Source organism: Microcoleus sp. Z1_B2 (assembly GCF_036700325.1).
Classification (GTDB): Bacteria; Cyanobacteriota; Cyanobacteriia; order Cyanobacteriales; family Microcoleaceae; genus Microcoleus.
This window is the reverse complement of the sequence record NZ_JAUBOQ010000016.1, coordinates 56,569-114,239: the sequence shown is the minus strand read 5'-3', so window position 1 is coordinate 114,239 and position 57,671 is coordinate 56,569. Positions and strand designations below refer to the sequence as shown.

Here is a 57,671-nt window from a genome sequence, read left to right as displayed (position 1 = left end):
CCGACAACCATGTAAGCGTCACCAATAGTCTTAATTTTCTCTAAACCGTGGCGATCGGCCAAGTGGTCAAAAGCCGAAAAAATATCGTTGAGCACTTCCACCACCGCCGTCGCTGAAATTCTCGACGAAAGCTCTGTAAACCCCACAATGTCGGCAAACATCACAGTTACTTCCGCAAAACTTTCGGCGATATTGTGTTCATTATCCTTCAAACGCAGGGCGATCGCAGCAGGCAAAACGTTGAGCAGCAGTTGCTCGGATTTAGCTTGTTCGAGTTCCAACTGTAGGTAAGCAGCCTGCAACTGTTCGGCTTGGCGAATTCTTTCTCCGGCTAGCTTTTCGATTTGGGCGGTGCGACTCAAAGATGTCAGCATATATGTCACCGGAATCAGAGTCCACAGCATCCCCATCGTCAGAGTTCCCCAAGAGCGCCAGTGCTTGCGAATCCGGCGAATTTCCGGCGTTGCAGACACGTACATAGACCACTGGCGGCCGCTAATTTTCAGCCGCCTTCTGCAAGCTGTATAGTTCGGGCCTGGATTGTCAAGAATTGGGCAGTTTTGCATGAGGGATCGGTCAGCAGTGGCTGATACTGGAAGCACTTGTTGGCTCGCGGATTGGAACTGCACCGCAAATTGCTGAATTTGGCCCTCAGCAGGGAGATTTTTGAGAACCGGGTTGGCCGTTTGGGGTAACAGTGACGCTGCTTGTTGCTTGTCTGGAGCCTCGCTAACGAGATAAATATTGAGGTATTCGGTATTGCGTCCTTTTAAAGAGGTTTGGAAAATATCTTTGCCTCGAAATACGCCCAGAACAAATCCTTGTAGCAGTTGGCGACGGGATTCCAGGGTAGTCGGGTTACTGCTGTTTTCGTAAATCGGAACTATGGCCAAAAGACCTAGTTCCGGGGAATTGCCTTGAGTTAAGCCGATGTAGTTGGTGACAATCATTTCTCCTGTATCGCGTCCTCGATCGAGCGCGGCGCGGATTTCTGGGTGGGAGGCGAGGTCAAAGCCGAATGCTGTCTCGTTTCCGGCTGGTGGTTCGACGTAGAAAGCCGGGAAGTATTCGGAACGCTGGAGGGCCTTGCGGAGTTCTCCTCGCGGGCCACGCTCTGTAATCTCGAAGCTGGGGTCGGTTTCGGTTCTAGCTTTGGTTTCGTAGTTGCGTCGCTCGTCCTGGGGGACGCGGGGGGCCCAAGCCAGGAGTTGCAGGCTGGGGTGGACGGATAGGGGACGGGCGACAAACCGGGCAAAAGAGGAACGCTCGACGGTGTTGAAGGCTTTCATGTAGTCGCTGAGGGCGAGAACAGTATCTAAGTCGGAGTTGAGCTGGCGTTCGATGCTGATCGAAATATCGTCAATGCGGCGGTGCATTTCGTAGTCGCGGCGCTTGTCTTCCCAGTCCCAAACCAAGGCGAATGTGAGAAGCGACAGTCCCACACCCAAACCCAGCGTCAACCCGGCTGGAATGTAGCGAGACCAGGATAAAGGTAGTTTTTTCAGCATATTTGCCTAGCGAATAAGGGCAGCAGATTAGCACACCGCTGAGTGCGATTTGTTCCGGCCTCTGAGTGCGGTTAATTCAAAACCCTGATAACTCAAGCACCGACGGCAATTGGGAGTTAAAAGTTAGATATTTAAACTTTTAGATTAATCGACGATCGCTCAGCAGGGGATTTCAATCCAGAATTCCGCTCCCTGTCCGGGCGCTGAGATGCACCGCAGGCTTCCCTTATGTTTTTCTACCACAATCTGATGGCTGATGGATAATCCTAAGCCGGTTCCAGCCCCTACGGGCTTGGTGGTGAAGAACGGGTCAAATAGCCGCTTGCGAACCTCTTCGCTCATTCCCGGCCCACTGTCGGCGATGCAAATTACAATGCGATCGCAATCACTGAGCTGGCTTTTACTGTGGCTTTTCAACCCAGCTTTTTTCATGAGGGTGCGAATCACGATCGTCCGAGGTTCCGGTTGGTTTTCTAGAGCGTCGATCGCATTGCTTATAATATTGAGAAAAACCTGGTTTAACTGTCCCGCACAACAGTATATCTTGGATATCTTTCCGTATTCTTTAATGATTTCAATCCCGCTTTTTATACTTGCTTGATGCAATCTATGCTGCAAAATTAACAGTGTACTGTCAATTCCTTCATGAAGGTCTACCAACTTCATTTCTGATTCATCCAGTCTCGAAAAATTTCGCAGCGACAACACAATATTACTGATTCTTTCTACTCCTACTCTCATGGAATTCAGCATTTTCGGCAAATCTTCCTTCAGAAAATCCAACTCTAACTCCTTAACTTTTTCAGCAATCTGAGGTACTGGGGACGGATAGCATTCCTGGTAGAGACTTAACAGTTCAATTAAATCGTGAAAATAGTTATAAGTGTGAGAAATATTGCCGTTAATAAAAGTTGCGGGATTGTTAATTTCGTGGGCAATCCCAGCCACCATCTGACCGAGACTCGACATTTTTTCGGATTGAACTAATTGGATTTGAGCGTTTTGTAGTTGTTCGTAGGCTTCTTGCAATTGGGCGGCTTGTTTTCTTAATTGAGATTCGGAAGCTTGGAGTGCGGCGGCGGAAATTTTGCGATTGGTTATATTTTCAATCATCCCTAAGTTGTAAATAGGTTGTCCTTCGCCGTCTCGAATTAAAGTAGCTGTCACATTTACCCAAACAATTTTACCTGTAGCGGTAATCTGGCGGAGTTCGATTTGATAGTGAGTAATTTCTCCCCGCTCAAGAGAATCAGCAACTTGGAGATTTTTGGGAGAATCTTCGGGATGCCCAAGTTCAATAAATGTTTGGGCGAGCAATTCGGCTGCGGTATATCCCAGCATTTCACAGTAAGTTTTATTGACTCTCACTAACTTGTTATCATCTAAATTAGCTAAGTAGATAGCGATGGGTGCATCTTCAAAAATTGTGCGAAATAGTTCCTCGCTAGCCCGGACTTTAGCTGTTAGCGAAAGCCGATCGGTGATGTCTTCAAAGGTAGACAAAATGCCGACAACATTGCCGGAATTGTCGTGTAAAGGTATTTTATTTGTATCCAGACAGCACTGGGTGCCGTCGGCTTGCATTTTAGATTCTATGATGTGATATTCTGGGGTGTTGGTTGCCATAATCCGGCGGTCGCAGGCTCGAAAAAATTCTGTTTCTTCCGGCTTCCAGGGCATATCGAAGTCGGTGAGACCGGCGATTTCACTGGGGTGATTGAAACCTGCGACTTTGGCAAAATTTTTGTTGCCTCCCAAGTAAACTAAATCTCGATCTTTCCAGGCGATTAACTGAGGGATGTTATTGATTACTAACCATAGCATTTTTTGGGATGTTTCCAAGGCTTCCGTGCGTTCTCGGACGCGCTTTTCAAGTTCTTGATTGGCTTGTTGCAGGGCGATTTTTGACTGGCCCAGGGCGATTTCTGCTAGCTTGCGATCGCTGATGTCGATTGTCACTCCCTCCCACAGTATATCGCCCCCAGGCTGCCGTTCGGGGCGGGCTATGCCGCGAATCCATTTCAGTTTTCCCGATCCGGTTACGATCCGCCCTTCATATATCCAAGGTTTGAGAGTTTTGCCGGAAAGGGCGATTGATTCTAACAGATTTTTTAGGTCTTCTGGATGCACCCTTGCCCAAATTAAATCGGAGTTTTGTTGAACTTTTTCAGGATCTAATTCGTAGAGTTCCCAGCAGCCTGAACTGAGATAAATGAATTCATCGGAACCGTCGGGATGCCGCAAGTATTGATAAATCATTCCCGGCACATTGGCGGCCATTTTTTGGAATCTGGCTTCGCTTTGCCGCAGTGCTGATTCTGCAAGTTTGCGATCGCTAATATCAATCAACAAGCCGTCCCAAATAATGTTATCTTTTTCGCCCGGTTCTGGTCGGGAAGCCCCGCTAATCCACTTAATCCGATCGCCCGGAAAAACAAATCTGCCTTCCCACCGCAAAGGCTCTAAAGTTTTAGCTGAGATAGCAACAGATTCATGGAAGCTTGGCGCATCGTCTTGATGAATCATTTCGAGCGCGGGAATAGCTGAGTTTTGCAGTACCTCTGGTTCTAATTCCCAGAGTTCGCGACAGCCGGAACTGACGTAGGGGAATGACATAGTGCCGTCTGCTGCTAACTGAAATTGATAAATCATTCCCGGAACGTTGGCTGCTAGTTTTTGAAACCTCGCTTCGCTTTGCCGTAGTGCTGTTTCTGCTTCTACGCGAGCGGTAATATCGTAAAATGCCGATAAAATTGCGGCTTCCCCATTAAAATTAATCGCTCGCATCGACATTTTTACCCAAAAAAAACTGCCATTTGCTTTCTTGAGGCAGATTTCTTCGCGGTCGCTAAAGCCATTCTTTTTGACCAATTCTAGTAGTTGAATGTTGTCATTTATATTGGCATAGATGTCAATTTTTTCTCCACCCACAAGTTGTTCATAACTCAAACCTAAACTTTCACCAACAGCAGGATTTGCATACAAAATGACGCTGTCTTCTAGGCGCGTAATTAACAGGGGCACGGGAGTTGTACTGGCAATCGCGCGCAATCTTTCTTCGCTTTCTTCCCTGGCAGTTTCGGCTGCTACTCTTTTGCTAATATCGTTCTGAACTCCGATAAAATGAGTTAATTTTCCCTCATTGTCTAAGATGGGGGAAACCATTAATTCGTTCCAAAAAGGAGTTTTGTCTTTGCGATAATTTTTGAGCACTACCTGAATTTCCGTTCCCGCTTCCAAGCTGCGGCGGAGTTTATTTAATTCGACCTGATCGGTATCTGGGCCCTGCAAAAATCGGCAGTTGCGTCCAATAACTTCTTCGGCACTGTAACCGGTCAGTTTCTCAAAAGCAGGATTGCAGTAGATAATCGGTATGTCAGGCTTGCGAGCATCCGCGATGAGAATGCTGTTGCTCGACGCTGCGATCGCCCGTTCTAGGAGAGACAGGTTGAAAGAGTCTGTTGTCATCTGTAGCAATATCCAAACTCCTTGGGAGCGGACAGAACAATAGAAAATTATAAATAGCTTGAGCCATTCTTATTCTATAATTTTATTTTTAATTTAGCTTTTTTAACAAAATCAGCAGCCCAAAAAAGCCGACGGGGAAAGGAGTAATACCATTGTAGATTTTAGATTTTAGATTTTAGATTGGCAATGACTGATTCCATTATGGTTTGGGGCACGGGCCTACAATTGCCTTTTTGTTTGAAAGTAAGTAGTATCACCGAAGGCATGAGGCACTTATCCAGAAAACAGAAGGTGAAAATACCGAAGGCGGCAAGAAAACAGAAGGTGAAAATACTGAGATTTTTAACTTTTTTTCTTCTCCTCCTTCCATCCGGCTCATCAACCCTTTTAAATTGACAAGCTAAGGCAAGAACCCTGAGCAGTTTTGCTTACTTCAATCCTGGCTTGAAAAGCTTCTTTCAGGTGAGGCATATGGGTAACGGTGAGGATGCAGGCGAAGTCGGAGGCGATCGCATTAATTGCAGCAATCAGCCGATCGCACCCTTCAGCATCCTGAGTCCCAAATCCCTCATCAATAATCAACATTTGCAAAGCCGTACCCGCCCGCTGAGACAGCAGTCTCGCCAGCGCCAGCCGAATCGCAAAATTAATCCGAAAAGCTTCACCGCCAGAGTAAGTTTCGTAGGCGCGAGTCCCGCGAGCATCAGCAATTAAAATGTCTAAAGTGTCAATCAATTTAGTTGCTTTTTTAGAAGCAGCCGCCCGCTGAGTAATAAATTGAACGTGCAATTGATTGGCGCTCAATCTCGACAATATCTGATTTGTTTCAGCTTCAAGTTGAGGCAAAACATTTTCAATCATTAAAGCTTGAATGCCGTTTTTACCAAATGCTTGACCCAACTCTTGATAAACTCGCTGCTGGCGTTTTGCAACTTGCATTTGCTCTTTTTGAGCTACTAGCTGAACTTGCAGAGTTTCCAGATTTTGCTGCTGCTGCTGGAGGCGTCCGAGACTGCCCAAATGTTGGTCTAGCTGCTGGCGGCGGCGACTGATTTGCTGTTCGATCGCACTTATGCGCGCTGTGGGATCGGGATGTTCTTGCAACTGCTGGTTCATCGCGGAAGTTTGAGCGCTGACAGCTTGCAAATCTCGATCGCGCACAGCGATGGAATTTGCTATTTCATTAACCCGCTGCTGCACTTGCGGATACTGCACAGTTGCCGATCGCAATTTTTCGGCGCGGGCGATCCAAAACTGCGATCGGCGCATTTCGCTCCGCACGTGTTCGTGCTGTTCCAAATTATAGCCAATTTCCGCAATGTATCTATCTAAAGATAGAATTTGCTGCTGTATTTCCGAGCTGTTTTTTTGCTGTTCTAACTGTTGCTGTACGGTGGCTAATTGAGTTTGCAAATCCGGGCGACGGGCATTAATTTTATTCAGTTTCTGCTGAGCGTCTTTGATTTGAGCTTGCTTAATTTCCGCCCACCGCAAGCGCTTTTCATCGCTGCGGGCGAGGGAATGGCTGCGATCGCTGTAATTGAGCTGTTGCAGTTGCTGTTCGATTTGCTGGAGTTCGCCCAAATCCTCCGCTGCATACTCGCCTGTGCGTAGCAACCGCTCTATTTCTGCCGCGTCTTGACGCATACTCTGCAGTCGAGTTTCATCTTGACTCAGGCTATCTAATTGTGCTTGCAAATGACTGCGACGTTCCCGCAATTCTTGGTAGGGCGCTAATTCCTCTTCTAGTTCGCGGTATTCATGTCTGAGGACTTGAATTTCGCGCTCGGAGACGGCTAACTGTTCGCGCACAACCCACAGTTGGTTCCAGATTTCCTGCTGTTGGGTGTGGTGTTTTGTGACTACCAAATTCCAGTAGTGTTCGTCTAAAGGTCGATCGCACAAAGGACAATTGCCAAAATTTGCATCCCGCACCATTAAATGCGAATTTGATGGCTCGTTTTCCGCAAAATTCGAGGCTTTACCTTCACCTGCGGTTTTTTCTCCTTCATGTTTCCGCAGCAGTTGCAGTTTTTGGTCGATCTCGGCGAGTCTGGTTTGATAGTCGCGGCTTTTGGCTTGCAGGTTTCCGAGAAAGTCGTGCCTTTCTTGACCTTTTTCGCGGACTCGCTGCTGATAAACTCGCTTGTTTTCCAACTGCAAAATTTGATTGGCGATGGCCGAGATTTCCTGCTGTAATTGTGGCTGTCGCTTCTGCTGCTGAACTTGCACCTGTCGGTTGATTTCCTCTAAGCGGGCGGTTAAACCGGCGCGGGCGCGATCGAGCTTTTGTTGCTTTTGCTGCTGCTGTTGTAGAAGCGGCGAAACTTGCAGTTGCAGTTGCTCTAGTTCGTTGAGGCGCGATCGAACTGCTTGCAACTGTGCGAGTCCTTTGTCAACCTCCGGCTGCTGTTTGAGAATTTCCAGAACATCTTTTTCATCCTGTTCTAAAACATCTAATTGAGCTTGCAATTGCTGAATTTTGCTTTGCAAAAAGCTCAGTTCTTGCCGCTGCTGTTCTTGCAATTGCTGGCGCTGATTTTGGGCTTGTTGGTTTGCCTTAAATTTTCCAGCCAGAGTCTCTTCTGTGGCTTGCAAGCTGTGGAAATACGCAATTCCTTCTGTTATTTCATTTTCTTGAACTAAGAGGGCTTGTAGCTCATTTTGCTGCTGTTTGGCGGCGCTGAGTTCTTGCTGCAAGCGGCGGCATTCTTGAGTGATATTGTAGTGCTGTTGCTGGTGGCCGGCGAGGAGTTTTTGCCAAGTTTGACGGTTGTGGTGCTGGAGTTGCAGTTGCTGTAACTCGGTTGTGTCGGCTTGCTGCTGCTGCTGAAGCAAATCGGTTGCTTGCTGCAATTGAGTTTGTTCGGCGGCGATGGTCTCTTTTTGTTGCAGTTGCTCTTGTACGGTTAGCAAACTCTGTTTGAGTACATCGACTTGAGCTTTAAATTGTTTGGACGTATCTTTGGCTTGGTCGGATAAAGTGTCGTAGGAGTCGAGCTTGAGCAGGTTGGCTAAAACTTGTTTGCGTTCGATCGGCTTTTTGAGCATAAATTCATCAGCTCGCCCCTGTCGCAAATACGCCGAGTTGATGAAAGTATCGTAATCAAGTTTGATGTGTTCGAGGATTTTTTGCTGAGTTGTTCTCAGCCCCTTGTCTGTGAGCGTGCGAAAATTCACCCCCCCCGACCCCCCCTTACTAAGGGGGGGAGAAGAATTTACTTCTTCGGGTTCCTCTTTACCAAGGGAAGAATTCACTTCTTGTGGCCCCCCCTTACCAAGGGAAGAATTCACTTCTTGTGGCCCCCCCTTACCAAGGGGGGGGAAGGGGGGGTTTGTTGCTACTTGAAATTCCAAACTTCCCGATTGTCCGCGTCGGCGGTTGCGAATCACCCGGTAGATTTGGCCGCCGGTGGAGAAAGTGAAATCAACGCGCACATCAGTTTCGCCGATATGGATGATATCGTCTTCCGTATCGCTGCGACAACAGCCCCAAAGTGCCCAGGATATGGCTTCTAAGAGGGAGGATTTGCCAGCACCGTTAGGCCCGCAAATGCAAGCGGTGTGCAGGCCGCGAAAGTCTAAAGCAGCTTCGCGATAGCTGAGAAAATTTTTGAGTGTAAGTTGTATAGGAATCATTTAGGCCATCGCGCCATACAATCTATCTATAAATAACACTATTTGTACGCTGTTGCCTAGTTATTCAATCTAGATCCAGAACAATTGTCAGTGCTTCTGCAATTTCTTCCATAATTGTCTCGGACAGGGTTCCGAGTTGTCGGACAAATCTTTGTTGGGAGACGGAACGGACTTGAAAAGTATCGGCTGCTGAGAGTTTGGCTAAGCCATTTTCTGAGGTCGGTTCGAGCTGCACCATCCAATCAAGCGGGGAAAAAAGATCGTTCCATGCTGTAATTGGAACAATTACTTTGAGCCGCAACTTTCCCAATTCATCATCGCTGACAACCACAACAGGTCTAGTTTTGCCAATTTCATCTCCCACCGTTGGATCTAGTTTGACAAGCCAAATTTCGCCCTTACGCATTAGTTTCTACCCCTGCGCTCAGGTATTCTTCCTCTGAATCGAAATACGGTTCGCTGTCGGGCGACCACAAATCGTGCAGCGGCCCTCCTGGTTCATACAAAGGAACCGCTGCTTCTGCTGCGGCTCTGAGTCTGCGTTTTCTCTCAGCTTTGCGCTGGGCTTTTTCTTCTATTTCTTCGCGCATCATCCGCGAAGCTGTTTCGATGATTTCTAGGCGTTCTTCTGCTGTCAGATTTTTGAGTGCTGCTAAGATTTCTGTTTTGGTCACGGTTTTTTCGGGTGGTTGGTGAGAAAGTGCGATCGATCTCATATGTTGCACCATTTTCAAGAACAGGCTTTCCGGCCTGTTCCACAAAGAGTGAATTTGATTGTGGGATGGGCAGGAGAGCCCGTCCATAAAAAGCTTATTGAAAATGGTGCAAGATATAAGATCGATCGCACCATCATTATATCTTTCACAAAAATCCCTATCGGCGCTCTGTGCTTATGACGCAACCTACATTACCGCTCTGTGCTTATGGCGCACCCTACATTGATCGCATAGGCAGATTTTCCATCATCAAAAAGGGTTGACTGTATTCCTACAGCCAACCCCGCGCTTATTTATTTGTCATGCGTTTGCTCAAACAGCAACACTACCGGGCAATATTCGGGAACGTATAGCCGACACCGACCAACAATCCCACTTCAGCTCCGTCTACAAAACCAATATTCAGTCCGGCTGTGGCTGTAAAATTTCTCGACAGTGGCACATCTACACCTCCCGAAATCAGGAAGCCAAAAGTACCGTCATCACCGGTAGAAATTAGCACGCCAGCACCTGCATAAGGAGCAGCAGTAATCACAAAATCATCGCTGACTTCCACGGTCTCTTGAGATACAAAATCGTAGGTAACAGGAACTAGAAAAGCTAAGTTGTCGCGGAACAAAACAGTCGGTCTCACCGAGAAATTGTTCGTCAAACCGATTTTGCTAATAATCGCAAATGAACCGTCGCCTAAAGCTGAATCTCCGCCAAAACCTAGATTGCCGCCAATGCCGATGTAGCTGGGCCCAGAACGGGTTGCTCGGCCTGGTCGGATTTGAGTTCCTTGAGCTACTTTTTCAGTTGCTTCGGAGACAGTTGCAGGTTTTTGGGCAACTTTCGGTTGGTTTGTCAGAGCTGAGGCGGAAGTGCTGACAGGATTGCTCAACAATTCTTGTGCTGTTTGGACTTCTTTTTCTTCCTTTGTTGCTGTTACTTCAAGATTATTGCTCTGGGCAACAATTGAGGTAGGTCGATCGCTCTTTTTGACAGTCTCGACTGTTGACTGCACTTTGACACCATTATCAGCAATTTTAGCGGTTTCTTCCGACTTTTGAGTCTCAGCAGCAATGGATGTATTTTGCGCTGTTTCTGTCTCAGCAATTTCAGATGTTGCTGCTTCCGATTTTTCGGGTGCAGCAATAGATACTTGCAAGTTGGCGGCAGGTTCAGAGGCTGCTGGCTCTGCCGCTTCTGTTAGTTCGCTCCAACTGATTGAATCAATTTTTTTATTACTAGCCGTTGTTTCTGCGTCGGGTTTAACTGCTGAAGTTGCCGTCGGCTCAGAAGTTTGGTCAATATTTTGAGCTGCGATTGTTGCAGTTGTAGCGACATCGGGCAAGTTGCCAGTTTCAGCTTTCGCTGACATGGTACTGCAACAAACAGCTAAAGCTGCAAGATTTATTAACGCAAAAGTAGACTTGGAAAATAGACTATTCATAGCAACTCCTCAATGAAGGGTGTGTTAAAAGTGTAAGTGTTTGAGGGAGAACGTCGAGAGCTTTGGGAAAAAAAGACACAAATATGAGTTGTGTTGTTCCTAGATTGCCATTTTACCGTTGAATAGTCAACTCTCAAGCTGATTAGATTCAAGAACGGACGGTGGGTTTAGAGGCTAATTTTAATTTACAGATCGATCGGCAAAAAATCAATCCTAGGGATGATTTCATCCTTAATCCTGTTTAATTGAGGGGTCGATCGTTCGCCTCGCTTGCATCCTACAATACTTTACTTGGGGGCGCTGCACTCGCAGCCACGCCGGAAAAATCCGGTTTTTGAGGGCGCACCAGCTCTAAACCAAGAGACAACAAGCTTTTAAAACAGTTTGGGCAACCCCGCCGTCCCAAGCAAGTGCAGTTAATACAACGCGATCGGCTGCTGCAGGGTTCCTGACAAGTAATGTAGAATAATACCACCGATTCGAGAAAGATTTGTGGCTCGATCGTGTCAAAATTACTGAATATTATGAAAATTGTGTAAAATTTAGTGTTCTATTTGTAAAGTTTAGCCTTCGCTTTCGCTCAGGGTCTGACCATCTCACAACAGCACGCAACTAAACAAGTAAAAAAATACAAATTATCTCATCTCAACCTGACTTTATGAGCAAAGTTCTAGTGATATTAGGCGAATTGAGCGATCGCGACATCGATTGGATGCTCGCCAACGGCACCCGCACCCAAGTCCTCCCCGGCACAACCCTGATCGCCGAAGGAAAGCCCTTAGACGCCCTGTACATAGTTCTGGAGGGAACTTTGAGCGTTGCTGTATCATCTTTGGGCGACAAAGAAATTGGAAAAATTATTTCCGGGGAAGTGTTAGGCGAAATGTCTTTTGTAGACGGGAGGCTTCCTTCTGCTAGCGTCACGGCAATTGAAGAGTGCCTCATCCTGTCAATTCCCCGGCGACTGCTAACTGAAAAACTCGAGCAAGACGTGCTTTTTTCCCTGCGGTTTTATCGGGCGATTACCAAATTTCTGTCGTCGAGACTGCGGGGTACAGTCAAACGCTTCGGCGATGATAGTGATGGTTTAATATATGAAGATCCCGACGGCGAGGACGCCCTCCGGGGAAATGTCGAAAATCCCGATTTGGCGGCATCGAGATTTCAATGGCTGTTGGAGCGTTTGAAGGGGAGTTGAAGAAAGAAGGAAGTTCGGCAACGGATTCTGTAACGGATGTAACGGATTTCAGGAAGAAGGAAGAGGGAAGAAGGAAGAAGAGAAAAGAACACCTATTTCCAATTACAAATTCCCAATTCCTAATTAGAAAACATATTTTTCAGCGACGCGCCAATAGCGAGAAAAACGCTTCAAATCAATGTAACCATCGTAGCGGACAAAGGGTTCCGGTGGCAAAACTTCTACTGGGTGCGATCGCTTAATTTTCCCGCAAATATCCTGAAAGCGAGGACTGGGACTTTCGGTAGTTACCACTTGATTAGCGCCGGATTCGATCGCAAAAGCGATAACTTCCGCAGCCACATCGCCCCGCCGAATAACTACTGGCAACTCCAGCAAACATTCGTAAATAAACACCATTCGTTTGAGACTCAACTGCCATTCATCAATCAGCGCATCATCCCAAACCCAGATAGCCGGTGCCTGTGGGTGCGCTTGAAAAGCGGGGCCTTCAGGACTCAAACAGTCACCGTGCAGCCAAATAATCGGATTGTTCATAAATTAGTAATTGTTAACTTTTGACTGTTGACTGTTAACTGTTGATAACTACTGACTACTGACTAATGACTAGACCTCTTGCAAAAATAATTAGGACGGGCTCTGGGGCCCATCCCACAAGAAAAAATAACTCTTGTGGGATGGGCCCCAGAGCCCGTCCCATCAATTGAGGAAAAGGATTTTTGCAAGAGGTCTACTAATGACATTTTAATTTCTGCGAGTTTTTTTAGGGCGGTTCCAACTTTTAGAACCGCCGCTACGATCGACCTTTTCTCCATTAGGAAACAACTTCCCTTCCAAATATTCGTAAGTTCCCTCAAAATCGCATTGCCCATACAGAGGACAATCGCGACAATAAACCGCCTTAGTGTAACGCTCCAAATTTTCCCGATTAAAAAAATAAGGTTTGTGACTAAAAGTGCTGGCTACCCACTGCCAAGAAAGATTATTGCTCGCCGGATCTCCATCTAGCAAGTGTTGCAAAAACCAGCGAGCTCCGGCTTGCCAGCGCACGCGGCGCCAGTGTACGAGATAAGCGGCAGTCCACATCCGCTGGTGATTGTGCAAATAACCAGTTTCTCGCAACTCGCGACTGAAACTGTCGATGCAAACCAAACCAGTCGTGCCCTCGACGACATCCTGGGGCAGAGTTTCGCTGTAAGATGAGGCAGTGTAACCAGTTTTGTAGGGTTCCCGGTCTTCCCAAATCCCGTTGCCCAATTCGGCGTAGAGTCGCTGCCAATAATCCCGCCAACCCAACTCGTTGACAAGTTTCACAGCTTCTTCTGGATGCCGCACCTTCTCCAGCACGGCATCCCGGACTTCGGCAAGACTCAAAACTCCGTAGCGCAAATAGGGCGACAAGTGCGTTACCGCACCGTTGAGGAAATTGCGGGTTGAGGCGTATTTGCCGGGGTCAATTTGTTGCAGGGCTGTCTCGGCTGCTTTGCGCCCGCCTGGGGTTGGGGGTACGCTGCTGTCCCGCCGGGCGGCTTCGGGGAACTGTTGGCGCACGTAGGCAATTAATTCGTCGCGGCTGGCAAATTCCCGCTTCATGTCCTGACTCATTCTTTTCTCAAGCACCTGCTATTTTTTCTTAATGTTAAAGCTATTCGATCGGGCCCGCGGCTAGATGCCCTAAATTGCCCTTCACTCCTGGTAACTCACATCTTGCACCCTTGTCAGCAACAGGCTTTTCGGCCTGTTCCACAAAAGATAAATTTTCTTGTGGAACAGGCCGGAAAGCCTGTTCATAAAGGCTAATTGAGAATGGTGCAATATCTCAGTGGTAACGTACATTTTGCCCCCGCCGCAATTGATTGTGGGTTCGCTGCCAAAATTAGCATCAAACTCAGTACACTCAGGGATAGATATCATAGCAAAATCTCATGGAAACTTTTCCGGCGCACGCTCAAGCGATCGCCAGCTTAGCTAACGGACAGCAGCAAGGTACAAAACAACTGGAAAACAGCGAAGTTCAAGAGTTCGATCGAGCCATGATGCGCCGCTGCATAGAATTGGCTCGCCGTGCTCTGGGCAAAACCGCACCCAACCCCCTTGTCGGTTCTGTAATTGTCCGAGACGGCAAGATTGTCGGCGAAGGGTTTCATCCCGGTGCCGGTCAACCTCACGCCGAAGTTTTTGCGCTCCAGGAAGCGGGGGAACTTGCCGAAGGAGCGACTGTCTACGTGAACCTGGAACCCTGCAACCACTACGGCCGGACTCCTCCCTGTTCCGAAGCTTTAGTTAAGGCGAAGGTGGCAAAAGTAGTGGCTGGCATGGTCGATCCGAATCCTTTGGTAGCTGGCACTGGGCTAGCCCGGTTGCGAGAGGCTGGCATTGAAGTGGTGGCGGGAGTGGAAGGGGAAGCTTGCCAAAAACTCAACGAGGCTTTTGTGCACCGGATTTTGCACCGCCGGCCTTTGGGAATTTTGAAATATGCGATGACTTTGGACGGTAAAATTGCTACCAGTAGCGGCCACAGCGCTTGGGTGACAGGCGAGGAGGCTCGCAGCGAGGTTCACCGGGTGCGCGTCGGCTGCGATGCTGTGATTGTTGGGGGAAATACGGTGCGTCTGGACAATCCCCTACTGACGAGTCACCAGCCTGATAGGAATAATCCCCTGCGGGTGGTGATGAGCCGCACTCTGGATTTGCCGAAGTCGGCTTGGTTGTGGGAAACCTCTGTGGCGGCTACTTTGGTGCTGACTGAGCCTGGGGTTAACCCGGAATTTCAGGAATTTTTGATCGCCAAAGGGGTGGAAGTTGTGGAGCTCTCCCCTCTGACACCGACTAATGTTATGGCTTATTTGTACGATCGATCTTTTCTTTCTGTACTCTGGGAGTGCGGTGGCACTTTGGCCGCGAGGGCAATTGCTGAGGGTGCAGTTCAAAAAATTATGGCTTTTATTGCTCCTAAAATTGTCGGTGGCCAAGGAGCTCCAACTCCGGTGGGAGATTTGGGCTTTTCGGCAATGACTGAGGCTTTAACTTTAGAGCGGGTTTCTTGGCGCACAGTGGGTACAGATTGTGTGGTTGAAGGCTATTTAAAAATTAAAGATTGAAAGTTAAAAGCGAGTCTTTTGAGTTTTTGATTTTTAACTTTTAACTACCAGCCGGGAAGTCCCTCGGTATATTCAGATGGGACGCATCTGAGCGCTACGCCCCGTACCCCGAATGAATTACGCCCGCGTGATGAAAGGCTCGTCGGGTGTAGGTACGGAAACCGACAATTAGACATTGCGAGTACCTTTAACTTCGATGTACTTTCTCTAACTATTAAATCGAAAAAATGGTACATTAAGGTAGGTCGAAAAAAGAAATTTCCCATGCAACTAACATACAAATACCGCCTCAAACCCACAAAAGCCCAATTGGCAACAATTGTGGCTCATCTAGAACTATGTCGTCGGCAGTACAACTACCGACTTGGCGAAAGATTTAGGTGGTGGTCAGCCACGAGAACGCCCGTCAACGCCTGTCCCTTGATTGTTTCGATAGTCCCTGTTGAAGAGATTTATCAAAACATTCCTTTGACGAGAGTGCAGACTAGGGATGGTAGAAAAAAGGATGAATCGGGTAATCCTTTGACTAAGAAAGGCGACGTTTTCTCGAACATTGAAGGCGGATATGTACAGTGGCAGACGATACAACTGGCTGACATCAAAAACACTAAAAAGTTATTCCCTGATTATAAAGTGTTGGATTCACAGGTCTTGCAAGATGTCGTCAACAGAGTGGAAACTTCCTTCTCAAATTTCACCACACCCGATAAAAATGGCAATCGTAGGGGTCAACCCAAGTTTAAGGGGCTTCACTACTATAAATCCTTCACTTATCCTCAATTAGACAACTTAGATATTGTCAAGGATGAGCAAAATAGGATTTGCATTCGCCTCGCAAAGATAGGTCAAGTACCTATGGTTTTTCATCGTCCAATACCAACGGGCTTCAAGGTTAAGATGGGGAGCGTTATTAGAGAACCGGATGGGTGGTATATTTCCCTGACGCTAGAAGATAAGACGGTTCCTGTAACGGTTGCAGAAATTCAACCGACTGATGAAAACACTGTTGGTATAGATTTAGGAATAACTAATTACGTTTATCTTTCTAATGGCGAAAGAGTTGATAATCCTAGATTTTTGAGGAAGTCTGCCCAGAAGCTGGCAAGACTTCAAAGGAAGCTAGCTAACCGAGTTAAGGGTTCTAAGCCTTGGAAAGTTATCAAGGACAGAATTTCTAGACTTCATCAGTTCGTAGCCAGAGCTAGATTAGATTTTCAATTTAAAACGGCACATGATCTATTCGGGAAATGTGAAGTTTTAGTTGTTGAAGATTTGAGCGTCAAAAATCTGACTAGACGCGCCAAACCTACAACAGATACTGAGAGTGGTAATTTGGTTTATTTGCCCAACGGTCAATCAGCTAAAAGTGGCTTGAATAAATCCATGCTTGATGCTGCTCATGGGCAGTTCGCCAGCGTCCTAAAATATGTCGCCGGGAAATTGGGTAAAAGCGTTTTGTTTGTTGATCCGAAGGGAACTTCTCAACATTGCTGGAACTGCCTAAATAAAGTTCCGAAAGAATTATCGGATCGGTGGCATTCCTGTCAATGTGGGGAATCATTGGATCGAGATGAAAACTCAGCTAAACTTATTAGAAAGATTGGTCTGAGTTACGAAAGTGGCGGGGGAACTCCGTCACTCAAAAAAGCCTTTGCAAAAAAGGAAAAAGAAGCCTGCAGTCTAACTGTACTCAGTTGACCGTCAGGTTAGTTCACCTCCTTTTATGGTTGAAATTCTGATTTGGAGTTTGATGGTTGGCAGTCTCGGCTTGGAGGCTGCGGTTGTGGGTATTTTGGTGAGCCACGAGCAATGGGATGCGGGGCAAAAATGCGATGAGGAGGAGGAAGTTTTGACTCGGTACGAATCTCAAGATGGTAATTTTAATGCGCCTGAAAATGCGCGATCCAAGGGCAATCCCAAATCCGATCCCAATTCTGTTGATTTGACGGTTTGGGAGTACAAGATTGTGCGGGCTAGCAACGATTTGTTCCGCAATCCTGCGATTTTTCACAAGCTATGCGGTGAAGAGGCGGAAGTTGGCTGGATTTTGCTCGAAAAGCTAGACGACAGGCGGGTGCGGTTCAAACGTTCGATCGCGCTGCGGGACGCCCCGATGCCTAATTTACCAACGTTTGACCCTTACCGCACTCATTACGGCCCAATCTCGACTGCGATGAATTGGGCTGTGGCGATCGTGTTTCTGAGTGCGATCGTGCTTCCTGCTGTTTTGGGCTATGCTTTGGTGTCTACCACTCTCACCAGAAGTCGCTCTAATTGGCCTCCGGCACCTGTTCAATCTTTGCCTTCTCCCAGCGAGCCAGCAACTAATAAGTGAAACCTTGGCAAATTGTCGATCGCCCTTTTTGCAGCCTGTTTTATAGCAAGTCTAAATCATTTGTCAACTAGATGTTTTTTACGAACCGCGAAGGCGCAAATACCGCGAAGAAATAGAGGAGAAGTGATATCGTTTCCGGTTGCATCGGAATGATTTAACCGCAGAGGGCGCTCCAGAACGCAGAGGGGGAGAATACAGAGATGAATACAGGACGATGCTACCGGATTTGATATGAGGAGAAGTCTGGGTTCGTTTGACTGATTTAGGCTTGCTATATACGTTATTTTGATTTTAAATTTGGGGCGGTATTGCTGAGGGAGCGGCTAGCAATCTCAAGTCATAATTTGTATCGCCTTGAAATTGAGAAACGCGGACGAAATAAGTCCCCGCAGGCAAAGCCCCATTACTGACAATTGTTTCTGAAGACGTGCCTAAATTGTTAGACGAAGCAATAATATCGTCTAATCCAACGGCGCCGTTGCCGTTCAGATCCTGAATTAATTCAACATCAACATCTGCACTCAAACCGTCAAAAGTTACACTGAAAAGGCTGGGAGTATTGAGGATGAAACTGTAAATGTCGGCTGGTTCAGCATCTCCCACAAAATCGCTCGCCGTTTGAATTTCTGTGAGAATGCCCAAGCTTTTTGCTGCGTTCAAATTGTCGGCGGGATCGGGGAGAGTGCTCAACAATCCTTCTTGTTGACCGAATTGAATGTAATGGTCGATCGCACTTTTAACTGCGCCGCTATTGACTGCTGCTGCTACCAGCGGATATTTTTCTAGATAAAAGCTGGGATCGAAGAAAATGCTGGCTTTGCGGTTTTCTAATTGACCGGCTTTGAAGTAGTGTTCAAATGGGGTAAATTGATTGGTTTGGACTGCAGTCAGCACGTCTGGGTTGCTTGTTAGATAAAAATTAACATCGAAGAATGGGTTGGGGTTGCGTAGTTCAAATTGACCGAATCTGATAAAGTGATCGGCCCCTGAAAAGCCATTGAGTTTGGCTGATACCGCTACATCTGTATTGGTGTCTAAATAATAGCTGGCGTCGAACAGGGCATTCGGGTCGCGATTTTCAAATTTGCCAATTTTTCGGTAGTGATCGAAGGGACTCGATACCGTGCCTCTGGCAACTGCTACGGCGACATCTGGGTTGTTTTCGAGATAAAATTTGCTGTCGAACAGTGTTCTGAGGGTTAGCATTATTAAAAAAATCTCTCTGGACTTTAGTCTGGAAATTGCACGATCGAGAATCCAGTTTACATCAAAGTTTTGTTTTGTGAGGATGTCTTAATTATGGCTAAATCTGCACTGATGGCAATGCTGCGCCGCGCTGCAAGCATTGCCCAGAAATCAAGGGAAACGGGCATTCCGGCTGATGAACTGCTGGGGATGCTGACAGATCGCATTCCTAATTCTGCCATATCTCGGCGCCGCTTGCTGCACGGGGGTTTAGCTGCTGCGGGGGCTGCCGCTGCTGCGACTTTTACCAGGGAGGGAGAGGGAGCTTTTGCTCAACAGGGTGGACGATCGCCGATTTTGGTTGTGGGTGCGGGAATTGCTGGTTTGACGGCGGCTTATCGCTTGCGCCAAGCGGGTGTGCGTGCCGATATAATCGAGGCAACGAACCGCGTGGGGGGGCGGATACGCACTATTCCCAAGGTGGCTGGAACGCTGATTCCGGCGGATTTGGGGGGAGAATTTATTGACACCGGCCACACTAATTTAATCTCGCTGGCGACGGAATTGGGTTTGCGGGCGATCGACTTAGCCCAAGTGCAGAGTGGATTGGTGAAGGATACTTTTTTCTTTCAAGGACGGCGCTTTTCTCTTGAGCAATTAATCGCGGAATTTGCGCCACTAGCGAGTAAAATTACTGCTGATTTGCAGGCGGTTGGCGATGAAATTAGCTATCTTGATTTTACAGAAGCAGCGGAAAGATTGGACAATCTTTCGATCGCTGAATATGTAGACCAAGCCGAGATTAGCACGATTGTCCGGCAGTTACTCCGCATTGCTTACACGACGGAATACGGTCGAGATCCCGAGGAGCAGTCGGCGTTAAATCTGCTGTTTTTAATCAGTTCTGAAGCGGGCAGTTTTGAATTGTACGGCGACAGCGATGAGCGCTATCAAATTGACGGCGGCAACAGTCAAATTATCAACCGTTTGGCGGGTCAATTGTCTGGTTCGATCGAGGCGGGGACGGTTTTGGAAGCGATTACTCTTTTGCCGGATGGCCGCTATCGCGTAAATTTGCGATCGGGACTAAGCGCGTTCGATCGCACTTACGAGCGAGTTTTGTTAACTTTACCGTTCAGCACTCTGCGAGACGTTAAAATTAACGTACCTTTGCCCCAACCAAAGCGCAGGGCGATCGAGCAATTGGGTTACGGTACTAATTCTAAGTTAATTACTGGCTACCGCAGCCGCATTTGGCGGGAACCTTATCAATCGACGGCTTCTGTTTATAGCGATTTAGGATTCCAGAATACCTGGGAAGCTACGCCTTTCGCTCCTACTCCTAACGGTTTAGTTACTAATTTTACAGGAGGAAAGCAGGGTTTGTCGATCGGTGCCGGCACTCCAGAAGACCAAGCACAAAGATTTTTGAACCCATTTGAAAGAGTTTTTCCCGGAGTGAGAAATTTGCGATCGGGCAAAGCTGTGCGAGCATATTGGCCGGGAGAACGCTTTTCTAAAGGTTCTTATTCCTGCTATTTAGTAGGACAGTGGACGCAAATGTACGGCGTTGAAGGCGAACGAGTTGGGAACTTATATTTTGCCGGGGAACACACTTCGCTGGAAAATCAAGGTTACATGGAAGGCGGTTGCGAAACTGGACAAAGGGCGGCTGTTGAAATCTTGCAAGATTTAGGTTTAATAGCTGCTGCTGATGCTGTGAATACTCGAACTGCGAGCAGTTTGAACAATCGCCGTCCCAGCCGGAAAATTCCCGGAGCGCGGAATCTTAGGAATAGAAAGCCGAGTATTAGATAATCTCGTCAGGTGTACATCTAATTCTTGTGGGCCGTTGCTCCTAGCCCGTGCATCTAATTCTTGTGGGGAGTAGGGGTTGGGCTTCTAGCCCGCCCAAAAAATTAAATTAGTCATGAGATCCACCATACATAGAGATATGCAAACGTAAAAAATATATGAATTATCATGTACAAGTTATTGCCAAAAAACATGATTATTTTACCTTTCACAGTAGCTTTATCGAGTTTTCTAATCTCGCCGATATCTGCTATTCCTTTGCTGGCAGACGCTACAAATACAATGGCTCAAAAATCACCAGTTGATGAGCCATTTTGCTACATGAAAACTCCCGAAGGCAAAACAGTAGACTTGGGCAAATTGTGCGAGAAACAGCCAGCATCTGGAACTTCCCAAACTTGCATTACCGGTTCCAACATTGCTGCAAAAGTTTCAATTGCGGCGGCTAATTATGACGGTAACTTTTTCAGCGGTCAAGTGCTTAATCGAGGCTGCAAAACAATCAAGAATGTCAAAGTTAATTATGAAGTTTTGGACGAGTCAGGCAATTTAATTGACAACGGATTTATCTACTCTCAACCAGTTACTCTTGCACCCGGACAGTCAGCCGCTTTTCGGGGTGAAGTTGTCGAGGGGGCTCAGGTACTAGCGACTCATGCAGACGGGCAAGAATGATTGTTGATAAATGGCGACCCACTTCCAGAAACCCGATCGAGGTTATAGTAAGGTGCGTCGCTTTGAGATTGTCGCTGTTTTTGAAGATTGTAGATGGCGACGCACCCTACAGCAACTATTCCATGAGTTTTGAGAATTAGTATTATTTACCGATCGCTGTTATCATATTCTGGCTCAGATATCTCTATGACTTACGCAGAGATCCCCTCGCATCCCCCTTCAAAAGGGGAACTTGCAATAATAATCTTGTCCCCCCCTTATTAAGGGGGGTTAGGGGGGATCGAAGTTTGAATATTCTTGCAGAGAACCCCAAAAACAGAATTTGCGAGGGCAAAATATCTTGAAAACTCGATCGACATACTGGCAAATCTTACCCTACCTCCGTCCCCAAAAACAAACCATCGGTAAAGCATTAGCTTGTACCGTAGTATTTACCATATTTTGGCCGATTATAGCGTGGCTAGTTGGCGAAACTGCCAAATTTATAGGTAAAGGAGATTTACAAGGGTTCGCTCAAATTGCGGCACTCAGCGCCATTATATTTCTAATTCGCGGTACAGCCCAGTACGGTCAAGATACGCTGATGGCAAAAGCTGCTTTGACTATTGCTTTGGAAATCCGCAAAAAAGTTTACTCCCACCTGCAAAAACTCAATCTCGGCTACTTTGAAACAGCCAAAACCGGAGACTTATCCTACCGCCTCACCGAAGATATTGACCGCATTGGCGAAGTAGTAAATAAATTTTTTCATCAGTTTATCCCTTGTGTTTTGCAGCTAATTGCGGTTCTGGGATATATGATTTATCTCAACTGGCAATTAACTCTAGGTGCATTAATTATTGCACCGCTGATGGCTATTTTAATTGGCTGGTTTGGTGAAAGACTGCTAAGTTACTCGCGCCAAAGTCAAAATCGCATCTCTGATTTATCTGCTTTGCTGACAGAAGTATTCAGCGGCATTCGTTTAATCAAAGCATTTGTGGCTGAAGACTACGAAATTGCCCGCTTTGCAGAAGAAGCAGAACAAAACCGCCGCGCTAAGTATTTGTCAGAAAGAATAAAAGCACTTCAGTTCGTTGTAGTTGGCTTTCTGGAAGCGATGAGCGTGATTTTGCTCTTTTTCCTGGGAGGTTGGCAAATTTCTCAAGGAAATCTCACAGGTACTCAATTTATAAGTTATATCGCAGGGGTGGCACTGTTAATTGACCCCATTGCTATCACAACTGCTAATTACGGGGATTTTAAGCAGGGAGAAGCTTCTAGCGATCGCATTTTTGAATTATTAGCAATTGAACCCGCTGTAGTCGAAAAATCGGGTGCAATTGAACTTCCCCACGTTACCGGAAAAGTCGAATACCGCAACATTAATTTTGCCTATAACTCAGAGACACCCATTTTACAAAGTATGAGTTTGCTGGTACTTCCCGGAGAAATGATTGCCCTCGTGGGCGCATCCGGTGCGGGTAAAACTACTTTAGTAAACTTGTTACCCAGATTTTACGATCCGCAAGCGGGACAGATTTTAATTGACGGTATTGATATTCAAGATGTCACCTTAAATACTCTGCGGAGGCAAATCGGAATTGTACCGCAAGAAACGATTTTATTTTCGGGTACAATTGCTCAAAATATCGCTTTCGGTCAATCTTATTATGAACTGAAAGATGTGCAAAAAGCTGCGGAGATTGCTAACGCTCATCAATTTATTAATGAGTTTCCCGATGGCTATCAAACTTGGGTAGGAGAAAGGGGTGTAAATTTATCTGGCGGGCAAAAACAAAGAATTGCGATCGCCCGTGCAGTTTTGCTCGATCCCAGAATTTTGATTTTGGATGAAGCGACATCGGCGCTGGATTCGGAATCCGAAGGTTTAGTGCAGGAAGCGCTGGAAAGATTGATGCGCGATCGCACTGTGTTTATTATCGCGCACCGCTTGGCTACTGTGCGGAGAGCCGATCGTATTTTAGTGTTGGAAAAAGGCAGAATTGTCGAATCTGGGACGCACGAGGAGTTGCTGGAAAAGGGATCTCGCTATGCTGGCTACTACGCTCAACAGTTTAGTCAGTAGGCGACGTTAGAAACCGGGTTTTTGGCAGTTTCTGCTGGCCTCAACGAAGTATTATCTAAAAAACCCGGTTTCTGACTACTCGTGGGTAAGTGATGTTCAGGATAACTCTAGTAATAATGTCATTCTTAAGCCTCTCTAGTCTCCCAAGGAAGCTGATTCCTGACTAGCATAAAGTCATCCGCGAACATATTTAAACTATCAAAAAAAGTTTGCCAAGTATTTTCTTTGGAGATTAGGACAATAACATCTCCTATTTTTTTGACATACACTTCATTTCCTGCCAAATGAAATTCTTTAGGTAATATGACTGTCTGATAGTCATCAGCGATCGATAATTTAGCCGTATTCATTGTTTTGCCTCCAGAGTGATTTAACTTATATTTTAAATTGACTCTCCGCTTGCTCCAACTATATTCTAGCAGAGAAGAGTAGATATAGATTCGGTTCAGGTTTTTTCTATTTGACTGTCGCATGAATGCGATGATGTAGATGCAGATTAAGGGTAAACCCGCAGTCCGGCAAGGGTTGAAACCCCTGCCTCAAAGCGAAAGTCCTCTAAAGAGGACTAATTAATTCTTTAGTCCTCTTTAGAGGACTTTCGCTATTAGACAGGGAATTCATTCCCTGTCGGACTTAGTGGAGTGACAGCCTTTGCGACGATTAATTTTCAACAGCCCCTAAAGCTTTGAGCGTGGCTTTTTCAACTTCCGTTAAACCCGTAACTCCTGCAATATTCATGTTTTCATAAGGTCTGTCACTTTTCAATATTTTGAGGCACTCACCAGTCTCAATATCCCAAAGTCTAATTGTGCCATCCCGACAGCAAGCAGCAATAATTTTTTCATTTGAACTGAAGGCAACAGAGTTAATTCTACTGGTATGACATTGCAAAATTTTTAGACATTCACCTGTACGAATATCCCATATTCTTACCGTTCCATCTACACTTCCACTAGCAACTATTTCACCAGAATAACTAAAGGCAACTGAACGTATCCAATCAGTATGCCCCTGTAAGATTTGGAGGCATTCACCACTGCGAACATCCCATAATCTTACTGTTCGATCGACACTTCCACTGGCAAGTATTTCACCGTTCTGGCTAAAGGCGATCGCGCGTGACCAACCCGTATGCCCCTGTAAGATGTGGAGGCCTTCACCAGTATGGATATCCCACAGCCTCACCGTTCCGTCAAAACCTGCACTGGCAAATATCTCACCCAAAGGACTGAAAGCAGCCGAGTATACAGAATTGTTATGCCCGTGCAACGTTTTGAGACATTCGCCAGTACCGATATGCCACAACCTCACCGTTTGTTTGTAACCTGCACTCGCAAGTATTTCACCATTTGGACTGAAGGCGATCGATCGTGTTTCATTGTCAACTTCTGGCAAAGTATGAAGGCATTCACCGCTGCGAATATCCCATACCCTCAATGTTTCGTCATAACTGTTGCTAGCAAGTAGCTTACCATTTGGACTGAAAGCAACCAAGTCTACCCGATCGAGATGTCCGTGCAAGATTTGGAGGCATTCACCACTGCTGACATCCCACAGCTTGACTGTTTTTTCATCATCGCTGCTGGCCAGCATTTCACCGTTGGGGCTGAAGGCGATCGACCTTACTTGATTGCTATGCCCTTGCAGCGTATTCAAGCATTCACCGCTGTTAATAGCCCACAGCCTCAGCGTTTTATCGTAACTGCCGCTAACAAGTATTTCACTGTTTGGACTGAAGGCGACTGACCCTACTCGATCGTTATGCCCTTGCAAAGTATTCAAGCATTCACCGCTGTTGATATCCCACAGTTTTGCTGTGCAATCCTGACTTCCACTTGCGAGTATTTCGTCCGAAGGACTGAAGGCTATTGACCGTACATGACCGAAATGTCCCTCCAAAGTTTTGAGACATTCACCGCTGCCGATATTCCACAGCTTCACTGTTTCGTCGCCGCTGCCGCTAGCAAGTATTTCACCAATAGAATTGAAAGCAACTGAAAACACGTTTTTAGTATGACCGTGCAAAATTTGCAGGCATTCACCAGTGTGAATATTCCACAACCTTACTGTTGTGTCGCTGCTGCCACTGGCAAGCATCTCACCAGCAGGATGGAAAGCCACTGAAAACACACTTTCAGTATGACCTTGCAAAATTTGCAGGCATTTACGCGTGCGGATATCCCATAACCTTATCGTGCGATCGAAACTCCCACTAGCGAGTATATTTCCATCAGGATTGAAGGTGACAAACATTACTGATTCGGTATGTCCCTGCAACACTTTTAAACATTCACCACTCTTGACATCCCATAACTTGATTGTTTTGTCATAACTCCCGCTAGCAAGTATCTCACCGTCAGGACTGAAGGTCACTGACTCCACCACGTTGGTATGTCCTTTACAGGTCAATATTTCTCTGCCACTGCTAGCTTCCCACAAGCGAACTACGCCATCGCTATCACCTGTAGCTAACAGTTTGCCATCAGGACTAAATATTACTGACCGAACACTGCTGAAGATTTTAGTAAAATCAGAATTAGCTAAATTTGCTTCAGCAAAATTGACGTGGCGCAGACTAGCATTTGTAAAATCAGCACCTAAAATAACTGCACGAGAAAGGTCTTTTGCTTCTAACGCAGTTCGATCGATTTTCACCAACAGCGTCGCCGCATTCCCTCCCACATAACCTACCTCACTTTCAGTTTTTCCCCGCGTTGCTTCCAGAATTTCCAATAATTCCTCCGTAGCTGCCCCTACATCGAGGCAGGGCCGGCACGAGGGTACAGCCCCTACCATTGGTAACAACAAATCCATCACAGCTTTAGTCAGCCGCGCTTGTCCGAAACTCTGAAGAAGTTGCCCTAAATCTTCAGCAACAAATCCTTTTAAAGGCGCGATGAGTTCATTCTTATTTCTCTTCTCTGCTTGAAGCCGACAGTAATTAGACCAAGTGTACGATCGAGGTTCTGCATCAGGGTTGACACAAGACTGTTCCGGCGCAACTAATTCGGTAAAATCTGCCGCCAAAACTCCCAATTCTGCTGCAAATTTATAAGCGACAAAAAACTCTAATAACGAACGGTGCGCCGGAGTATAATCGCCATCTGCATTGCGAATCAGCATCGTTTGACCCATCATGTCGTAGTGCCAGTGGTCTAAGTCTTTTTCCTCTTGCACCACGGAACCAAACAAGCTGCGAATGCGATCGGGAAAACCGCGATAATTGAGACTCATTTGGTCGGTAGACAGCATTTCCCAAGACAGTTCGCACAAAAAGTAAAGCTTATCTGCCAAAGAAGTAAAAGTACGTTCTGCTTTGATATCTCTCTCTATCTTCCGCCGCACCGCATACAGATAAATCCGCGACATATCTACTGGTTTTCCAGCTTCAATATCCGGCAATGCTTCCAAAATTAACTCGGTCATCACCGGGCGACGCGCTAAATCCAATAGTTGCGGGTTTCCCATCACTTTTTCCACTGTCGCCGTTTCTGTTTGAAATGACAGCGCTTGCCGAATTTGCTCGTCGTTAAATTTCTCTAATTCTAAGACTTCAAATTGGGGAGTTTCGCCTGTTAAAATGGTTGTTGATGCTTGCAGTTCTGCATTGAACAATGCCCGTCCTTCCTTGCCTTCAGGAAAGTGTTCGGTACGGCAAGTGAGGATGACTTTTGCGCCGGGAACGACGGCTTTTGCTAGTTCCCAGAAGTTGTTGATGGTTTCTTGCCGATCGCACTTAGCGGCCATTTCATCAAAACCGTCGAAAATTAACAGAAACTTGCCCATGCGATTCAGTTGTTCAAAGGCCGAATAACCCGCCAGAGGTATCTCGTGCTTGCGAAAGAAAAACTCGGAAAACAGCGACTCGACGCTAACTGCTTTCGCGTAATCTCGCAAAGGAATTACTAACGGCAAACGCGGACGTTCCAAGCCGCGCTTTTGAGCTTCTTTGTAGCGTTGCAGCGCCATCCAAGCATAGTGCATCGCAAACCAAGTTTTGCCGGTTCCAAATTCTCCTAAAACTGAAATATGTTCTTTTACTGGGTCATTCAACCACAGGTCAATATAACCTTCGATCCAGCCATCTCGCCCGTCATAATGACTCACGCCTATCTTGCGGTGAGTATCGGGGTCAATTTCTTCTTTCGTACAAGCTAGCGGCACATATTTGGTATCAATTTCTCGGCTAGTAATTTCTGTTTCTAGCCAATCCAGATAAGCGGTAAAATCGGCATCTTGGTCGAGTAATTCATCAAACGTATAGCAAGCTAAATTACGATTTTCGTCTTTCTCTACCTCATCCCGCGCGGCGCGACTGATGCGGCGGGCGGTGACTAACCATCCTTCATCGGTGCGCTGTTTTTCCACCGACTCGCGCAAGGCTGAGATGTCTCTGAGTCCGGCTTCTCCGGCAATTCCGCGCACTAAAATGCGATCGTACCGATTGCGTCTGACAGGAACATTGATAATCCATTCAAAATAGTTATCCTCCGAGATTTGATAGGTTTCAAACTTATAACTTAATGTTTCAAACCACCCGCGAACTTGTTGTGATAAAATAAAAGCTTGAGACTTTTGAATATTAGTTGATGCTGCTGCGGGAAGTGCGGGATAATCTTCAGCTTCCAGTCGTGCAAATTCGGTGCGAATTCCTTCGATAGTGGGGAGGCGTTCGATGCGATCCATTACCATAGATAGGCGTTTTTGCAAAGAGGCGATCGAATTTCCCATCATCACATCTCCCAGCGTCCGCGTCCGCTTTGCTACTTCCATAAACACGGCGGCAAATGCCATGAATTCCCGTCTGGGGTCAATGCCTAAATCTCGAATTTCTTTGCCTAAAGCACTCTCATTCAGATATTCATCGCCTGCTTTAATTAAAATGGCTGGGCTATCGGACTCGAAGGCTTTGCGAAATGCTGATTCAATCTCTTTTTGGCGAAACAGTTCTAAAATCTGCTTGGGTTTGCCAGCGCCGTATTCTACTAAAGTATAAACATAAACTCCGCTAAAATCTGCGGGCGGAGCATCCGGGTCGAGGTTAAATCTTTTTAAGATTTTGATGACAGTTTCGTTGCGCTGAAACTTGTCTTTGATAGTGCCGAAGGGAATTGTCGTCAGGATACTGATAACTAAGTCGAGACTAATTAGCATGATTTAGGCTTTCCTGTTTTTCCGTGGAAGTAATGCTCAAATCTAGAATCGGTAGGCTGTGTCCCTGAAATGCGTTGCGGGCGATCGCAAACTGCTCTATTTTTATTATGGTAACAGGATTTACGCGCTCCGACCAAAGAAACCGGGTTTTTACCGAATCTGCTGGTTGGAGCGCGTCTTTTCGTTAAAAACCCGGTTTCTGACCCACCGTTGGTAACTTATATCCAGTTAATTAACTTAGCACTTTTTAGGAAAATTGACAACTATAAAACACAGAAAATACCGACACATATTGTAGTACAAACAGCTAGGATATTAGTTGTCATCTCTGAGTTGGCAAAGTTAAAATATAGATAACTAACAAATAAAAATTGCTATCTATGAAAATACAATCTTCTGTCTTAGTCCACCTGGGATTTGGCAAATATGTACGCTCCGATCGAGTAACAGCAGTAATACCAATTGAAGAAGAACGGGGGCCCGGTCGGCGCACTTTCGTACACGTAGACGGCGAAGCAGACCCGATCGTTGCTTCGCGCGCGGAAGATACAATCGTTCGCGATTTGGTGCAGGAACCGCGCGAAATAACTCAAGCTCGGCAGCAACAAGAAATCCTGCAAGATTTGCTTGCCGATTTGAGCAATGTTAACGTCACCGTGCGACGCATCAGCCGCGATGAAGGCGGACTCGATCTCGAACGTTTGGAGCGCCGCATTCGCCAAATTTTAGACGCCTAAAAACAAAAGACCGCCCGGGCGGTCTTTCTTTTTGTTTGTTTCGCTAAAATTTTTAAGTTGAGGGCTTCAATGTAACTTCGATGTCCGCTAAACCAGTGAGTTTTTCCACCACTGGTGCTTCTTCAACTCGCGGTACAAAAATAGTTAAACCTCCCGGAACGCACTCAATAGAAACCGGAGTCATGCCGATAATTTCCCCGTCTAAAACCACTTTTTGAGGCGGATCGGTAGTAATTTTTATTTTTTTTGCCCGCAAATAACCGATGTCATCGCGATCGGTAGGATTGCCGCTCAAAGCGGTTTGCAATAGGTGATAAGAAGCTGCGATCGCCCCAGCTTTATTCTCCGGCGCAACCAGCGTCACGTCCAGCAAGCCGTCATCAAAAACAATCCCCGCCGGGCCTTGAGCTAAAATGGAAGTAGGCGGCGCTGCATTTGCTACTGTTACGGCCACAGCAGTAAGGTGGATAATTTTATCGTCGGTTTCTATTTCCGCTTCAAATCTTTCTAAATTGTTTAACTGTTTAATTCCTGACAAAATGTAAGCCAGCATTCCCCAGCGATTCTTCATTTCGCGATCGGCTAGTTCGACGGTTTCTGCCTCAAAACCCACTCCAGCTAACAAAACCATCGGCATTTCACCGTTGCAAATCCCGGCATCCACTACCCGCGTCAACCCTCCCAAAATAGTGGCGCAGGCGGTTTCAATTGTATTCGGAATATCTAAAGCATTCGCAAAAGCATTAGCCGTTCCCCGCGAAATAATTCCTAAAGGAATATTTGTGCTCACAATCGCCCCAGCAACTGCTGATAATGTGCCGTCGCCCCCGGAAGCAATAATTTCTTCAACTCCCCTAGCAACTGCTTCGCGGGCGATTTGATCTGCGTCTAATTCTGGGGTTGTCAGACGAATGTCTAAGTCAATAAAAGGCTCTAAAAGTTCCTGAATTCTAGCTAAGTCTTGGTCGGGGTCGCTGTTACCGGCGACTGGATTGAAAATTAGGCAAGCTGAACGTTTCATAGTTGGTAATAGGTAATACGTAACGTTTATATCGAAGTTTCGCTCCCCCTAAATCCCCCTTAATCAGGGGAGTAGGAGTTGACTTTGAGTGTTCTTGTCCACCCCCTACTCCCCCTGATTAAGGGGGGTGAGGGGGGGATCAAGACTCAACTATAATGCTGATTGATATCATGTCCGATCGAGTGACCGCGATTAACAGGGCAGGTTTTTGAGATTGTCAATTATTGGCAGATATTTTTCGTGAGGGGAACCCCTACCGTATTAGGGGTAATCGACCCGACATAATATGAGACATGGTTTTAAGATTAAGTTAACACAAATGCCATGCCCGCTAAACTTCGACAACAACCCTCACCTATTTTTCAAAGGTTTAGTTAAGACTTGACAAAAGTCCACTCTAAGACTTTGCGCGGAGCTTTGTGCAACGCTTCCTTGATTTCCTCATTGGTGTCAAATTTGACTTGATTTAAATTGCACGCTTCGACGTTGACAGTAAATTTATCGTCTTCAAAAGGCCAAGGAGTTACAGTCACGAGTTCGTTGCTGTGCTGTACAATATCGTAGCGCTTGCCGTCCGGGCCGACACTAATTTCTAAAGCTCGTTCTCCTGCAGGTAACTCGCGGCTGCAAAGAATTAATGATAGCCGATCGCACCACTGGAAAAAAGCATAAGCTGCCTTAGCATCTTCCTCGGAAATCTTCAACTCTTTTTGCCATTTTTTTTGATTTTCCAGTTGTTCGTCCAAAAATTCGTCGAGTTCCTTGGACTCTCCCCGCTTTCCTTCGTTGAGATAACTCATGTGCATAGAAATCAGCATGGCTACCCACCTACCGCGATATAGGGAATTCTGCGTCATGGCTTTAATTTTAGGCAGAGAAGTTTCCGTCTGCAAAGTAAAATCAAAGGGCGCGCCCGCTTCAGTTAAAATATTTTCTTCCCACTCTTTCTCCAAATCATCGTGATGCGAAATCGCGGCTATGGTTTCGTACAACCGAAGCGGAGATTTCGAGCGCTTCCACTGTCCGCCAAGTTGGGCGGCGAGCAAAGCATGGGCGCGGTGGTAAATAATTTCCCAGCCGGTGGCGGTTAAGTTAGCAATCATTGAATTTTTGTCCTGAATTAAGTGATGTTGGTTTTCTGGAACAGGCCGGAGTGCCTGTTTGGGCGGGCTCGCGTGCCCAACCCACAATCAAATTGAATTTTTGTGGAACAGGCCGGAGTGCCTGTTTGGGCGGGCTCGCGTGCCCAACCCCTACTCCCCACAATCCAATTGAATGACTGATGCTAAATCACAAAAGGTTCGATCGAGATATCCTGCCATTTCCCCTCAAATCGTTCGACAACAATAGGTCGGATGCGGAATTTGGGGGGACACCCATCGAGAACATCAATCCGCAAACACGAATAAGGACGACGTTTGTGGGAACCTTGACCGCTGCGGCCGACAAATAGCAAAGACTCCGCTACCCGCCGGCTGGCTGTTTCGGAACCAGACTGCCGCGCCAACCGATAAGCTTCAGGACTCAATGCTTCCTCCAACATCGGCCCTTCCGGGCGCTGGCGGCGGAGACTGTGGCCGCTTCCCCCGCAGACAATCCAATTAATCCCAGAGTCGCCGTGTCCAGTATCCCCAGTCCGCAGGTATTCCAAACAGTGAGCGTGGCCCGTCAGCACCAAATCTACTAGCGGACGCCCCTGCGCCGCGTCCCCAACAGCATCGGCCACCGCGTCGAGTACCTCGCGCAATCGCAACCGAACCGCCAAAGTTTGAGCTTGATTCCACTTTGTCGCCTCGGTTACGTAGGGGGGATGGTGCAGGTAAATTACCCGCCCCCGCACCTCGGAATCCCGCCAAGAGTCAATCAGCCTTTTTTTCAGCCATTCGAGCTGTTCAACGTCTGTGGCTGCTGTTTTGTGCGACGACAGTTGTTTGTCAATATCCATCAGGATTTCGTCAACTTGCTCTAACTTGGCGCCCAAGTCGTCTAGCTGTTCGGCTTCCTCGGGAATTTCGGGGTTTAGCCGATCGCAGATTTCGATCATTGCCAATTTTTCTTGTTCCAACTTCTGACGATCGAGTTCCAAATTCTGGCGGCGAATGTCGCCCTGTTTGGTTTTCGGGATCGGTAATGGTTCGTTGAAAGTGTTGGAGTCAAGGGCGAAGAAGTCGATGCCGCCACTGCAGAAGGTGTAGTAGCGGTTGGGTAAGCGGGTAAAGCGTCCGGGTTGGTAGCGGAGGCAGCGGCCTGTGCTGGTGCTGGCGGTGTAGTGGGCGTCTAGGTGGCGATCGAGTTCTCCCGGCATTTTGTGAGCTTGCAGGTAGTCGAGAAAGGCTTTGGCGTAGGTGTTTCCGCGATCGGAACCGTGCCAGCCGACATCGAGATCCAACTTGGAACCCAACAGCCGGCGCAGCGGCAAAGCTGTCGCCGACAGAAGGCCGTAGACTATCGGCAAGTCGTAATAGTCGTGGTTTCCCGGTACGGGCAAAAACGGAAAGTTAAACACCATGCGATCGTAGGCAATCCGAGATGGCTCCTCGCCGCCGACTATAAATTCTCGGTAGGGGCGAATAAAGTTTTGCAAGTAATATTCGCTGGAACCGACGAGATAAACTACATCGCCGGTGTGGAGGACGAAACGGCAAGTTTCGCGCTCGGAGACCATCTGTTCGGCAATCTGTCGCTGGGGATTGTAGCCGCGGTGATTGCCCGTGCCGCTGTCGCCTACAACTAAAAACGAAAACTCTGGAGAGTCGGTGGTTGGAGATTCCAAAACCATCCGAGTTTGGTCGATTCCCCGATGGACGATCGACTGTTCTTGCCACCGCACCCGCTCGTTCATTTTGCGGATTTTGACTTTTATTTGCGGGTCGGAAACGAATTTCAATTCACCTCTTCTCCAAAATTGCTGAGTTCCTAGTTAATAGTGTAGCGATCGGGCGAGTTTTTACCTCTCTCTAAAAGCTGAAAATCGAGGCGCGGGTACTCAGCAACCGGGTTTGGGACGAGAATACGGCGTTAAAACCGATCGCAACGGCCAAAAACCCGGTTTCTTTGGTTTGAGGCGCGGGTACTCAGAAACCGGGTTTTTTACCAGAATATTTCCTTAAAACCGACAGCAACGGCCAAAAACCCCCTAATCCTTTCCTCCCGCAACTATTGCCGAGGAGTGTTCAGGTTTTATTTGATAATCTCAATCAACACTCAAGGCATCGAACCACTGTAAAATCCGATTCCAGGCCCACCACCGATCGCTATCACCAAATTGATGCTGACAGCGTTTACTACTGATATGCCCAACATGACCGCCGTAGGCTGTCACCACTAATTCTAAGGCAGAATTGTTCGCGCCAATGGCTTGCAACTCAGAGACAAGCACCGGATCAAACATCGGATCGTCTGCTGCATAAAGGATGTAAGTGGGTTTTTTGAGGTGAGGCAAAATGTGTAGAGCGCTGCTAGCCTCATAGTATTCTTCCACAGAGGAGAAACCTAACGGGCCAATTACCAGTTCATGGTCAAAGCCCCAAATGCTGTTGGCGCGTTCAATAGCGGCAGGATCGATCGCCCCTGGATGCGATGCGGCGATGTTTTTTGCTAGTTTTTTTAACTGTCGCGCGATCGCTTTTTCTAAAAATTTCCCCCACTCATCTTTAACTAGATAAGACAGAGAACGGTTCGAGTCCAAGCTGGGGCAAATCACCGCCGCGCCTGCTAGTTCTGACTCTTCGAGCCCTAAGTCAGGCCCCCAATCTGCGATCGTCTGAGCTGATTTTACGGCCCACAAGGCTAATTGTCCCCCCAGAGAATAACCAGTGAACCAAAAAGGGGCGGGACATCCCATTTCTTTAGCAGCGGCAGCAATCCGAACGAAATCTTCACCTTCGTATAGACCATCAGAAGTCAGGGTGGGAGAGAGTTGGGCAGTTTTGCCGTGAGCTCGCCAGTCAAATAACACCAATGCACAGCCTTGGGCATAGGCTTTACGGCCTAGTAGCTTCAGATACCATTGATTATCCAGATCGCCAGTAATGCCGTAAGTGCCGACAATGGTATATCGGGGATTTTCGGGGATGGCAACCCAGCCGAAAATCGGGACTCCACAGGCACCAGTAAAGATGTGTTCTCGGTAAGGGGGCTCTGGGTCAGCGATCGTCTTTTCCCAGCGGCGACTAGCCCTTAATGCGGTGTACAACGTCATTAACAGGCCGTTGTTCAGCAGCCAAGGTGGAGTATAGGCAATGGTCATAAGCGGATGTCGGAAATGTCTGTCTTTTTGGTGGGATTTTTTTACTTGACAGGTTGGCTATTCTAGCGAATAAACCTGAAAACCGCAATATTTTTTGAGTAAATGCACTCAAGGGCGAAGTCAAGCCAAAATATTAATGGCTATTCATTTGGAACCATTTATTGGCGAATAGAGAAGAATGCCAGCTAACGAGGTTTAGCATATTGTAGCGGAGCGCCCAAACTACAAAAACCTGGTTGCTTTCAGAAACAGGGTTTCTGAGTCTTGCATCCCCGCGCAGATGTACAATAGGACGATCGCACTCTGCGACTCCAAGCGCGATCGAGCTCTACACCCTGGCCCAAGTGGGCGACATCAGAGAGAACGCAGTAAACAAATATAAAATGGAAGCAATACAACTGTCTTTATTCTCAAACGAGGAAGAACCAATTCCTGCCAAAAAGCAGAAGAAAGCAAAATTAGGGCGCTACGAACGCATCCAACGCGAACTCGAAGCAAATGACTGTGACCCCTACAAGATATTCATTGATATTGAATCTCAGTCACTGCCAAAATCCGACTATACATTTGTCGATCTTTTTTGCGGTGCGGGCGGCATGACCCAAGGTTTATTGCAAGCAGGTTTTCGACCAGTAGCAAGTGTTGAAATTAATGCGATCGCCTCAGCAACTCATACAAAAAACTTTCCCGATTGCCATCACTTGTGCGACGATATAAAAAACTTAAATCCCCAAAACTTGCTCGCTGAAATTGGTTCGCCAGAAGTTCATGTTGTTGTAGGTGGGCCGCCGTGTCAAGGCTTCTCAGTTGCAGGAAAACGCGACCCCAACGACCCTCGAAATCGCTTATTTAGAGAGTTTGTCCGCGTGGTCTCTGAAATACGTCCTTGGTATGTTGTCATGGAAAATGTACCCGGAATATTGACTATAAAAAAAGGAGCTGTTAAGCAAGCCATTTGCGATGCTTTTCAGGAAATTGGCTATCCCCATATGTCCGTTGCTGTTCTGGAATCAGCCGCCTATGGAGTCGCGCAAATCCGCCCGCGAGCTATTTTTATTGCCAATAGATTTGGGATGCAAAATCCCTATCCGAAGCCGCAATTGTTTCCAGAACAATACCAAGCGATTGAGTCAGCAATTGATGATTTACCAGAATATACTCGCATACCGGAAATTAACCACGAATGGACTCGTCATTCTGTTGAGTACATGGAAAGACTTGCTAAAGTTCCACCAGGCGGTTCTTTGTATGAAAGCTACGCCGATGCTTTCAAGCGACAGTATCCGGGAAAACCGAGTATGACTGTTAAAGAAAATCACGGCGGCACTCATATTCATCCTTATCTTAATCGCGTGATTTCAGCTCGCGAAATGGCAAGATTGCAAACTTTCCCGGATTCATTTATTTTTGAAGGTTCGATGAAAAAGGCAATGTGGCAAATTGGAAATGCCGTGCCGCCTCGTTTGGCGGAGTGTATCGGCTTGGCACTTATTCCATATTTGACTGATATTGCTGTGAACAAACCTAGTAAAGTTATTCTTCCAGGCAAAGCCTAAGAATTAGCAAATAAGATATTACTGATTTTCCTCGCGACGCTGAACTTTTAATAATATATTACTGGCAAACTTTGGTGTACCTGCTTTTTCACCTAAAAAATTAATTAATTCAGTAAAAGTCTTTGGGGGATTTTTGTACTTTTGAGACTGTTGCTGTAATAAATCAACTATTGAGTCCGGGTATTCGTCCAATAAATCGCTCAGAAACTCATCGGGCGACTGTGCTATAATGTTCCAAGGAGCTAGATCGTTTTCTCTAAAATCCTTGAGATTATTGGTGACAATGATATCAGCTCCAGCAGTTATGGCTGCGGCAAGAACGTGACGGTCTTTAGGATCGTTGGTCATTGCTTTCTCTAGTGCGACAGGCACTTCAACCATTGCTTCAGGAAAGGCTATTTTGATTGTCCTTTCAAGATTCTTTGCTTTCTCCTGCGAAAGTGTTCCTCCTTTAACAAGATTGCCTATTACTTCATCAATGATTTTCTGAGACCAATAGGGTAAATACAAATCTTCATCAGCAGTGGAAAGCAGAGTATCGCGCAAATACATCGGGAAAAGGACGCAAGCATCAAGTACAACACGCAGCTTAGTCATATTAAAGATTCAATTAGTCCTATTCCTCGTACAAGCCAGCTTCTTCAGTCATCTCGATTAACTCGTCTAATAATTGGCGTCGCTGAACTTTACGCTGTTGCTTGTAGGTCATTAAATCTTGAAAAAGTATGCGTCGGCGCGAACCAACTTCAATATAAGGAATTGCTCCTTCATCTAGCAATTTGACAATGAACGCTCGCGATACATTCAGGAGATCGGCAGCTTGATGCACCGTCAGTTCGCGATTGTGAGTTACTATCGATACAGCTTGACCCGATGCCATTGCGCGCACAATTTGACCCAACAAATTGTAAACTGATTCGGGAATGAGAATTTCTTCTCCATTACTTGCCACTAATTTTACTTGTGGGGATTCGATGCTGAGAATCTGCTGTAATTTTTTTATAGCTTCTGTTTCTTGTTCGGTAATTAAAACAGATTCTGGCGATGGTTTTTGTTTCAACATAGTCTCTCTTGTGATGTGTTTTTCTAGGATTTACGGTTTCATTCAGCCTGAAATAATCGTTCTATCTTCTTAATTGCTGGCAATGACTTACCTTCAGCTTCACAGCTTTCGATTAGTAACTCTAGTACCTCTCGCGCATTGTAGATAGCTTCTTCATAAGAATCTCCGTGAGTGACTGGTTGCATTACATCCTCAAATTCGGGCAAAAATACGACAAAGCATCGATCTTCTTCTGACCATTGGATAACAATTGTATATTTCATGGTTCTGAAGTTTCGGGTTGAAATTATAGTCCTGGACACCCTAGCCCACAAAGAAACCGGGTTTTTTAACTCTTATTGAGGGTTTTAAGCAAGTATTGTGGTTAAAAAACCCGGTTTCTGGCTACCCGTGCGTAAGTTCTGAATTATTATACTCGATCGCCCGATCGCCCGAAATTCCCCATCCCGACTCAAGACCGAGGCCGCGCAGATGTACAATTAGGGCGATCGCTCAGTTAAAATGAAATAGTATACGTTCGGATAAAATGAGACTATCGCCAACATTGAGGGGAATAAGATGACTTCTCAAACGATCGAACTTTTGGAAGATTTGCTAGGCAAGTTACAACACTTACTCCCGGAAAATCAGCAGCTTCTGTTAGCTTTTGCAGAGTTTTTGCTGGAACGACAGATGCGATCGATCCCCGAAAACACTTCAGTTGAAGCTGCACCCCCTCCTGGGCAACAACGGGTTTTGGGTCTGCATCAAGGGATGGGCTGGATGAGTGAGGATTTTAACGAGCCACTTCCTGATGCGTTGTATTAATAACTTTACGCAATCTGCAATCGTTTTCCCAAAGTTTGAGGTTCTGGTAGAGGTTTACCATCTTCTTGATAAAGTTCTATCAATGTTTCTAACAATTCTTGTCCGTGTTTGGCCGCTTCCTCGTAAGTGTGTCCGTGAGTGCAAGGCTGCATGACATCGGTAAACTCAGGCAAGCTGACAACAAAAAGTCGATCTTCTTCTGACCACTCGATGATGAGACTGTAATGGCTATTCATTCTTCTATCTCCTTCAGTTTCTGCAAATCAGAAATTACTCTTTTTTCGTGATAATTAGGTGCATCATCACCATCATTACCTGATAGTGTAATTTTTTCAGGTAATAAAGGGTGTTCCCATACAGTGTGACTGCCCTTTCCCTGTCGGTAAGTAAACCCTGCTTTTAGCAATAGGCTTTTCAATTCTCGAATCTTTTTAGGCATGAGTGATGCCAGCTAATCAGGTTTAGGATATTGTAGCCGATCGCCCAAACTACAAAAATACAAAAACCTAGTTTCTGCACTCCAACCAAAGAAACCGGGTTTTTACGAAAAGACCCGTTGTAGCCCGCAGATTCGGTAAAAACCCGGTTTCTGGGCCCCATGCTAAATCCTATGGCCCTTGCATCGCCTCGCAGAGGTACAATAGGACGATCGCATTCCCCAACTCCCACCGTGATAGAGCGCTACACTTTGCCCGAAATGGGCAACATCTGGACTGAAACCGCCAAACTCAAAAGCTGGCTGCAAGTAGAAATCGCTGTCTGCGAAGCTCAAGCCGAACTCGGCTACATCCCCGCCGCCGCAGTCGAAGAAATCAAAGCTAAGGCTAATTTTGACCCCAAACGAGTGCTCGAAATAGAAGCCGAAGTCCGCCACGACATGATCGCCTTCTTGACAAATGTCAACGAATATGTAGGCGATGCCGGCCGCTACATTCACCTCGGCTTAACCAGTTCCGATGTGCTCGATACCGCTTTGGCGCTGCAATTAGTCGCTAGCGTCAATATCTTGTTAGAACGTGTCGAAGAATTGAGTCAAGCTATTCGCTATCAGGCTCAACAGCATCGCAATACCGTGATGGTTGGCCGATCGCACGGAATTCACGCCGAACCCATCACCTTTGGCTTTAAACTAGCAGGATGGCTGGCAGAAGTCTTTCGCAACCGCGACCGATTAGTGAATTTGCAATCGTCCATAGCAGTCGGCAAAATCTCCGGCGCAGTCGGAACCTATGCTAATATCGATCCGCGAATTGAAGCGATCGCCTGTCAAAACCTCGGACTCGAACCCGATACCGCATCGACTCAAGTCATTTCGCGCGATCGACACGCCGAATACGTCCAAACCTTAGCACTCTTAGCAGCATCGATCGAGCGTTTTGCAGTAGAAATCCGCAACCTGCAACGCACCGATGTTCTCGAAGTCGAAGAATTCTTTTCCAAAGGGCAAAAAGGCTCATCCGCCATGCCTCACAAACGCAACCCGATTCGATCGGAAAGACTCACAGGAATGGCGAGAATCGTCCGCGCCAACGCCGTCGCAGCCTTAGAAAACGTAGCGCTTTGGCACGAACGAGACATCTCTCACAGTTCCGTAGAACGGATGATTTTGCCCGACAGTTCTACAGTAACTCACTTCATGTTAGTAGAAACCACAGACTTAGTAAAACACCTGCTAGTCTATCCCGAAAACATGAAGCAAAACATGAACCTTTACGGCGGAGTCATCTTCAGCCAGCGGGTGATGTTAGCTTTAGTAGAAAAAGGCACGAGTCGCGAAGACGCCTACAAAATTGTGCAATCTTGTGCTCACGAAGCCTGGAACAAACCGGGCGGCAATTTCTACAATTTAATTGCTAAGGACGATCGGGTAACAGCTAAGATGACCACCAAAGAGATTGATGATTGTTTCGATCCGCAGTATCAATTGAGGCACTTAGATTTAGTGTATCAGCGCTTGGGAATTTGAGGAGAATTAACAATTAAAAATGACTCAGAGAGAAAAGAGAGCGAGCGTTCTCGCGCTTGTTTCACAGTCCGCCGGGGGTTAAAACCCCCGTCTCATAGCTAAAGTCGGTTAAAACCGACTGAAAGACTCATAAAATAAAAGTTTTAGAGAAATATTTCAGTCCTCTTCAGAGGACTTTAGCTATGAGACAGGGGTTTCAACCCCTGTCGGTCTGGCGGGATGACAGACAACACGAAAAGCGCGAAAATTCCCCAAAATATCCAATGTAAAAACTCTATTAAATATCCACTTAACACAGCTATGAAATTAAACCGATTTACAAAATATTTAATTGTATTCGCTCTAATATTACTATCTACAACCACACTGAATTATACAACATTTGTCCGCGCCCAGGAGCCACCACAAGTGCAAATTACCCAACCAGAACCAAACCCAGTAGTACCAGAAAGCATTTTCATGAGTCAACTTCCCCCTGGGGCGCGACTGGTTGACATCCGCACCGTAAATCCCAACATTCGCCTCGATATCCGGTACGCCACTACTAACAATTTCTTGAAACGGAAACTTTACCCTATATCGAAATGCGCCTTGAGAAGTTCTGTTGCTCAAAAGTTAGGGCTAGTTCAAACTGATTTGGAAAAAATCGGATTGGGTTTGAAAGTTTACGATTGCTACAGGCCTTTCTCTGTCACTAAGCAAATGTGGCAAGCTTGGCCAGATCCGCGCTATGTTGCTAATCCTGCTAGGGGTTCGCGGCACAATCGCGGTGCTGCTATTGATTTGACTTTAGTCGATCGCACCGGCAAAGAATTAGAAATGCCTACACCTTACGATGATTTTACCGAAAAAGCTCACGGAGATTATCAAGGCGGCAGCGCAGAATCTCGGAAAAATCGTCAAGTGCTTAAGGATGCGATGAAAAAACACGGATTTATGGGTATCACAACCGAATGGTGGCACTTTGATTCGGAGGATTGGCAGAAGTTTGCAATTCTTGATATATCCCTTGGGGCGATTCCTTAATTTTAGGACTTATGCACTCCGACAAAGAAACCGGGTTTTTTCGCGAATCTGTGCGCCACAACGCGTCTTCTCGTAAAAACCCGGTTTCTGACCACCCGTGCGTAATTATCATTCTATAAACCTGCATATTTATCGCAATTTTACCGAAAATTCGTATTCGTATCCCCGGAAATTCGAGTCTAATTGTAATGTGTAATTGCCTGTTACTGGCACTTTTCCCGTCCACTCTGTTTCATTGCCTTCATAAGGATTTCCTGCTAATAGTTGGCCACGAGGAGTTATAATTTGCGGAAAAACATCTTTCCGATTCCTAACAGTCATTGTTTGACCTTTTCGGGCGCGAATCCGGTAAGAGTGAGTGCCGCCGCCGATAATTCGACCTTTAACAATTGCCTCATCTCCTCCCGGCCGAAAATTAATCTGCTGGTTGACGTTAGAACAACTGCTTTCGGTGCGGTTTTTGGCAATCCAACCGGGCGGATCTGTAATTCGCAGCCAACCGTTTTGTTCTTCGGCGACTGAAACAAAGGTATTATTTTTAAGTTTTCCTACTATTTGGCTGCCCCTTACTTGCGGGATCGATCGCACATTTAGCGGTGGATTCGGATCGCTGACTACAGCTTGGCTGATTTTGCAACCCGAATTTGGCGGTGTGACAACTACGGGCTCAACTTTTCGTGGAGGGACTCCTGCAACTAGCGAGGATTCAAGTGCTGGTGTTTTTGCCGGTTGGGGCTGGGATTTCGGAGATTCTGCCGCCTGGGTTTGTGCTTGCAGAGGTTCTGGTTGCCGAGATTCAGGGTTTTTCGTCGGCCCTGCAATCTGGTTTCTGGTGGATGCGGGCGATTCTGCAAGGGGAGGATTGGATTGTTTCATCGCACCCGACTGTATAGTTGCAACGGCCACTCCCACCGCTGTTGCCACTCCTGCTAAGCTTACTGTGATGATTTGACGCTTCGTAAATGACATAAAAAACCCTCTCTGTATCTATACTAATAATTTTTGTTTGGGAGTTGGGGCGATCGCCAGTTAATTTATAGTGGAAATACCTAGTGCCGACCACAGGGTCATTCGATTTTAGATTTTAGATTTTGGATTTTGGATTGACTTGCGCCAGATAAATTCGGGGGACGCAAGGATTTTAGATTTTCGATTTGGGATTGATTCCACGGATAAATCACGTGGCGGGTACCAGCTTTGAAATTCGCTTGTCAGGATTTTTAGATAAAATTTCAGATCCATAATTGTCGCAATAATTTGAGTCAATATATACTGGACGCCTATACTGATGGTAATCTTGCTCTGGGTTATTTGCGCGCAAATTTGCGAAAGTAAGCGTTCAGCGCGAGGTACATAAAATGTCAAAATTGATTCCTCTGAGATTACAACCGCCTCGCGATAGATTGTTGGAGGAGGTGAAGCAGGAAGTCCAAGCAGGCCTCGCGCAGTCTTTGCACGCTGCTGTGCTGGCTAACCTCAGTCAAGACTCGTCGCCTGTTGGTGTTAACCGCTGTTGGGATGTGGAAGTGAAAGCGGGGAACCGTCCGAGTTTTCGGCTTCCTCCCAAAGCCAGCATTGCCAAAGTGTTCGATCGCACCGGTGGCAAATTGGTAATTTTGGGAGCGACGGGTGCAGGCAAAACTACGACGCTGCTAGAATTAGCTCGCGTGTTAATTTCCCGCGCCCAAAAAGATGCTAGTTTTCCAGTACCAGTGCTGTTTGAACTCGGATCGTGGAAAGCAGAATCCGGGGCGATCGCAGATTGGTTAATTGCTCAACTTCAGTTCAAATACGGCATCTCTCCTGCTGTCGGCAAAAAATGGCTTGCCGAACAAAAATTGCTGCCTCTCTTAGATGGCTTGGACGAAGTGGAAACCCACCGCCAAAATAGCTGCATTCAAGCAATCAATCAGTTTGTGGAAAGCCAATTCAAACCCAAACATTTAGTAGCTTGCAGCAGTTTTGATGCTTACAAAAACTGCGAAAGTCGATTTCGCCTGCAAGCAGCGGTTTTATTGAAACCTTTAACAGAAACTAAAATCCAAAATTATCTGCTAGAAGCCAGAAGTCGAGAACTTTGGTACAGCATTGAGCATGAGCCGGAGTTGTTGAAATTGGCAAAAGTTCCCTTGCTTTTGAGCATGATGGCTTTGGCTTACGACGATATTTTAATTGAAGCTTGGAAGCGCATAACTTCGGCCGAAGAACAGCGCAAATATCTCTTAACTGCCTATATTCGCCACCAAATCACCGGGCAAGTCAAGCAGTATCCCAGAGGTAAGGAACTGCGGCCCGAACAAATTCGCTACTGGCTGGGATGGCTGGCGAGAAGGATGGAAGAGCAAGGAATTCAAGAATTTTACCTCGATCGCATACCGTCTAGCTGGCTGCAAACAGCCGATGAACGGCGCAAGTATCAGTTTGGAGTTAAGCTGCTTGGCGGCCTGATTTGGGTGATTTTGGGATTAATTGCCACCCTAGTCTCCGGGTCAATTGGGGGAATAATTGCGGGTGCTATTGCTGCGGTAATTAGTGCTTTTTTGCCGGGAATTCCGGGGATTGAAAGGTTTATATTGCGCCTGGTGCTGTGGTCGAACGGATACATTCCTTGGGATTACAGGCGTTTTCTCGATGCTGCGGGCGATCGCCTGCTGCTGCAAAAAACGGGCGATCGGCGCTACCGATTTATTCACGATTTATTGCAAAAACATTTTTCAGAGATATAAATGCCGGAGGTTGACAAAAACAAATATAATGGATGTAACTGTGAAGGAGATTCCAATATTCGACAAGCAAAAGGAAACTCAATGACTGTAAAATTCATTCTGAGCGAATACGTTGACAAAGCAATGGCTGAGGCTATGTATGACAAACTTGAAGATCATAGCTTTGTGGGGAAAATTCCTGTTTGCAAGGGAGTCATCGCCTTTGGTTCAACGTTAAAAGAGTGTCAAAATGAGTTGCGATCAACTTTGGAAGACTGGATTTTGCTAGGGTTGAAATTGCGACATCGAATGCCCGTCATTGACAATATTGATTTAAATATGGAATAGCTTGTCCACTACCACACACTCATCCTAAAAAAAGTTTATGGTATTTTGGCCATTTGAAATAGCTGTTCTGCCGTAAATTCTAATCCATCAAAAAGTGTATCTGTTAATAGCGTATCTCCCCTATAAGTCTGCGGTGCTGCATCGGGGTAAAAAACTGTAATGCTTCTAGCCTTGCTATCTACTATCCAAACCCGCAATACCTTAGCATCTAAATAATCTCTCGCTTTAGCAGCTAACTGACCGAAAGTTTGTTCGGGTGAAATAATTTCTATGACTAATTCGGGGACGACAGGACAGGCTTCATCTTGATTCCAGTCAGGAGATAAGCGTTCGTAAGAAACATATAAAAGATCGGGTACTGGCACCCAGTCTCGCCCCAGTCTGGTTAATCTTACCGCCCATTCTACACCAATTTCTCCCCGTTCCTCACCCCACTGTTCGAGGATTTTTATTAGGCTTCGGGTGAGGCGAGAATGAAATTTTTTAGGTGACATCTTCGGTACTGCTTGCTCGTCAATAAGTTCGTAGGTAATATCGCCTTCTCCTTCGGGAAGAGTGAGAAACTCTTCCAAAGTGAGTTGAGTTTTTGTCTGGAGCATGGTGTTTTTCTGCTGTTAAACGGCATAGAATGCGACAAAAGCTTAGTATTCGTAGGGTGCGTCGCCATTTTTAATCTCTAAATTATATCGACTTTTCGAGTGGCGACGCACCTTACATATAGGTTTGTTTCCACGAGTCTTGCAAGCACAGGTGCGTCGCTACTAGATTGTCGCTTTTTCTTGAGGATTGTTGATCCCGACACACCCTACAGCTAAGGTTGCATGACTTAAATATTGATTGACATAATACAAATGTTATGATAAAGATTGGCAAAATCTCAGGTTTTAACTGCCGAATTTGCGATCGACTCCTAGATCGACACCCCCAAAAGGTTAATATTCTAGTCTGACCCTCCTGCAATCATTGCTTAACCTCCTATGGCAGAAACCTTATTGTTCAACGCCCTCCGCGAGGCGTTAGACGAAGAAATGGCCCGCGACTCCGCCGTATTCGTACTCGGCGAAGACGTAGGTCAATACGGCGGTTCCTACAAAGTCACCAAAGACCTCTACAACAAATACGGCGAACTTAGAGTGCTCGACACCCCGATCGCCGAAAATAGCTTTACGGGTATGGCAGTAGGCGCAGCAATGACGGGATTGCGGCCGGTCATCGAAGGCATGAACATGGGCTTTTTGCTGCTGGCCTTCAACCAAATTTCCAACAACGCCGGAATGCTGCGCTACACATCGGGCGGCAACTTCAAAATGCCAATGGTAATTCGTGGGCCCGGGGGCGTGGGCCGGCAACTCGGCGCCGAACACTCCCAGCGGTTAGAAGCATATTTCCAAGCAGTACCGGGTTTGAAAATAGTCGCCTGTTCGACTCCCTACAACGCCAAAGGACTCTTAAAATCAGCCATCCGCGACGATAACCCCGTTCTGTTTTTCGAGCACGTTCTTCTTTACAACCTGAAAGAAAATTTGCCAGAAACAGAATATTTAGTGCCGCTGGACAAAGCAGAAATTGTGCGATCGGGCAAAGATGTCACAATCGTGACTTATTCCCGGATGCGGCACCACGTCATGCAAGCCGTGCCCGCCCTGGTAAAAGAAGGTTACGATCCAGAAGTAATCGACCTCATTTCTCTCAAACCCCTGGACATGGAGACCATCGGCGCATCCATTCGCAAAACTCACAAAGTAATTATTGTAGAGGAGTGCATGAAAACAGGAGGCATTGGTGCCGAACTAATTGCCTCAATCAGTGATCGATTTTTTGACGAACTCGACGCACCGGTTTTGCGCCTGTCTTCACAAGATATTCCCACACCTTACAACGGCAATTTGGAAAGACTGACCATTGTCCAGCCCAATCAAATTGTCGAAGCCGTCCAAAAAATGGTAGCTTTGCGAGTATAAATAGTGATTAGTCAGTAGTCATTGGTTGACTGTTGACTGTTGACTGTTGACTGATGACTGTTGACTGATGACTGAGGACTGATGACTAAAATCTGCCAACTGCCAACTGCCAACTGACAACTGCCAACTGACCAATGACTAATAATTAAATATGCAAAAACAACGTTCCCTATTAGCCCTAATTTTTGTTTTAATCATCGCCGCCATTACTGTAATAGTAACTATTCCGACGCGGCTGGGATTAGACTTGCAAGGAGGGTCGCAACTCACAATTCAAGTAAAAACTACCCCCACAATTCCCAAAATTGACCAGGGAATGTTAGAAGCAGTGCGGCGGATTGTCGAAAACCGCGTCAACGGTTTGGGTGTTTCCGAAGCATTAGTCCAAACAGTAGGAGAAGACCAAATTCTCGTGCAGTTGCCCGGAGTAAATGACCCGCAGCAAGCAGAACGAGTTTTGGGCGGCACGGCCAAGCTAGAATTTCTGGAACAACTGCCCGGAACAGAAGCACAATTGGGCATTGAAAGGCAGTTGCAGCAGGAATTGCTGGTCAAACAAGAAGAATTGAAAACTAGCCCGAATGAGGCAGCAATTAAAGAAAATCAGGCTGCTTTGAAAAGAAGCAATGAGGCGATCGCCAAACTATTCAAAAGCAGCGGCCTCGGCGGCGAAAACCTCAAAGACGCTCAACCTCAACCCTTGGCCTCTGGGAACAACTGGAACGTTGCTCTTGTTTTCGATACCAAAGGAGGCGAACTCTTTGCCCAACTCACTAAAAATTTAGCCGGTACCGGACGCAGTATCGGTATTTTCCTAGACGAAAGAATGATCAGTTCTCCAGTCGTCGGCGTTGAATTTGCCCAAACAGGAATTACTGGTGGAAGTGCCGTAATTCAAGGCAACTTTACAACGCAAGAAGCCAACGATTTAGCAGTGCAATTGCGGGGCGGCGCTTTGCCGGTACCGGTCGAAATTGTAGAAAACCGCACGATCGGCGCTAGCTTGGGTAAAGACAGCATTCAAAGCAGTATTAACGCAGGTATCGGCGGCTTAGTTTTAGTCTTGATTTTCATGGTTGCCTACTATCGACTCCCCGGCGTAATTGCCAATATTGCGCTGTTAATTTATGCTCTGTTAACTTGGGCAGCTTTCGTGCTTTTGGGAGTGACATTAACGCTGCCGGGAATTGCGGGTTTTGTGCTCAGCATCGGGATGGCTGTGGATGCTAACGTGCTGATTTTTGAGCGCACGCGGGAAGAGTTGCGGGCGGGGAAATCGCTTTATCGATCGGTAGAATCGGGTTTTTACCGCGCTTTTTCCAGCATTTTAGACGGCAATGTCACAACAGTTATTGCTTGTGCTGCTTTGTTCTGGTTAGGCGCTGGTTTAGTTAAAGGGTTTGCTGTAACTCTGGCATTGGGGGTGGGAGTGAGTATGTTTACTGCGCTCACTTGCAGCCGCACTCTGCTGTTCGTAGTATTGAGCTTTCCAGCATTGCGGAAACCTCAGTGGTTCTGTCCCGGTTTGTCGAAAACTGCTAATAGTTAACTGTTGACGGTTGACTGTTGACTGTTAACTATTAACTGTTGACTGTTAACAGACTACGTAAGGTACGCACTCGGTAAGGTACGCATTGCCCACCCTACATTGAGAAGTTTTTCTTCCCTCTTCCTTCTTCCTTCTTCCCTCTTCCTTCTTCCTTCTTCCTTCTTCCCTCTTCCTTCTTCCTTCTTCCCTCTTCCTTCTTCCTTCTTCCCTCTTCCTTCTTCCTTCTTCCTTCTTCCTTCTTCCTTCTTCCCTCTTCCTTCAAATTATGAAATTCAGTGTAATCAAATATCGATCGCTCTGGTGGAGTATTTCCGCCGCTATAATCCTCGCAGGTATAGTGTCGATGGCGATTTCTTGGACTCGTCCCGACATCCGCGCACCACTGCGCCCCAGTTTGGACTTTATCGGCGGCACTCGGCTGCAATTTGAACTCGACTGCACAAAACCGGAAAATTGTAAACCCATCGATCTTGCTGCTGTCCGCCAAGTCCTAGACACCCAAGGTTTGGCCGGTAGCAGCATTCAAGTTATCGGCCAAGAACAGCGCGGTTTGTCGCTGCGAACAAAAACTTTGGATGTCGAACAGCGGACTAATTTGCAAACAGCTTTGAGCGAAAAGATAGGCGCTTTTGCTCCTCAATCTACTCAAATTGATACGGTTGGGCCTACCCTCGGCAAACAGTTGTTTACTTCGGGTTTGCTGGCTTTGTTGATTTCTTTTGCTGGAATTACTGCTTATCTGACATTCCGATTTCAGTTGGATTATGCCTTTTTTGCTTTTGTGGCTGTGTTTCACGACGTGTTGGTCACGCTTGGTGTTTTCTCGTTTTTGGGTTTAGTTCAAGGAGTGGAAGTTGACAGTTTATTTGTGGTCGCGCTCTTGACACTTATCGGTTTTTCTGTTAACGATACGGTGGTAATTTACGATCGCGTGCGCGAAGTAATCAAGCTAAATCCGGGTCGGTCGATCGATCAAATTGTCGATGATGCTGTCATGCAGACGCTGGGAAGGTCAATTAACACAACGTTTACCACGCTGCTGACATTGTTTTCAATCTTTTTGTTTGGTGGCGAAACCCTCAAATACTTTGCTTTAGCTTTGATTGTCGGTTTTATTGCTGGTTCGTATTCCAGTATTTTCGTTGCCAGTACGCTGCTAGCTTGGTGGCGCAGTCGCACCGGTCACTCCATCCCCGTCCCCGCAGAAGGAATCAACCAGTCCGAGGAAGTTTAATTGACTGTTAACAGTTAACTGTTGACGGTTAACTGTTGACGGTTAACTGTTGACTGACTAATAATAAATCATCAAATAACCAATAACCAATGACAAATGACAAATGACAAATAACAAATGACTACTGACCAAACTTTTGAAATTGAAGTCCAAAGGCTTCACAAACTAACAGTTTACGGCCGCTGGTTAACGGTGATATTGCTGTGGATTAGCGTCGGTTCTTTGAGCATTTGGGGTTTGCGCCGCGAAATCGGTTTGTGGTTAGAACACTTCACTTGGGCGGCGGTGCGCTATGGTTTATCTTTTCATCGCTGGCCCACTCTCGGTTTAGGTTTGTGCTTGGGGATGACTTTGGGAGTGCTAACTTGGCAAAGTCGCAATATGGTGCGAGGGTTGCCCCTGCGGGAAAAACAGGGTTTGGAACAACAAGTTCGCCGCATTCGCCAACAGGGGCCGAGTCATCCTTTGTGGAAGTGGGTTTGCAAAGGTTCGCGGTAGCCGACGGGCTTTATTCTTTAGTCCTAGACGCACTCCAACCTAAGAAACCGGGTTTTTTACCGAATCTGCGCGCTGCAAGCAAATATGAGGGTGAAAAACCCGGTTTCTGACCACCTTTGAGTAGATGCTAATTATTTTAAATCCGTTAAATCCCGTACATTGCTCGTTGCCGAACTTCCTTCTGTTGTATCACGCAAAGCGAGGCAAAATCTGTGCGAGGGAAGACTGTTGAAGCGGAATTTCGATCGCAAATTCGGCTCCTTTTCCCGGTTCCGAAAAGCACTTCAATGCGCCGCCATGTTGGTTGACAACAATTTCATAGCTAATCGACAGTCCCAAACCCGTTCCTTGGCCGACCGGCTTAGTAGTAAAGAAAGGGTCAAACAACCGCTTCCGAACATCTTCTGTCATCCCCGGGCCGTTGTCAGAAATTTTAATTATTACCTTTTTTTTATCAATTAACTCGGTGCGAATCAGAATCGTAGGAATCAGGCGGGTAGACTTAGAAACTGATGATTGAGTCTTTGTACTAGACTGATTTTTTTCGCCTAATTGCGACTTATTTGCGTTTTTTTTATCGACATTTTCGTATGTATTAGACTCAACCAGAGCGTAAACTGCATTAAGTAAAATATTCATAAATACCTGATTGAGTTGTCCGGGATAGCACTGCACCAGTGGCAAGTCGCTGTATTCTTTGTGAATTTCTATCGCCTCCTGCCCCGGTTTTCCTTTAAGCTGGCTTTGCAAAAGCATAATCGTATTGTTGATACCGTCGTGAATGTTGACTTGCTTCATTTCAGCTTCGTCTAATCTGCAAAAATTCCGCAGCGACAAAACGATGTCGCGCACTCTTTCTGCACCTTGCTGCATAGAATTTAAGACTCTGGGCAAGTCTTCTAGCAAATAATCTAGTTCTATTTTTTCCGCTTCCGCTGCAATTTCCGGTATGAATGCGGGACACTGCTGCCTGTAGATTTCGAGCATCTGCATTAAAGCTTGCGTGTACTCTTTAGCGTGGTGCAAATTGCTGTAGATAAAGCCGATGGGATTGTTGATTTCGTGAGCTACTCCTGCTACTAACTGCCCCAAAGAAGACATTTTTTCTGTTTGAATTAGTTGAGTTTGAGTGCGCTGAAGTTCCAGCAGGGCAAGTTCGAGCTGTTGGGCTTGATGTCTCAATTGTGCTTGCGACTCGCGCATCGCCACGGTTGATAACTCGTGAATTTGCAACTGAGAAAGCAGCAGTTGGTGTACGTCTAAAAGTTTGTAAGTTTCCGGTTCTACTTGTACTACAATTGGTTCGTGGATTAGTTCGGGTGATCGCTCCAAAGACTGCCGCACTGCTGTCATAATTGAGGTGTCGCGATCGAGAACCAACATATCAGTTTTAGTAAAGCGGTAGAGTATGAACAAAGGCTGTTGAGAAAATAACTCCAAGCTGTAGGGGCGGCTCATGTGTTCAAAATAACGCCGCCGCGAAATCATCCCTATAAACTTTCCTTGCTGAGTGATGATGATGCCCGGAACTAAAGGGTTTGCTTGAAAAATTTTAGCAACTTCGTCTCCCGGACACTCAGATTCTAGGAGAAAGTCGTACAGGGTTAATTCCTGTAGAGTCGATCGCAAACCAAGCGACGATTTTAGGGGACTCAACCCGTCAGTTTCATACACTGCTCCCTCCTTTGGTAATTGGCAGTTGTGGTTTGCTGCTGGAGTATTGCCTACTATTTAGAAGGCTTTTTCAACTCTTTTTATAGCTTAGTCATCAACTTTCCTCTGCTCCCTCGAATCCAGTTAATTCAGCAGGATTTTTTTCCTTAAATCGTGCTGGTGTCACCAGAAATGATATTGCAGGTTAGATTGATTTAACAGCAGACACCCCTTTGAAACCTGACTATGTATTGAATTTTATATATCCAAGATTTTACTAATCCGAATATAACAGTCATAACTATTTTTAATGTTTGATGACATTAAATTGGTTCAGATGGATAGACATCTGCGACCTGTGGCAGTACATTTCGTATTGCCCCTTGCGTAAAATTATATTACAATAAGACAAGAATAGCGACAAATCAGCAGCCGATCGCCCGATTTGAAAATTCAGGCAAAACAGGTTTCCGGCAATTGCCAAGAAATGTCAATTGTCAGTTTTTTTGCACAAATGCCGATCGCACTCAACCCGAAGATTGTATTGTAGGTAGTCTCAGAGCCAAGGACAGCCGATGGCGAGCAATTTGTCAAGTTCGGCAGCTTATACTTTAGCCGCATCGAGACTCCAAAGCTTCACCAACGAAATTTTTCCCGGCAGATGCTAAAGTTGTGCGATCGCAGCTAAAACTCACATTCGACACATCCGCTTGATGTGCCTTAAAATTTTCCAGAAAAGTACCATCGGGTTCCCAACTTGAGATTCAAACTTTGTCGCTGGCAAATCGGACACGGAGAATCAAGAGGAAGCAGAAGCAAATAATTCTATTTTACCTTTCCGTTTCCCCAAATTCAACTTCAATGTGAACAAGTTGGTTTAGTTGCGGTAATATTTCGATCATTATTACTTCTCCTCCCCCTTGATTTTAGGCAATTCTCATTAGAAACTCTAAGATGTTGATTTGAGGAACCTCGGGGGGTCGGGTTTGATGTGGCGATCGCACTGAGCTAAATTGAAATAACATTTGAGGAAAGTAAGCGACGGTTTTCATGTGCGGTTTCCCGAACGAGAGGTGGTAATTGTATACACGGCGGGACGATCGTACTTTCAGTACAATGTCAGTATTTCAACCTGTACACCTGTTGAGCCTGAGTCTCTGAGAGTGTGGAAGTCGCTCTCATCCTTTCGTTGTCTGGATTGGACGCTTTTCAAGGATTAGGCGGTGCGAGGGCCAGAAGCAGACAGTTAACCAAACGGCACAAGTGAAGTCGGCTGCTAACGCCCACTGAGGAAGGATTTTAGGCTCTCACCGTCAAAGATCAATAGAGAAAAGCACCATAGCACCCGCAGCAATATCACCCAAAAGAATGATTGATAGAAAAAAAGTGGCGTGTTATATTTCAATATAATTCTATACAAAAATACTTTTACCTAAAAGGAGAACAAAAAATGGACACACCTACAGATCGCGAACAAGAACCTGTCGGGACAAGAGAACTCGAATCAATACCTGTATCTGAAAAAGTTTCGGCCCAAAAAGTTGCTGAGGTTAATTTTGAAACGACTCCTCTAGAAACTCCTGCTTATACTCAGGAAAAAGTTAGCGTCGAGGAGGTAAAAATTAACGGCGACGATTTGGTTGCTAAAGTTAAAGAACTGATTCACGAAGGAAATATCCGCCGAATCATTATCAAAAATGAAGAGGGACGGATCTTAGTAGAAGTTCCTTTGACAGTGGGAGTAGTCGGCGGAGTCATCGGTGCGGCGTTGTTTCCAGTCATTGCAGCAGTAGGAGCGATAGGTGCATTAGTAGCTCACCTGACTATCATCATTGAAAGAACAGAATAAAAAAATTCGTAAGGATTCAGGTCAAAAAAACTTCGGTGACAAAAGTTGGTAAAATAAACCAATGAAAAAGCCCGCAGCAACCAGAAAGCAGAAAAAAACCGAAATAGAGCAGTTGAGCCAAGCTGAACTTTTAGAAATGGTACGGGGGCTGCAAAAAATCATTGAATAATTGCAAGAAAAACTAGGGATTGCTACGGGCAAAAATCCAACCACCCGTCAGACTTGCTTCACTACGTTCGCAATGACAGGAAATTCTAGTACGTGCATCCAGGATTAACTGGTTCCCAGGCTCCAGCCTGGGAACTGAGGAATGAGCAATAACTTCCACAAACTTGTGGAAGTTATTTAATTCTCATTCCTTAGTCCAAACCGAGAGTTAAGCAACGTTTGCACGCGCCCGATTCAGAGACATGGATTAGGGCGTACTGCAATAGAAGCAGAGGCAGAAATTAATCGCTTAAAACAGCTTTTTCCTCTGTTGTTGGATACCGAAGCAATTTATCAAGAATGGGAGCGACTGGCGATCGCAAATAAGGTTGTAGGTGTTAAGGTTCATGATGCGCGGCTAGTTGCTGCTATGCTAGTTCATGGTTTAACCCATATCCTAACTTTTAACATTGCTGATTTCGCTCGTTATTCACAAATTACGGCTGTTAATCCTCCAACTGTAAAGCCTTGATTAATTGGGAATTTAACAGAAATTATACTCTGAGCAAAAAACAGGCAAGATGCCTGTTCCACAAAAAGCTAATTTGATTGTGGGGAGTAGGAGTTGGGCCGGAGAGCCCGCCCTTAGATTTTACCGGGTGTTAGCAAAATTAGCTGTTTTGACAAGATCGATCGCACTTCATCCAATCCCATCTCCACATTCCCCAAAATCTCCCCAACAGTCTTCTCTCCTTTACCTTGCCCAGGCGAGGTTCCCTCTTTCTCCCCCCCTTGATAAGGGGGGGCTGGGGGGGGTGCACAACCTTGCAAAAACTCAAATTCAGCACTTGACAAATTGAGCAATTGGTAATTGCAATCAAACACTTGTTGACTAGGCCAACCGTGCATACAACCACTCAACTCTGGAATTGCCGCCAAAAGTGTCTTATCGTCCGACCAATCAATCTTATTAACAGGCTTTTTGCCCAAGAAAAACTCATAATGAGTGATTTCCGTATCCAACAATTCAATTAATCGATAAAGCTCCCGTTCCGTCAAACCCTGAGCTCTTTCTATCAATTCCGGCGCTTTGCCCAAAAGTCTTTCTAACTGCCAATATCCCGGATTTGAGAAACCGAGAAATTCCAATCCCGAAGCGTCAATTAACTCGAACAAAGTCTCGATATTGTAGTCAATTTCCTGCGGGTGAACGTACATATCAGCAAAACATTCGTCCCGCTGATTTTCTCCTGCCCAACGCTGTTTTTCGTACTTGACAAGACGGTTGTTTTCTGGTAGAGAAGCAAAGATTTGACGACCGACTTTCACACCATCGGGATAGTCACCTTTTTGGGAACCTTGGAGAAGGGCGATCGCCCTTTGCATGAGTTGAATTTCCCAGCGTCCGAGCTCAGCATACACAAAAATGTGCATCAAACCGCCCGCCGCCAACTTCGCAGCCAGGGCTTGAATGCCCCGGATCGGATCGGGTAAGTGGTGCAGCACGCCCACGCAGTTGATCAAATCAAACTCGCCATCTAACTCAGCCGCATCGTACAGGCTGAGGTGGCGGAAATCAGCTTCCCGCGCTCCAGAGCGCCGACAGCGTTCTTGTGCTACCTTCAAAGCACCCGCACTCAGGTCGATCGCCGTCACCGAAGCTTCGGGATTGAGGTGAATCAGATAATCGGTACTCGAACCCGTGCCGCAGCCAGCATCTAAAATCCGAACATCTAGTTTTGGCGGCTTTTGGCCAGTGCAAAAATTGTAAGCATCAGGCCAACTCCAGCGCCAGTTGTAGCCTGGGGGCGGTTCATCTGACAAAGGATCGGGCGGGAAAGGGAAAGTATCGTAAAGCCGCCGCACGGCAGCACTGATATCGGGTGTAGTATCCATAGGTGACATTTGTTGGGCTTGGGGATTCGGGATTGGACTGACAACTGACCGCTGACCACTGACCGACAGCAATTTGATCCGCGCCCCCCGGATTTATCGGTGGGGTCGATTCTTCAATCTAAAATCTAAAATCTAAAATCTAAAATCGGTTGACAGCTTCTGCGTAATAAAACTTATCATTTTTTCTCATATAAGCTCTCTTAAATCTATACAATAAATCTCGACAGGCTTTTTAACAAACGAGGACTGTCAATAGCCCACCGCTGAACTGTCGGGTAAAGCGGAGGCGTCTTTCAAAAGAGCAACAGGTCTCGAAACAGGCAGAAGAAAATTTTTGATTTTCTTTTCCTTTAATTCAAGGCACTGGCTGCAATCGCCCAAAGGCAACTCTCCTGCCGAGTCTTTTTTTCCACGGGTATACCGACGGATCGCAGCGGAGGGAGTACCCCGTGCCTGCCTTCGGATCGGACATTTACCCGCAGGCAGAAAGATGAAACCAAAACATTTTAATCTAAGAAAGTAAGCGCGCCCGAACCTCGTGACAGGTAAAGGCAAAAAGTAAACAAAGCAAAAATACCTACTTTGACCTGCATGAGAAGGCAAGGTTAGTCTGGTTAAATGCTGCAACGATTTAGATAGGGAGCGAAAGAGTCTAATGACTGTAAAAGCAAGTGGTGGAAGCTCGGTTGCGCGTCCGCAACTATATCAAACTGTACCGGTCGCAACAATTTCGCAAGCAGAACAGCAAGACCGCTTTCTACAGCGGGGCGAACTCAGCGAACTGGCAAGTTATTTCAGTTCCGGGGCTCTTCGGATCGATATCTCTGCGACGCTGACCCAAAACTCGGAACTGATAGTATCCCGCGCAGCTAACCGGATTTTTACCGGCGGTTCCCCGCTGGCATTTTTGGAAAGACCACAAGAACCTGCGATGGCTGTAGCAGGGGCGGCACGTGGCGGTTCGGCGAATGTCTCTGAAGGCATGAAACTGGGAAATGTCACCTACGTAGAAAGCCGCTCTGGCGGCAACGGCGGTGGCGGCGGCGGATTCTTGGGGCTAGGAAATCTATTTTCTGGCAACGGTGGCGGCTACAGCGGCCCAATCCCAGCAGGATTTCAGCCGATCAATGTCTCGCGCTACGGCCCGGGCAACATGACCAAATCTCTGCGGGACTTGAGCTGGTTTTTGCGTTACATCACCTACGCAATTGTCGCTGGCGACCCGAATATTATTTCGGTGAACGTGCGCGGATTGCGGGAAATCATCGAAAATGCTTGCTCTTCGGCGGCCACAATTGTGGCAATGCAGGAAATGAAGGCAGCATCTTTGGGCTATTTCCGAAACAATGCAGAGGCTAGTGCGATCGTCGGACAGTATTTCGACGTAGCAATTACCGAATTCAAAGCTCCCACACCTTCAGACAAGGTGCGGCAGCGCGAAAGCAACGACCAGCAAGGGCTGCAACTGCCTCAGATTTACTTCAACGCAGCCGAGCGACGGTCGAAATTCGTCATGAAAACCGGTCTGTCTTCGGCCGAAAAGATAGAAGTAGTCAAAGCAGCTTACCGCCAAGTATTCGAGCGCGATATTACCCGCGCATACAGCCAAAGCATTTCTGACTTGGAATCCAAGGTCAAAAATGGCGAAATCTCGATGAAAGAGTTTATTCGCCGCCTTGGCAAATCTCCTCTGTACCGTCAGCAATTCTACGAGCCGTTTGTCAACAGCCGCGCTGTAGAACTTGCCGCCCGCCACTTCCTCGGCCGCGGTTTGAGCTCGCGGGAGGAATTTAGCAAGTATTTTGCGATCGTCAGCAAAGGCGGCCTGCCAGCCCTCGTAGACGCGATGGTTTATTCCCAGGAGTATTCCGACTACTTCGGCGAAGAAACAGTGCCTTACCTGCGCGGTTTGGGCCAAGAAGCTCAGGAGTGTCGCAACTGGGGCCCGCAAATTGATTTGTTCAATTTCAGCGCTCCGTTCCGCAAGGTTCCTCAGTTCATCACCTTGTTTGCTGGCTACACCCAGCCTCTGCCAGACCAGCACGTTTACGGTGTTGGCAATGACCCCTTAGAAATTCAGTTCGGCGCGATTTTCCCGAAAGAAACTCGCAACCCCAAGAGCCGTCCAGCTCCCTTCGGCAAAGACACTCGCCGTATCCTGATCCGTCAAGGTGCGGGGATTGACAATCAGTTGAGCAATCCGGCGGCTCGCGGTGCTGCTCCTGGTTCTCTGGGCCCCAAGGTCTTTAAATTAGACCAGTTACCGAGCAACTATGTTGCTTCCAAGAAAACTGCCCGCGGTGTCTCCAGCAGCTACAGCAATTCTTCCAGTGTCAAATATACCGAAAGTTCCACCCAAGCGGTGATTCGGGCTGCTTACCTGCAAGTGTTTGGTCGCGATGTGTTCGACGGGCAGCGCCAAAAGGTAGCGGAAATTAAGCTGGAAAACGGCGAGATTCCGATGCGCGAGTTTATTCGGATGTTGGCGAAGTCTGATGTGTTCCGCAATATGTACTGGAGCAAGCTCTACGTTTGTAAGGCGATCGAGTACATTCACCGCCGACTCCTGGGACGCCCTACCTACGGCCGTCAGGAAATGAACGCTTACTTTGACATTTGCGCCAAGAAGGGTTTCTACGCGCTAGTCGATAGCATCATGGACAGCATGGAGTACAACGAAGCTTTCGGGGAAGATACAGTGCCCTACGAGCGCTATGTGACTCCCGGTGGTTTGTCGATGCGGACGATGCGATCGGGTTCCATCGCTGAGCAAAATTTCCAAGCTCAGACGCCCGAAACTCCTCGGTTTATTGAACTGGGTACAGCAGGCAACCGAGGCGATATCGAGTTGCAAAGTCGGATTGCTCAAGGTGTTAGCAAGCGGCGCGAACAAACTAAGATGTTCAAGCTGACGACAACTTCGGACAAAGTAGCTTTGAAAACTTTAATTCAAGCTGCTTACCGTCAAATTTTTGAACGCGATTTAAACCCCTACGTTGTGAAGAATGAATTCACGGCGCTCGAAAGCAAACTGGGCAACAATGAAATCAATCTCAAGGAGTTCATTGAGGCTTTGGGCTGCTCGTCGCTGTACATCAAACAGTTCTAC

48 protein-coding genes (2 of these 48 only partly in view) are annotated in these 57,671 nt (G+C 46.5%); 21 read left to right on the top strand and 27 right to left on the bottom strand.

The window, feature by feature from the left end:
- From QT984_RS11985 to QT984_RS11960, 6 genes are all read right to left on the bottom strand, one after another.
- A protein-coding gene (locus QT984_RS11985) for an adenylate/guanylate cyclase domain-containing protein (protein WP_333374079.1) crosses the window boundary here: on the bottom strand, window positions 1-1,508 show its 5' portion. Its footprint begins 367 nt before the window's first position; the window shows 1,508 of its 1,875 coding nt (coding positions 1-1,508); its start codon is at window positions 1,506-1,508; its stop codon lies beyond the left edge, outside the window.
- 159 nt (window positions 1,509-1,667) lie between these two features.
- Window positions 1,668-4,976 (bottom strand): PAS domain S-box protein, encoded by a 3,309-nt coding sequence (locus QT984_RS11980; RefSeq protein WP_333314910.1) that lies wholly within the window; start codon window positions 4,974-4,976, stop codon window positions 1,668-1,670.
- Between the two features lie 387 nt (window positions 4,977-5,363).
- The gene (locus QT984_RS11975; RefSeq protein WP_333054461.1) at window positions 5,364-8,615 is read right to left on the bottom strand and encodes an SMC family ATPase; all 3,252 of its coding nucleotides are present in this window, start codon (window positions 8,613-8,615) and stop codon (window positions 5,364-5,366) included.
- Window positions 8,616-8,679: 64 nt separating this feature from the next.
- Window positions 8,680-9,021, bottom strand: a complete 342-nt coding sequence (locus tag QT984_RS11970; protein ID WP_333054462.1) for a type II toxin-antitoxin system PemK/MazF family toxin — start codon at window positions 9,019-9,021, stop codon at window positions 8,680-8,682.
- The gene (locus QT984_RS11965; protein ID WP_333054463.1) at window positions 9,014-9,418 is read right to left on the bottom strand and encodes a hypothetical protein; all 405 of its coding nucleotides are present in this window, start codon (window positions 9,416-9,418) and stop codon (window positions 9,014-9,016) included. The genes QT984_RS11970 and QT984_RS11965 overlap by 8 nt, the downstream gene beginning before the upstream one ends.
- A 238-nt stretch (window positions 9,419-9,656) precedes the next feature.
- Complete coding sequence (locus QT984_RS11960) at window positions 9,657-10,766, bottom strand: hypothetical protein (protein WP_333054464.1); 1,110 nt, start codon at window positions 10,764-10,766, stop codon at window positions 9,657-9,659.
- Between the two features lie 658 nt (window positions 10,767-11,424).
- Between QT984_RS11960 and QT984_RS11955 the strand changes: the two genes are divergently transcribed.
- The gene (locus QT984_RS11955; protein WP_333054467.1) at window positions 11,425-11,964 is read left to right on the top strand and encodes a cyclic nucleotide-binding domain-containing protein; all 540 of its coding nucleotides are present in this window, start codon (window positions 11,425-11,427) and stop codon (window positions 11,962-11,964) included.
- 123 nt (window positions 11,965-12,087) lie between these two features.
- On the opposite strand, the gene QT984_RS11950 is transcribed toward QT984_RS11955, so the two are convergent.
- The 3 genes from QT984_RS11950 to QT984_RS11940 all read right to left on the bottom strand — a co-directional run bounded on the left by QT984_RS11950 (window position 12,088) and on the right by QT984_RS11940 (window position 13,878).
- Window positions 12,088-12,501 (bottom strand): hypothetical protein, encoded by a 414-nt coding sequence (locus tag QT984_RS11950; RefSeq protein ID WP_333054468.1) that lies wholly within the window; start codon window positions 12,499-12,501, stop codon window positions 12,088-12,090.
- A gap of 207 nt (window positions 12,502-12,708) precedes the next feature.
- Window positions 12,709-13,569 carry an FAD-binding domain-containing protein gene (locus tag QT984_RS11945; RefSeq protein WP_333374077.1) on the bottom strand — a complete coding sequence of 287 codons (861 nt, stop codon included), beginning with the start codon at window positions 13,567-13,569 and terminating at the stop codon, window positions 12,709-12,711.
- Between the two features lie 81 nt (window positions 13,570-13,650).
- Complete coding sequence (locus QT984_RS11940; protein ID WP_333054470.1) at window positions 13,651-13,878, bottom strand: hypothetical protein; 228 nt, start codon at window positions 13,876-13,878, stop codon at window positions 13,651-13,653.
- An 11-nt stretch (window positions 13,879-13,889) separates the two neighbouring features.
- On the opposite strand from QT984_RS11940, the gene ribD reads away from it, so the two are divergent.
- The 3 genes from ribD to QT984_RS11925 all read left to right on the top strand — a co-directional run bounded on the left by ribD (window position 13,890) and on the right by QT984_RS11925 (window position 17,400).
- Complete coding sequence (gene ribD, locus QT984_RS11935; RefSeq protein WP_333054471.1) at window positions 13,890-15,065, top strand: bifunctional diaminohydroxyphosphoribosylaminopyrimidine deaminase/5-amino-6-(5-phosphoribosylamino)uracil reductase RibD; 1,176 nt, start codon at window positions 13,890-13,892, stop codon at window positions 15,063-15,065.
- Window positions 15,066-15,329: 264 nt separating this feature from the next.
- Window positions 15,330-16,763 (top strand): transposase, encoded by a 1,434-nt coding sequence (locus QT984_RS11930; RefSeq protein WP_333054472.1) that lies wholly within the window; start codon window positions 15,330-15,332, stop codon window positions 16,761-16,763.
- A 25-nt stretch (window positions 16,764-16,788) separates the two neighbouring features.
- Window positions 16,789-17,400, top strand: coding sequence for a hypothetical protein (locus QT984_RS11925; protein WP_333054474.1), 612 nt, complete (start codon window positions 16,789-16,791; stop codon window positions 17,398-17,400).
- Between the two features lie 291 nt (window positions 17,401-17,691).
- On the opposite strand, the gene QT984_RS11920 is transcribed toward QT984_RS11925, so the two are convergent.
- Window positions 17,692-18,606 (bottom strand): PPC domain-containing protein, encoded by a 915-nt coding sequence (locus tag QT984_RS11920; RefSeq protein ID WP_333054475.1) that lies wholly within the window; start codon window positions 18,604-18,606, stop codon window positions 17,692-17,694.
- Window positions 18,607-18,699: 93 nt separating this feature from the next.
- On the opposite strand from QT984_RS11920, the gene QT984_RS11915 reads away from it, so the two are divergent.
- The 3 genes from QT984_RS11915 (at window position 18,700) to QT984_RS11905 (ending at window position 23,143) form a co-directional block, all read left to right on the top strand.
- Window positions 18,700-20,403 (top strand): NAD(P)/FAD-dependent oxidoreductase, encoded by a 1,704-nt coding sequence (locus QT984_RS11915; protein ID WP_333374075.1) that lies wholly within the window; start codon window positions 18,700-18,702, stop codon window positions 20,401-20,403.
- A 189-nt stretch (window positions 20,404-20,592) separates the two neighbouring features.
- Window positions 20,593-21,075, top strand: coding sequence for an FxLYD domain-containing protein (locus QT984_RS11910; RefSeq protein ID WP_333054477.1), 483 nt, complete (start codon window positions 20,593-20,595; stop codon window positions 21,073-21,075).
- A gap of 340 nt (window positions 21,076-21,415) precedes the next feature.
- Window positions 21,416-23,143, top strand: coding sequence for an ABC transporter ATP-binding protein (locus QT984_RS11905; protein ID WP_333054478.1), 1,728 nt, complete (start codon window positions 21,416-21,418; stop codon window positions 23,141-23,143).
- 125 nt (window positions 23,144-23,268) lie between these two features.
- Here the strand turns inward: QT984_RS11905 and QT984_RS11900 are convergent, their stop codons facing one another.
- A complete protein-coding gene (locus QT984_RS11900) occupies window positions 23,269-23,493 on the bottom strand; it encodes an AbrB/MazE/SpoVT family DNA-binding domain-containing protein (RefSeq protein ID WP_333374073.1) in 225 nt (74 codons plus the stop codon).
- 310 nt (window positions 23,494-23,803) lie between these two features.
- On the bottom strand, window positions 23,804-28,297 hold the full coding sequence (locus QT984_RS11895; RefSeq protein WP_333374071.1) for a WD40 domain-containing protein: 4,494 nt from the start codon (window positions 28,295-28,297) through the stop codon (window positions 23,804-23,806).
- Between the two features lie 380 nt (window positions 28,298-28,677).
- On the opposite strand from QT984_RS11895, the gene QT984_RS11890 reads away from it, so the two are divergent.
- The gene (locus QT984_RS11890) at window positions 28,678-29,034 is read left to right on the top strand and encodes a hypothetical protein (protein WP_006631047.1); all 357 of its coding nucleotides are present in this window, start codon (window positions 28,678-28,680) and stop codon (window positions 29,032-29,034) included.
- A 52-nt stretch (window positions 29,035-29,086) separates the two neighbouring features.
- Here QT984_RS11890 and QT984_RS11885 read toward each other — a convergent pair whose 3' ends face one another.
- The 4 genes from QT984_RS11885 to QT984_RS11870 form a co-directional block, all read right to left on the bottom strand.
- A complete protein-coding gene (locus QT984_RS11885; RefSeq protein ID WP_333374069.1) occupies window positions 29,087-30,055 on the bottom strand; it encodes a YegS/Rv2252/BmrU family lipid kinase in 969 nt (322 codons plus the stop codon).
- Window positions 30,056-30,429: 374 nt separating this feature from the next.
- Window positions 30,430-31,158, bottom strand: coding sequence for a DUF3891 family protein (locus QT984_RS11880; protein ID WP_333054483.1), 729 nt, complete (start codon window positions 31,156-31,158; stop codon window positions 30,430-30,432).
- A gap of 182 nt (window positions 31,159-31,340) precedes the next feature.
- Complete coding sequence (locus tag QT984_RS11875; protein ID WP_333054484.1) at window positions 31,341-32,942, bottom strand: metallophosphoesterase; 1,602 nt, start codon at window positions 32,940-32,942, stop codon at window positions 31,341-31,343.
- 306 nt (window positions 32,943-33,248) lie between these two features.
- Entirely contained in the window at window positions 33,249-34,304 is a 1,056-nt protein-coding gene (locus QT984_RS11870; protein ID WP_333338008.1) for an alpha/beta fold hydrolase, read from the bottom strand.
- 383 nt (window positions 34,305-34,687) lie between these two features.
- Between QT984_RS11870 and QT984_RS11865 the strand changes: the two genes are divergently transcribed.
- A complete protein-coding gene (locus QT984_RS11865) occupies window positions 34,688-35,860 on the top strand; it encodes a DNA cytosine methyltransferase (protein WP_333054486.1) in 1,173 nt (390 codons plus the stop codon).
- A gap of 18 nt (window positions 35,861-35,878) precedes the next feature.
- Here the strand turns inward: QT984_RS11865 and QT984_RS11860 are convergent, their stop codons facing one another.
- The 3 genes from QT984_RS11860 to QT984_RS11850 are packed head-to-tail and all read right to left on the bottom strand — an operon-like array spanning window position 35,879 to window position 37,186.
- Window positions 35,879-36,457, bottom strand: a complete 579-nt coding sequence (locus QT984_RS11860) for a PIN domain-containing protein (protein ID WP_333054487.1) — start codon at window positions 36,455-36,457, stop codon at window positions 35,879-35,881.
- 19 nt (window positions 36,458-36,476) lie between these two features.
- Window positions 36,477-36,923, bottom strand: a complete 447-nt coding sequence (locus tag QT984_RS11855) for an excisionase family DNA-binding protein (RefSeq protein ID WP_333054488.1) — start codon at window positions 36,921-36,923, stop codon at window positions 36,477-36,479.
- A gap of 38 nt (window positions 36,924-36,961) precedes the next feature.
- Window positions 36,962-37,186, bottom strand: coding sequence for a type II toxin-antitoxin system HicB family antitoxin (locus QT984_RS11850; RefSeq protein ID WP_333054489.1), 225 nt, complete (start codon window positions 37,184-37,186; stop codon window positions 36,962-36,964).
- 295 nt (window positions 37,187-37,481) lie between these two features.
- On the opposite strand from QT984_RS11850, the gene QT984_RS11845 reads away from it, so the two are divergent.
- Window positions 37,482-37,730 carry a DUF2281 domain-containing protein gene (locus tag QT984_RS11845; RefSeq protein ID WP_333054490.1) on the top strand — a complete coding sequence of 83 codons (249 nt, stop codon included), beginning with the start codon at window positions 37,482-37,484 and terminating at the stop codon, window positions 37,728-37,730.
- A gap of 5 nt (window positions 37,731-37,735) precedes the next feature.
- On the opposite strand, the gene QT984_RS11840 is transcribed toward QT984_RS11845, so the two are convergent.
- On the bottom strand, window positions 37,736-37,966 hold the full coding sequence (locus QT984_RS11840) for a type II toxin-antitoxin system HicB family antitoxin (protein ID WP_015175593.1): 231 nt from the start codon (window positions 37,964-37,966) through the stop codon (window positions 37,736-37,738).
- Window positions 37,963-38,169, bottom strand: coding sequence for a type II toxin-antitoxin system HicA family toxin (locus QT984_RS11835; RefSeq protein WP_106148795.1), 207 nt, complete (start codon window positions 38,167-38,169; stop codon window positions 37,963-37,965). Before QT984_RS11835 ends, QT984_RS11840 begins: the two co-directional genes overlap by 4 nt.
- A gap of 231 nt (window positions 38,170-38,400) precedes the next feature.
- On the opposite strand from QT984_RS11835, the gene purB reads away from it, so the two are divergent.
- Both purB and QT984_RS11825 read left to right on the top strand, forming a co-directional pair.
- On the top strand, window positions 38,401-39,696 hold the full coding sequence (purB, locus tag QT984_RS11830; RefSeq protein WP_333054557.1) for an adenylosuccinate lyase: 1,296 nt from the start codon (window positions 38,401-38,403) through the stop codon (window positions 39,694-39,696).
- 300 nt (window positions 39,697-39,996) lie between these two features.
- Window positions 39,997-40,722: a M15 family metallopeptidase gene (locus QT984_RS11825; protein ID WP_333054492.1), complete on the top strand. Its 726-nt coding sequence runs from the start codon at window positions 39,997-39,999 to the stop codon at window positions 40,720-40,722.
- Between the two features lie 129 nt (window positions 40,723-40,851).
- Here QT984_RS11825 and QT984_RS11820 read toward each other — a convergent pair whose 3' ends face one another.
- Window positions 40,852-41,691 (bottom strand): SH3 domain-containing protein, encoded by an 840-nt coding sequence (locus tag QT984_RS11820; protein ID WP_333271332.1) that lies wholly within the window; start codon window positions 41,689-41,691, stop codon window positions 40,852-40,854.
- Window positions 41,692-42,080: 389 nt separating this feature from the next.
- Here QT984_RS11820 and QT984_RS11815 point away from each other — a divergent pair, with 389 nt between their 5' ends.
- A complete protein-coding gene (locus QT984_RS11815; protein ID WP_333374067.1) occupies window positions 42,081-43,448 on the top strand; it encodes an NACHT domain-containing protein in 1,368 nt (455 codons plus the stop codon).
- A gap of 81 nt (window positions 43,449-43,529) precedes the next feature.
- Window positions 43,530-43,775 (top strand): type II toxin-antitoxin system HicB family antitoxin, encoded by a 246-nt coding sequence (locus QT984_RS11810; RefSeq protein ID WP_333374065.1) that lies wholly within the window; start codon window positions 43,530-43,532, stop codon window positions 43,773-43,775.
- A gap of 35 nt (window positions 43,776-43,810) precedes the next feature.
- Here QT984_RS11810 and QT984_RS11805 read toward each other — a convergent pair whose 3' ends face one another.
- The gene (locus tag QT984_RS11805) at window positions 43,811-44,374 is read right to left on the bottom strand and encodes a Uma2 family endonuclease (protein ID WP_333374063.1); all 564 of its coding nucleotides are present in this window, start codon (window positions 44,372-44,374) and stop codon (window positions 43,811-43,813) included.
- A 378-nt stretch (window positions 44,375-44,752) separates the two neighbouring features.
- Here QT984_RS11805 and QT984_RS11800 point away from each other — a divergent pair, with 378 nt between their 5' ends.
- Both QT984_RS11800 and secD read left to right on the top strand, forming a co-directional pair.
- Window positions 44,753-45,736 carry an alpha-ketoacid dehydrogenase subunit beta gene (locus QT984_RS11800; RefSeq protein WP_333109434.1) on the top strand — a complete coding sequence of 328 codons (984 nt, stop codon included), beginning with the start codon at window positions 44,753-44,755 and terminating at the stop codon, window positions 45,734-45,736.
- 151 nt (window positions 45,737-45,887) lie between these two features.
- Window positions 45,888-47,285 (top strand): protein translocase subunit SecD, encoded by a 1,398-nt coding sequence (gene secD / locus QT984_RS11795; RefSeq protein ID WP_333374060.1) that lies wholly within the window; start codon window positions 45,888-45,890, stop codon window positions 47,283-47,285.
- A 94-nt stretch (window positions 47,286-47,379) separates the two neighbouring features.
- Here the strand turns inward: secD and QT984_RS11790 are convergent, their stop codons facing one another.
- On the bottom strand, window positions 47,380-47,547 hold the full coding sequence (locus QT984_RS11790; RefSeq protein WP_333374058.1) for a hypothetical protein: 168 nt from the start codon (window positions 47,545-47,547) through the stop codon (window positions 47,380-47,382).
- A 3-nt stretch (window positions 47,548-47,550) separates the two neighbouring features.
- On the opposite strand from QT984_RS11790, the gene secF reads away from it, so the two are divergent.
- Complete coding sequence (gene secF, locus QT984_RS11785) at window positions 47,551-48,519, top strand: protein translocase subunit SecF (protein WP_333374056.1); 969 nt, start codon at window positions 47,551-47,553, stop codon at window positions 48,517-48,519.
- Window positions 48,520-48,636: 117 nt separating this feature from the next.
- Entirely contained in the window at window positions 48,637-49,017 is a 381-nt protein-coding gene (locus QT984_RS11780) for a hypothetical protein (RefSeq protein WP_333054499.1), read from the top strand.
- 189 nt (window positions 49,018-49,206) lie between these two features.
- On the opposite strand, the gene QT984_RS11775 is transcribed toward QT984_RS11780, so the two are convergent.
- Both QT984_RS11775 and QT984_RS11770 read right to left on the bottom strand, forming a co-directional pair.
- Window positions 49,207-50,691: an ATP-binding protein gene (locus QT984_RS11775; protein ID WP_333054500.1), complete on the bottom strand. Its 1,485-nt coding sequence runs from the start codon at window positions 50,689-50,691 to the stop codon at window positions 49,207-49,209.
- 432 nt (window positions 50,692-51,123) lie between these two features.
- Window positions 51,124-51,291, bottom strand: a complete 168-nt coding sequence (locus QT984_RS11770; protein WP_333054501.1) for a hypothetical protein — start codon at window positions 51,289-51,291, stop codon at window positions 51,124-51,126.
- An 829-nt stretch (window positions 51,292-52,120) separates the two neighbouring features.
- Between QT984_RS11770 and QT984_RS11765 the strand changes: the two genes are divergently transcribed.
- Both QT984_RS11765 and QT984_RS11760 read left to right on the top strand, forming a co-directional pair.
- Complete coding sequence (locus QT984_RS11765; protein WP_333259880.1) at window positions 52,121-52,519, top strand: DUF4342 domain-containing protein; 399 nt, start codon at window positions 52,121-52,123, stop codon at window positions 52,517-52,519.
- A 478-nt stretch (window positions 52,520-52,997) separates the two neighbouring features.
- Window positions 52,998-53,198 (top strand): hypothetical protein, encoded by a 201-nt coding sequence (locus QT984_RS11760; RefSeq protein WP_333298497.1) that lies wholly within the window; start codon window positions 52,998-53,000, stop codon window positions 53,196-53,198.
- Window positions 53,199-53,311: 113 nt separating this feature from the next.
- Here the strand turns inward: QT984_RS11760 and QT984_RS11755 are convergent, their stop codons facing one another.
- Window positions 53,312-54,562: a class I SAM-dependent methyltransferase gene (locus tag QT984_RS11755; protein WP_333374053.1), complete on the bottom strand. Its 1,251-nt coding sequence runs from the start codon at window positions 54,560-54,562 to the stop codon at window positions 53,312-53,314.
- 655 nt (window positions 54,563-55,217) lie between these two features.
- On the opposite strand from QT984_RS11755, the gene QT984_RS11750 reads away from it, so the two are divergent.
- Window positions 55,218-57,671: the 5' portion of a phycobilisome rod-core linker polypeptide gene (locus tag QT984_RS11750; RefSeq protein ID WP_333054505.1), read on the top strand. 318 nt of this gene lie beyond the right edge of the window; only the first 2,454 of its 2,772 coding nucleotides appear in the window; it begins with the start codon at window positions 55,218-55,220; the stop codon falls past the right edge of the window.

Coding starts and splice junctions, on each gene's coding strand:
- QT984_RS11980 (WP_333314910.1), bottom strand. CDS start 4,976: ATGACAACAGACTCTTTCAACCTGTCTCTCCTAGAACGGGCGATCGCA.
- QT984_RS11975 (WP_333054461.1), bottom strand. CDS start 8,615: ATGATTCCTATACAACTTACACTCAAAAATTTTCTCAGCTATCGCGAA.
- QT984_RS11970 (WP_333054462.1), bottom strand. CDS start 9,021: ATGCGTAAGGGCGAAATTTGGCTTGTCAAACTAGATCCAACGGTGGGA.
- QT984_RS11965 (WP_333054463.1), bottom strand. CDS start 9,418: ATGGACGGGCTCTCCTGCCCATCCCACAATCAAATTCACTCTTTGTGG.
- QT984_RS11960 (WP_333054464.1), bottom strand. CDS start 10,766: ATGAATAGTCTATTTTCCAAGTCTACTTTTGCGTTAATAAATCTTGCA.
- QT984_RS11955 (WP_333054467.1), top strand. CDS start 11,425: ATGAGCAAAGTTCTAGTGATATTAGGCGAATTGAGCGATCGCGACATC.
- QT984_RS11950 (WP_333054468.1), bottom strand. CDS start 12,501: ATGAACAATCCGATTATTTGGCTGCACGGTGACTGTTTGAGTCCTGAA.
- QT984_RS11945 (WP_333374077.1), bottom strand. CDS start 13,569: ATGAGTCAGGACATGAAGCGGGAATTTGCCAGCCGCGACGAATTAATT.
- QT984_RS11940 (WP_333054470.1), bottom strand. CDS start 13,878: ATGATATCTATCCCTGAGTGTACTGAGTTTGATGCTAATTTTGGCAGC.
- ribD (WP_333054471.1), top strand. CDS start 13,890: ATGGAAACTTTTCCGGCGCACGCTCAAGCGATCGCCAGCTTAGCTAAC.
- QT984_RS11930 (WP_333054472.1), top strand. CDS start 15,330: ATGCAACTAACATACAAATACCGCCTCAAACCCACAAAAGCCCAATTG.
- QT984_RS11925 (WP_333054474.1), top strand. CDS start 16,789: ATGGTTGAAATTCTGATTTGGAGTTTGATGGTTGGCAGTCTCGGCTTG.
- QT984_RS11920 (WP_333054475.1), bottom strand. CDS start 18,606: ATGCTAACCCTCAGAACACTGTTCGACAGCAAATTTTATCTCGAAAAC.
- QT984_RS11915 (WP_333374075.1), top strand. CDS start 18,700: ATGGCTAAATCTGCACTGATGGCAATGCTGCGCCGCGCTGCAAGCATT.
- QT984_RS11910 (WP_333054477.1), top strand. CDS start 20,593: ATGATTATTTTACCTTTCACAGTAGCTTTATCGAGTTTTCTAATCTCG.
- QT984_RS11900 (WP_333374073.1), bottom strand. CDS start 23,493: ATGAATACGGCTAAATTATCGATCGCTGATGACTATCAGACAGTCATA.
- QT984_RS11895 (WP_333374071.1), bottom strand. CDS start 28,297: ATGCTAATTAGTCTCGACTTAGTTATCAGTATCCTGACGACAATTCCC.
- QT984_RS11890 (WP_006631047.1), top strand. CDS start 28,678: ATGAAAATACAATCTTCTGTCTTAGTCCACCTGGGATTTGGCAAATAT.
- QT984_RS11885 (WP_333374069.1), bottom strand. CDS start 30,055: ATGAAACGTTCAGCTTGCCTAATTTTCAATCCAGTCGCCGGTAACAGC.
- QT984_RS11880 (WP_333054483.1), bottom strand. CDS start 31,158: ATGATTGCTAACTTAACCGCCACCGGCTGGGAAATTATTTACCACCGC.
- QT984_RS11870 (WP_333338008.1), bottom strand. CDS start 34,304: ATGACCATTGCCTATACTCCACCTTGGCTGCTGAACAACGGCCTGTTA.
- QT984_RS11865 (WP_333054486.1), top strand. CDS start 34,688: ATGGAAGCAATACAACTGTCTTTATTCTCAAACGAGGAAGAACCAATT.
- QT984_RS11860 (WP_333054487.1), bottom strand. CDS start 36,457: ATGACTAAGCTGCGTGTTGTACTTGATGCTTGCGTCCTTTTCCCGATG.
- QT984_RS11855 (WP_333054488.1), bottom strand. CDS start 36,923: ATGTTGAAACAAAAACCATCGCCAGAATCTGTTTTAATTACCGAACAA.
- QT984_RS11850 (WP_333054489.1), bottom strand. CDS start 37,186: ATGAAATATACAATTGTTATCCAATGGTCAGAAGAAGATCGATGCTTT.
- QT984_RS11845 (WP_333054490.1), top strand. CDS start 37,482: ATGACTTCTCAAACGATCGAACTTTTGGAAGATTTGCTAGGCAAGTTA.
- QT984_RS11840 (WP_015175593.1), bottom strand. CDS start 37,966: ATGAATAGCCATTACAGTCTCATCATCGAGTGGTCAGAAGAAGATCGA.
- QT984_RS11835 (WP_106148795.1), bottom strand. CDS start 38,169: ATGCCTAAAAAGATTCGAGAATTGAAAAGCCTATTGCTAAAAGCAGGG.
- QT984_RS11825 (WP_333054492.1), top strand. CDS start 39,997: ATGAAATTAAACCGATTTACAAAATATTTAATTGTATTCGCTCTAATA.
- QT984_RS11820 (WP_333271332.1), bottom strand. CDS start 41,691: ATGTCATTTACGAAGCGTCAAATCATCACAGTAAGCTTAGCAGGAGTG.
- QT984_RS11815 (WP_333374067.1), top strand. CDS start 42,081: ATGTCAAAATTGATTCCTCTGAGATTACAACCGCCTCGCGATAGATTG.
- QT984_RS11810 (WP_333374065.1), top strand. CDS start 43,530: ATGACTGTAAAATTCATTCTGAGCGAATACGTTGACAAAGCAATGGCT.
- QT984_RS11805 (WP_333374063.1), bottom strand. CDS start 44,374: ATGCTCCAGACAAAAACTCAACTCACTTTGGAAGAGTTTCTCACTCTT.
- QT984_RS11800 (WP_333109434.1), top strand. CDS start 44,753: ATGGCAGAAACCTTATTGTTCAACGCCCTCCGCGAGGCGTTAGACGAA.
- secD (WP_333374060.1), top strand. CDS start 45,888: ATGCAAAAACAACGTTCCCTATTAGCCCTAATTTTTGTTTTAATCATC.
- secF (WP_333374056.1), top strand. CDS start 47,551: ATGAAATTCAGTGTAATCAAATATCGATCGCTCTGGTGGAGTATTTCC.
- QT984_RS11780 (WP_333054499.1), top strand. CDS start 48,637: ATGACTACTGACCAAACTTTTGAAATTGAAGTCCAAAGGCTTCACAAA.
- QT984_RS11770 (WP_333054501.1), bottom strand. CDS start 51,291: ATGCGGCTAAAGTATAAGCTGCCGAACTTGACAAATTGCTCGCCATCG.
- QT984_RS11765 (WP_333259880.1), top strand. CDS start 52,121: ATGGACACACCTACAGATCGCGAACAAGAACCTGTCGGGACAAGAGAA.
- QT984_RS11755 (WP_333374053.1), bottom strand. CDS start 54,562: ATGGATACTACACCCGATATCAGTGCTGCCGTGCGGCGGCTTTACGAT.